This is a genomic window from Cytobacillus horneckiae, from assembly GCF_002835735.1.
GTDB classification, from domain to species: Bacteria; Bacillota; Bacilli; order Bacillales; family Cytobacillaceae; genus Cytobacillus; species Cytobacillus horneckiae.
Window position 1 is genome coordinate 173,015 of record NZ_PISD01000013.1, and the last position, 57,671, is coordinate 230,685.

60 protein-coding genes, 1 riboswitch and 1 other annotated feature (1 of these 62 cut by a window edge) are annotated in these 57,671 nt (G+C 39.0%); of the genes, 45 read left to right on the forward strand and 15 right to left on the reverse strand.

The window, feature by feature from the left end:
- Together CWS20_RS07550 and CWS20_RS07555 are read right to left on the reverse strand one after the other, a co-directional pair.
- On the reverse strand, window positions 1–181 hold the 5' end (the start) of the coding sequence (locus CWS20_RS07550) for a DUF4395 domain-containing protein (RefSeq protein WP_066192856.1). 245 nt of this gene lie to the left of the window's left edge; 181 of the gene's 426 nt are visible here — the first part of the coding sequence; the start codon lies at window positions 179–181; the stop codon falls past the left edge of the window.
- 130 nt (window positions 182–311) lie between these two features.
- Window positions 312–1,892, reverse strand: a complete 1,581-nt coding sequence (locus CWS20_RS07555; protein ID WP_066192858.1) for a mechanosensitive ion channel — start codon at window positions 1,890–1,892, stop codon at window positions 312–314.
- Between the two features lie 275 nt (window positions 1,893–2,167).
- Here CWS20_RS07555 and CWS20_RS28935 point away from each other — a divergent pair, with 275 nt between their 5' ends.
- Together CWS20_RS28935 and CWS20_RS07565 are read left to right on the forward strand one after the other, a co-directional pair.
- Window positions 2,168–2,893 (forward strand): D-Ala-D-Ala carboxypeptidase family metallohydrolase, encoded by a 726-nt coding sequence (locus CWS20_RS28935; protein WP_066192860.1) that lies wholly within the window; start codon window positions 2,168–2,170, stop codon window positions 2,891–2,893.
- Between the two features lie 140 nt (window positions 2,894–3,033).
- Entirely contained in the window at window positions 3,034–3,492 is a 459-nt protein-coding gene (locus CWS20_RS07565) for a GNAT family N-acetyltransferase (RefSeq protein ID WP_066192862.1), read from the forward strand.
- A gap of 29 nt (window positions 3,493–3,521) precedes the next feature.
- Here CWS20_RS07565 and CWS20_RS07570 read toward each other — a convergent pair whose 3' ends face one another.
- The 3 genes from CWS20_RS07570 to CWS20_RS07580 form a co-directional block, all read right to left on the reverse strand.
- Window positions 3,522–4,097, reverse strand: a complete 576-nt coding sequence (locus CWS20_RS07570; protein ID WP_066192864.1) for an MSMEG_1061 family FMN-dependent PPOX-type flavoprotein — start codon at window positions 4,095–4,097, stop codon at window positions 3,522–3,524.
- A gap of 57 nt (window positions 4,098–4,154) precedes the next feature.
- Window positions 4,155–5,054, reverse strand: a complete 900-nt coding sequence (locus CWS20_RS07575; RefSeq protein ID WP_066192867.1) for an EamA family transporter — start codon at window positions 5,052–5,054, stop codon at window positions 4,155–4,157.
- 508 nt (window positions 5,055–5,562) lie between these two features.
- On the reverse strand, window positions 5,563–6,138 hold the full coding sequence (locus CWS20_RS07580; RefSeq protein WP_066192868.1) for a TetR/AcrR family transcriptional regulator: 576 nt from the start codon (window positions 6,136–6,138) through the stop codon (window positions 5,563–5,565).
- Window positions 6,139–6,291: 153 nt separating this feature from the next.
- Between CWS20_RS07580 and CWS20_RS07585 the strand changes: the two genes are divergently transcribed.
- The 3 genes from CWS20_RS07585 to brnQ all read left to right on the forward strand — a co-directional run bounded on the left by CWS20_RS07585 (window position 6,292) and on the right by brnQ (window position 12,181).
- Window positions 6,292–8,355, forward strand: coding sequence for an efflux RND transporter permease subunit (locus tag CWS20_RS07585; protein WP_066192870.1), 2,064 nt, complete (start codon window positions 6,292–6,294; stop codon window positions 8,353–8,355).
- Window positions 8,342–10,165: a YhgE/Pip domain-containing protein gene (locus CWS20_RS07590; protein ID WP_066192873.1), complete on the forward strand. Its 1,824-nt coding sequence runs from the start codon at window positions 8,342–8,344 to the stop codon at window positions 10,163–10,165. The genes CWS20_RS07585 and CWS20_RS07590 overlap by 14 nt, the downstream gene beginning before the upstream one ends.
- A 669-nt stretch (window positions 10,166–10,834) precedes the next feature.
- Window positions 10,835–12,181 (forward strand): branched-chain amino acid transport system II carrier protein, encoded by a 1,347-nt coding sequence (gene brnQ, locus CWS20_RS07595; protein WP_083957232.1) that lies wholly within the window; start codon window positions 10,835–10,837, stop codon window positions 12,179–12,181.
- Between the two features lie 224 nt (window positions 12,182–12,405).
- Here the strand turns inward: brnQ and CWS20_RS07600 are convergent, their stop codons facing one another.
- Together CWS20_RS07600 and CWS20_RS07605 are read right to left on the reverse strand one after the other, a co-directional pair.
- A complete protein-coding gene (locus tag CWS20_RS07600) occupies window positions 12,406–12,855 on the reverse strand; it encodes a Dps family protein (protein WP_066192875.1) in 450 nt (149 codons plus the stop codon).
- A gap of 99 nt (window positions 12,856–12,954) precedes the next feature.
- Complete coding sequence (locus CWS20_RS07605) at window positions 12,955–13,530, reverse strand: YqaA family protein (protein ID WP_066192877.1); 576 nt, start codon at window positions 13,528–13,530, stop codon at window positions 12,955–12,957.
- Between the two features lie 176 nt (window positions 13,531–13,706).
- Between CWS20_RS07605 and CWS20_RS07610 the strand changes: the two genes are divergently transcribed.
- Window positions 13,707–14,576, forward strand: coding sequence for a sulfite exporter TauE/SafE family protein (locus tag CWS20_RS07610; RefSeq protein ID WP_066192878.1), 870 nt, complete (start codon window positions 13,707–13,709; stop codon window positions 14,574–14,576).
- 648 nt (window positions 14,577–15,224) lie between these two features.
- On the opposite strand, the gene argS is transcribed toward CWS20_RS07610, so the two are convergent.
- The 4 genes from argS to CWS20_RS28940 all read right to left on the reverse strand — a co-directional run bounded on the left by argS (window position 15,225) and on the right by CWS20_RS28940 (window position 20,100).
- Window positions 15,225–16,910, reverse strand: coding sequence for an arginine--tRNA ligase (argS, locus tag CWS20_RS07615; protein WP_066194227.1), 1,686 nt, complete (start codon window positions 16,908–16,910; stop codon window positions 15,225–15,227).
- 47 nt (window positions 16,911–16,957) lie between these two features.
- Window positions 16,958–17,183: a binding site (T-box leader), on the reverse strand.
- Between the two features lie 43 nt (window positions 17,184–17,226).
- Window positions 17,227–18,417, reverse strand: coding sequence for an FtsW/RodA/SpoVE family cell cycle protein (locus tag CWS20_RS07620; protein WP_066192880.1), 1,191 nt, complete (start codon window positions 18,415–18,417; stop codon window positions 17,227–17,229).
- A 212-nt stretch (window positions 18,418–18,629) separates the two neighbouring features.
- Window positions 18,630–19,988: a magnesium transporter gene (gene mgtE, locus CWS20_RS07625; RefSeq protein ID WP_101226264.1), complete on the reverse strand. Its 1,359-nt coding sequence runs from the start codon at window positions 19,986–19,988 to the stop codon at window positions 18,630–18,632.
- Window positions 19,978–20,100, reverse strand: a complete 123-nt coding sequence (locus tag CWS20_RS28940; protein WP_276328295.1) for a hypothetical protein — start codon at window positions 20,098–20,100, stop codon at window positions 19,978–19,980. Before CWS20_RS28940 ends, mgtE begins: the two co-directional genes overlap by 11 nt.
- 540 nt (window positions 20,101–20,640) lie before the next feature.
- Between CWS20_RS28940 and CWS20_RS07630 the strand changes: the two genes are divergently transcribed.
- The 15 genes from CWS20_RS07630 to CWS20_RS07700 all read left to right on the forward strand — a co-directional run bounded on the left by CWS20_RS07630 (window position 20,641) and on the right by CWS20_RS07700 (window position 33,540).
- Window positions 20,641–21,420, forward strand: a complete 780-nt coding sequence (locus CWS20_RS07630; RefSeq protein WP_066192883.1) for a hypothetical protein — start codon at window positions 20,641–20,643, stop codon at window positions 21,418–21,420.
- A gap of 64 nt (window positions 21,421–21,484) precedes the next feature.
- A riboswitch (cobalamin riboswitch) is annotated at window positions 21,485–21,666 on the forward strand.
- A gap of 175 nt (window positions 21,667–21,841) precedes the next feature.
- Window positions 21,842–22,801: a helical backbone metal receptor gene (locus tag CWS20_RS07635; RefSeq protein ID WP_101226258.1), complete on the forward strand. Its 960-nt coding sequence runs from the start codon at window positions 21,842–21,844 to the stop codon at window positions 22,799–22,801.
- The gene (locus CWS20_RS07640; protein WP_101226259.1) at window positions 22,767–23,825 is read left to right on the forward strand and encodes a FecCD family ABC transporter permease; all 1,059 of its coding nucleotides are present in this window, start codon (window positions 22,767–22,769) and stop codon (window positions 23,823–23,825) included. Before CWS20_RS07635 ends, CWS20_RS07640 begins: the two co-directional genes overlap by 35 nt.
- A gap of 2 nt (window positions 23,826–23,827) precedes the next feature.
- Window positions 23,828–25,300, forward strand: a complete 1,473-nt coding sequence (locus CWS20_RS07645; RefSeq protein ID WP_066192889.1) for an adenosylcobinamide amidohydrolase — start codon at window positions 23,828–23,830, stop codon at window positions 25,298–25,300.
- Window positions 25,300–26,265, forward strand: coding sequence for an adenosylcobinamide-phosphate synthase CbiB (gene cbiB / locus CWS20_RS07650; protein WP_066192890.1), 966 nt, complete (start codon window positions 25,300–25,302; stop codon window positions 26,263–26,265). Before CWS20_RS07645 ends, cbiB begins: the two co-directional genes overlap by 1 nt.
- The gene (gene cobD, locus CWS20_RS07655; RefSeq protein WP_066192893.1) at window positions 26,240–27,313 is read left to right on the forward strand and encodes a threonine-phosphate decarboxylase CobD; all 1,074 of its coding nucleotides are present in this window, start codon (window positions 26,240–26,242) and stop codon (window positions 27,311–27,313) included. The genes cbiB and cobD overlap by 26 nt, the downstream gene beginning before the upstream one ends.
- Complete coding sequence (locus CWS20_RS07660) at window positions 27,298–27,873, forward strand: bifunctional adenosylcobinamide kinase/adenosylcobinamide-phosphate guanylyltransferase (RefSeq protein ID WP_066192894.1); 576 nt, start codon at window positions 27,298–27,300, stop codon at window positions 27,871–27,873. The genes cobD and CWS20_RS07660 overlap by 16 nt, the downstream gene beginning before the upstream one ends.
- Entirely contained in the window at window positions 27,870–29,366 is a 1,497-nt protein-coding gene (locus CWS20_RS07665; RefSeq protein WP_066192897.1) for a cobyric acid synthase, read from the forward strand. Before CWS20_RS07660 ends, CWS20_RS07665 begins: the two co-directional genes overlap by 4 nt.
- Window positions 29,363–30,154 (forward strand): adenosylcobinamide-GDP ribazoletransferase, encoded by a 792-nt coding sequence (cobS, locus tag CWS20_RS07670; protein WP_066192899.1) that lies wholly within the window; start codon window positions 29,363–29,365, stop codon window positions 30,152–30,154. Before CWS20_RS07665 ends, cobS begins: the two co-directional genes overlap by 4 nt.
- Complete coding sequence (locus CWS20_RS07675; protein WP_066192901.1) at window positions 30,112–30,741, forward strand: histidine phosphatase family protein; 630 nt, start codon at window positions 30,112–30,114, stop codon at window positions 30,739–30,741. The genes cobS and CWS20_RS07675 overlap by 43 nt, the downstream gene beginning before the upstream one ends.
- Entirely contained in the window at window positions 30,675–31,115 is a 441-nt protein-coding gene (locus CWS20_RS07680; RefSeq protein ID WP_066194230.1) for a bifunctional adenosylcobinamide kinase/adenosylcobinamide-phosphate guanylyltransferase, read from the forward strand. The genes CWS20_RS07675 and CWS20_RS07680 overlap by 67 nt, the downstream gene beginning before the upstream one ends.
- Window positions 31,116–31,129: 14 nt before the next feature.
- On the forward strand, window positions 31,130–31,720 hold the full coding sequence (locus CWS20_RS07685; protein WP_066192903.1) for a cob(I)yrinic acid a,c-diamide adenosyltransferase: 591 nt from the start codon (window positions 31,130–31,132) through the stop codon (window positions 31,718–31,720).
- The gene (locus tag CWS20_RS07690; protein ID WP_066192906.1) at window positions 31,717–32,211 is read left to right on the forward strand and encodes an ECF transporter S component; all 495 of its coding nucleotides are present in this window, start codon (window positions 31,717–31,719) and stop codon (window positions 32,209–32,211) included. The genes CWS20_RS07685 and CWS20_RS07690 overlap by 4 nt, the downstream gene beginning before the upstream one ends.
- Window positions 32,208–32,924, forward strand: coding sequence for an ATP-binding protein (locus CWS20_RS07695; RefSeq protein ID WP_066192907.1), 717 nt, complete (start codon window positions 32,208–32,210; stop codon window positions 32,922–32,924). The genes CWS20_RS07690 and CWS20_RS07695 overlap by 4 nt, the downstream gene beginning before the upstream one ends.
- Window positions 32,925–32,934: 10 nt before the next feature.
- On the forward strand, window positions 32,935–33,540 hold the full coding sequence (locus CWS20_RS07700; protein ID WP_066192910.1) for a histidine phosphatase family protein: 606 nt from the start codon (window positions 32,935–32,937) through the stop codon (window positions 33,538–33,540).
- 221 nt (window positions 33,541–33,761) lie between these two features.
- Here the strand turns inward: CWS20_RS07700 and CWS20_RS07705 are convergent, their stop codons facing one another.
- Entirely contained in the window at window positions 33,762–34,943 is a 1,182-nt protein-coding gene (locus tag CWS20_RS07705; RefSeq protein ID WP_066192912.1) for a dicarboxylate/amino acid:cation symporter, read from the reverse strand.
- A gap of 511 nt (window positions 34,944–35,454) precedes the next feature.
- Here CWS20_RS07705 and CWS20_RS07710 point away from each other — a divergent pair.
- Window positions 35,455–36,534 (forward strand): D-alanine--D-alanine ligase, encoded by a 1,080-nt coding sequence (locus CWS20_RS07710; protein WP_066192914.1) that lies wholly within the window; start codon window positions 35,455–35,457, stop codon window positions 36,532–36,534.
- Between the two features lie 93 nt (window positions 36,535–36,627).
- Window positions 36,628–38,001, forward strand: coding sequence for a UDP-N-acetylmuramoyl-tripeptide--D-alanyl-D-alanine ligase (locus CWS20_RS07715; RefSeq protein WP_066192915.1), 1,374 nt, complete (start codon window positions 36,628–36,630; stop codon window positions 37,999–38,001).
- Between the two features lie 287 nt (window positions 38,002–38,288).
- Here CWS20_RS07715 and CWS20_RS07720 read toward each other — a convergent pair whose 3' ends face one another.
- Both CWS20_RS07720 and CWS20_RS28945 read right to left on the reverse strand, forming a co-directional pair.
- Complete coding sequence (locus CWS20_RS07720) at window positions 38,289–38,492, reverse strand: hypothetical protein (protein ID WP_066192917.1); 204 nt, start codon at window positions 38,490–38,492, stop codon at window positions 38,289–38,291.
- A gap of 28 nt (window positions 38,493–38,520) precedes the next feature.
- Window positions 38,521–38,643 carry a hypothetical protein gene (locus tag CWS20_RS28945; RefSeq protein WP_276328296.1) on the reverse strand — a complete coding sequence of 41 codons (123 nt, stop codon included), beginning with the start codon at window positions 38,641–38,643 and terminating at the stop codon, window positions 38,521–38,523.
- A 152-nt stretch (window positions 38,644–38,795) separates the two neighbouring features.
- Between CWS20_RS28945 and CWS20_RS07725 the strand changes: the two genes are divergently transcribed.
- The 9 genes from CWS20_RS07725 to CWS20_RS07765 all read left to right on the forward strand — a co-directional run bounded on the left by CWS20_RS07725 (window position 38,796) and on the right by CWS20_RS07765 (window position 47,844).
- Window positions 38,796–39,524, forward strand: coding sequence for a hypothetical protein (locus CWS20_RS07725; RefSeq protein ID WP_066192919.1), 729 nt, complete (start codon window positions 38,796–38,798; stop codon window positions 39,522–39,524).
- 29 nt (window positions 39,525–39,553) lie between these two features.
- Window positions 39,554–39,970, forward strand: a complete 417-nt coding sequence (locus CWS20_RS07730; protein WP_066192922.1) for a GntR family transcriptional regulator — start codon at window positions 39,554–39,556, stop codon at window positions 39,968–39,970.
- On the forward strand, window positions 39,954–40,829 hold the full coding sequence (locus tag CWS20_RS07735; RefSeq protein WP_066192924.1) for an ATP-binding cassette domain-containing protein: 876 nt from the start codon (window positions 39,954–39,956) through the stop codon (window positions 40,827–40,829). The genes CWS20_RS07730 and CWS20_RS07735 overlap by 17 nt, the downstream gene beginning before the upstream one ends.
- Window positions 40,826–41,755 (forward strand): ABC transporter ATP-binding protein, encoded by a 930-nt coding sequence (locus tag CWS20_RS07740; RefSeq protein WP_066192926.1) that lies wholly within the window; start codon window positions 40,826–40,828, stop codon window positions 41,753–41,755. The genes CWS20_RS07735 and CWS20_RS07740 overlap by 4 nt, the downstream gene beginning before the upstream one ends.
- On the forward strand, window positions 41,748–42,944 hold the full coding sequence (locus tag CWS20_RS07745; protein ID WP_066192928.1) for an ABC transporter permease: 1,197 nt from the start codon (window positions 41,748–41,750) through the stop codon (window positions 42,942–42,944). The genes CWS20_RS07740 and CWS20_RS07745 overlap by 8 nt, the downstream gene beginning before the upstream one ends.
- Before the next feature lie 161 nt (window positions 42,945–43,105).
- On the forward strand, window positions 43,106–43,789 hold the full coding sequence (locus CWS20_RS07750) for an alpha/beta hydrolase (RefSeq protein ID WP_066192930.1): 684 nt from the start codon (window positions 43,106–43,108) through the stop codon (window positions 43,787–43,789).
- A gap of 452 nt (window positions 43,790–44,241) precedes the next feature.
- Window positions 44,242–45,720, forward strand: a complete 1,479-nt coding sequence (cshA, locus tag CWS20_RS07755) for a degradosome RNA helicase CshA (protein ID WP_066192932.1) — start codon at window positions 44,242–44,244, stop codon at window positions 45,718–45,720.
- A gap of 209 nt (window positions 45,721–45,929) precedes the next feature.
- A complete protein-coding gene (locus CWS20_RS07760; protein WP_066192934.1) occupies window positions 45,930–46,409 on the forward strand; it encodes a PH domain-containing protein in 480 nt (159 codons plus the stop codon).
- The gene (locus CWS20_RS07765; RefSeq protein WP_326135499.1) at window positions 46,399–47,844 is read left to right on the forward strand and encodes a PH domain-containing protein; all 1,446 of its coding nucleotides are present in this window, start codon (window positions 46,399–46,401) and stop codon (window positions 47,842–47,844) included. The genes CWS20_RS07760 and CWS20_RS07765 overlap by 11 nt, the downstream gene beginning before the upstream one ends.
- Before the next feature lie 115 nt (window positions 47,845–47,959).
- On the opposite strand, the gene CWS20_RS07770 is transcribed toward CWS20_RS07765, so the two are convergent.
- Complete coding sequence (locus CWS20_RS07770) at window positions 47,960–48,679, reverse strand: rhomboid family intramembrane serine protease (protein ID WP_066192939.1); 720 nt, start codon at window positions 48,677–48,679, stop codon at window positions 47,960–47,962.
- Between the two features lie 103 nt (window positions 48,680–48,782).
- Here CWS20_RS07770 and acpS point away from each other — a divergent pair, with 103 nt between their 5' ends.
- The 13 genes from acpS to CWS20_RS07835 all read left to right on the forward strand — a co-directional run bounded on the left by acpS (window position 48,783) and on the right by CWS20_RS07835 (window position 57,623).
- Window positions 48,783–49,139 (forward strand): holo-ACP synthase, encoded by a 357-nt coding sequence (gene acpS / locus CWS20_RS07775; protein ID WP_066192941.1) that lies wholly within the window; start codon window positions 48,783–48,785, stop codon window positions 49,137–49,139.
- 149 nt (window positions 49,140–49,288) lie between these two features.
- The gene (locus CWS20_RS07780) at window positions 49,289–50,302 is read left to right on the forward strand and encodes a LolA family protein (RefSeq protein WP_066192943.1); all 1,014 of its coding nucleotides are present in this window, start codon (window positions 49,289–49,291) and stop codon (window positions 50,300–50,302) included.
- 189 nt (window positions 50,303–50,491) lie between these two features.
- On the forward strand, window positions 50,492–51,643 hold the full coding sequence (alr, locus tag CWS20_RS07785) for an alanine racemase (RefSeq protein ID WP_066192945.1): 1,152 nt from the start codon (window positions 50,492–50,494) through the stop codon (window positions 51,641–51,643).
- Window positions 51,644–51,855: 212 nt separating this feature from the next.
- The gene (locus tag CWS20_RS07790; RefSeq protein WP_066192948.1) at window positions 51,856–52,137 is read left to right on the forward strand and encodes a CopG family ribbon-helix-helix protein; all 282 of its coding nucleotides are present in this window, start codon (window positions 51,856–51,858) and stop codon (window positions 52,135–52,137) included.
- A 4-nt stretch (window positions 52,138–52,141) separates the two neighbouring features.
- Window positions 52,142–52,492 (forward strand): type II toxin-antitoxin system PemK/MazF family toxin, encoded by a 351-nt coding sequence (locus CWS20_RS07795; protein WP_066192950.1) that lies wholly within the window; start codon window positions 52,142–52,144, stop codon window positions 52,490–52,492.
- A 303-nt stretch (window positions 52,493–52,795) separates the two neighbouring features.
- The gene (locus CWS20_RS07800; protein WP_066192952.1) at window positions 52,796–53,620 is read left to right on the forward strand and encodes an STAS domain-containing protein; all 825 of its coding nucleotides are present in this window, start codon (window positions 52,796–52,798) and stop codon (window positions 53,618–53,620) included.
- Window positions 53,617–53,973: an STAS domain-containing protein gene (locus CWS20_RS07805; RefSeq protein ID WP_066192954.1), complete on the forward strand. Its 357-nt coding sequence runs from the start codon at window positions 53,617–53,619 to the stop codon at window positions 53,971–53,973. Before CWS20_RS07800 ends, CWS20_RS07805 begins: the two co-directional genes overlap by 4 nt.
- 4 nt (window positions 53,974–53,977) lie before the next feature.
- On the forward strand, window positions 53,978–54,379 hold the full coding sequence (locus CWS20_RS07810; protein WP_066192956.1) for an anti-sigma regulatory factor: 402 nt from the start codon (window positions 53,978–53,980) through the stop codon (window positions 54,377–54,379).
- A 10-nt stretch (window positions 54,380–54,389) separates the two neighbouring features.
- Entirely contained in the window at window positions 54,390–55,403 is a 1,014-nt protein-coding gene (locus tag CWS20_RS07815; RefSeq protein WP_066192958.1) for a PP2C family protein-serine/threonine phosphatase, read from the forward strand.
- Window positions 55,404–55,461: 58 nt separating this feature from the next.
- The gene (locus CWS20_RS07820) at window positions 55,462–55,794 is read left to right on the forward strand and encodes an STAS domain-containing protein (protein ID WP_066192960.1); all 333 of its coding nucleotides are present in this window, start codon (window positions 55,462–55,464) and stop codon (window positions 55,792–55,794) included.
- Window positions 55,791–56,264, forward strand: coding sequence for an anti-sigma B factor RsbW (gene rsbW / locus CWS20_RS07825; protein WP_066192962.1), 474 nt, complete (start codon window positions 55,791–55,793; stop codon window positions 56,262–56,264). The genes CWS20_RS07820 and rsbW overlap by 4 nt, the downstream gene beginning before the upstream one ends.
- Window positions 56,242–57,036, forward strand: coding sequence for an RNA polymerase sigma factor SigB (gene sigB / locus CWS20_RS07830; RefSeq protein WP_066192964.1), 795 nt, complete (start codon window positions 56,242–56,244; stop codon window positions 57,034–57,036). The genes rsbW and sigB overlap by 23 nt, the downstream gene beginning before the upstream one ends.
- Window positions 57,033–57,623: a PP2C family serine/threonine-protein phosphatase gene (locus CWS20_RS07835; RefSeq protein ID WP_066192966.1), complete on the forward strand. Its 591-nt coding sequence runs from the start codon at window positions 57,033–57,035 to the stop codon at window positions 57,621–57,623. Before sigB ends, CWS20_RS07835 begins: the two co-directional genes overlap by 4 nt.
- The last annotated feature ends 48 nt before the right edge of the window (window positions 57,624–57,671 follow it).

Here is a 57,671-nt window from a genome sequence, read left to right on the forward strand (position 1 = left end):
AAAGCTTTGCAAAGCTCATGATTGGATTAGAGCCAAAAACTAGCCCGATAATGCCGGCAGCTAGAGGAATAGCAAGAATCCATACAAATCCAGATATTAAAGTGAATACTGCACTGCAAACGATAACCCATTGATTTGCTTTTACGAGCGGGCGAGGAATTGAACGTATAGTTTGTTCCATTATAAAACCAACCTTTCTCATGGGTTTTATTAGTTATGTATATCATACTTTTTTAACAGGTAATTGGGAAGAGGGGAAAAATAATAAAAAGCAGTGAAGGCAAATTTGCCTTCACTGCTTTTTATTAAGATTATTTCAGCGGGTTGTCAAGATCCTTTCTATCCGACCCTTGATTCGTTTTTCCTATTGCCTCATCGACAACATCTTTCGTATTTGCTTGTTTATTAATGTTTGTTTCTTCGAATTTACGATCGAGTTTTTGCAAATATTTAGATGCAAAGTCTTTTCCGCCAAGGCCGAATGCTAAACCGAAAGCCAATGCTAACCCGCCTAATAGTAAAATGAAGGCTGCGTTGACAATAGAAGAAGCAATTCCTAATTGATCAAGTGCCATAAATATAGATGTAGATATAATCGCCACTTGAGCGATGATGGCTAAGAAAGATGCATGCGGTCCTTGTAATAGTGATAGCAATAGCTTTTTAACAAGCGCTGCTAACCATAGTCCCACACCGATAATAACGAGTGCTGCTAGTACATGCGGTAAGTATGCAACAACACCTGTGGCTAGTGCAACAAGGAAATTAAGGTTTAAAATGTTTAAGGCCTGGACTGTAAATAAAACGACAATCAGAATGTTTGCAACTGTACCAAAGATTTGCGAGATACTTACGGCAGATTTGTTGACATATATTCTGTTAAAGTAGCTGTCCAAGCCCATTCTCATCAATACACTAGCGATTAAATCTTTCACCCATTTACCAAGCCAGATTCCTATTAGGACAAAGAATATGGCAGCGGCAATGTTTGGCAGTATCGTCATGACATGTGTAAGCATAGCTATGGCTGGAGCAGAAATGCCAGTGATATCAAGCTGCTCTAAAGCAGAAATAACTGTCGGTATTAAGATTAACACATAAACAATCGTGCCAATGACAGCTGATAAGCTTGTCCCTTCGAAAAGACGGGAGAGTCCAAGTTTAGCTGTTAATTTTTCTATGCCAATTGCTGCCAGAAAATTAGTTACGATATTGCGGACAATTTTTGCAATAAACCAACCAACTAGCAATATTAGTGCGGCTGCAATTAATTTAGGCAGGAAGGCAAGAAGGCTATCTAACATACTGCTAAATGGTCCCGCAATGCCTTGCAAGTTTAATGCATCTAATACAGCTGGCAGGAAGATCAGTAAGACGAGATAAAAAACGATATTAGCAACTTGTTCAACAGCAGCATTTGGATCTTTTACTGTCTCGGTCAGCTTCCATTTACTTAATGTTTCATGCACTCTAAGCTTTTTACCGCCTTTTTTAATTAAGAAGCTGAGTGTGGAAGCAATAATCCACGCGAATAAGAGAACTAGCGCCGCTTTTAAGATACTTGGAATAGCATCCATAACGGAGGTAAGCATGCCGACTAGCGGTGAAGTAATCGTACTTAAATTGAGAATATTAAAGAACAGGATAAAAACAAAAACAAGTAGGAGATAATAGATGACCTTGCTAATTATTTTTGCCGATGAATATTTTCTTTCCGTTCCTTCAGGATAAACCAGGTCGTCTAGCTTTGTCTTATTCAATCCTTTAAGTACCGCCTTCTCAATAGATTTAGCAATCAGCCAACCTATTAATAAAACGATAAATGCAAATAACAGATCTGGTATCTTTCCGATGTAGTAGTTTAGGCTGTCCCAGATGTTCGGATAAACCATTTATATCACTCCTCTAGTAAAATAGTATTTTCTTACAAATCAATACCCGCAGCAGATGCCGATAAACTTTTATATAAAAAATGAGTAAAAATGCACTAATTTAGTCTCATCTAGTAGAGGAATGTCGAATGTTTAAGGCAAAAGTAGCAATTGAAAGAAAGTATAAACCGCTCATTCGCGATTCGCTATTTTCCTTTAATCTAAATGATAGAAAGCTACTGCATCCTTTGTTATAAACCTCCTAAATAGAATCTTATTAAAGGAGATTGATAGTGATGGTTAAGACGATGAAGAGGACGTTAGGAACATTAAGCTTGGCATTTTTATTATCATTGGCGTTTTTATCTGTTTCTGAAACAGATGCACAGGCGTATTCATGGAACCGTACTTTGAGTGAAGGAATGAGCGGAGCAGATGTACGCGAGCTGCAAATAAGAGTTGCCGGCTGGGCAGCCGATTCTGCTAGTCAAACATATATTGCAGTCGACGGTCAATTTGGACCGGCAACAACAGCCGCAGTCAAAAGGTTTCAGCGTGCTTATGGATTGGGGGCAGATGGCATTGTTGGTTCAGCAACCCAGGCAAAGCTGAATGATTTAGAAAGTTCAAATGGCACAAAGCATTTTAGCTACAGTGAATTTCATTCAAAAGACGGCAGCGGCTTTAAAAATGGGAAGGTTTCAGAAGCAACGGTGAGGGAGAATGTCCGCCGCCTTATGTATAAACTGGAAGCAGTCCGAGTAAAAGCTGGAAATAAACCAATTACGATTAATTCAGGTTTCCGCAGCGTTTCCCATAACAGCAATGTAGGCGGAGCCTCAAATAGCCAGCATATGTACGGCATAGCAGCAGATATTAATATTTCAGGCTTATCTACGAATACAGTGAAAAACTATGCGAAAACAGCTGGTTTCAGCGGAATGTATAATGAAAGCGGCTTTGTTCATGTAGATAGCAGAGTTGAGTATTCATATGGATCTCAGCAATGGTGGTGGAATTAGGGTATCCAGCTCCGCATCTTCAATGATGCGGGGCTTTTTATGTGGAGCGATATATAAGTAAAACTTATGCTTTATATTTCGAATATTGAAATTAATTTATGCCGCAACAAAGGATAACATTTATATAGGGAGGGATAGCCATGGACAAAATACATTTCCGCCCAGCGGAAGAAAGAGATTTGGAAAGAATCATTGAAATGCTTGCGGATGATATGCTTGGGAGCAGCAGGGAACAACATGCGTCTCCGCTTCCAACCAGCTATCGCAAGGCATTTTACTCCATTCAAGAGGATGTGAATAATGAACTAATAGTCGCTGAGTATGCCGGGGAAATCGTCGGCGTTCAGCAAATCACATTTACACCGTATTTGACACACCAAGGATCATGGAGAGCGACTGTAGAGGGCGTGCGGATTGCCTCTCATGCCCGCGGCCAGCAGCTCGGCCACCAGCTTATAAATTATGCCATCATGAAAGCAAAGGAAAAGGGCTGTTCGATGATTCAGCTGACGACCAATAAGCAAAGAAGAGACGCGCTTAGATTTTATGAAAATTTAGGATTTGAAGCGACTCATGAGGGGCTAAAGCTTAATCTTTAATTGAAAAAGGCCATTCAAAATGAATGGCTTTAAAGTTTTTCTGTGTTCATCTCAATATGGGCACTTATAATCTTCGCAGGCGCAGGGAGGTTTTCTTTTACCTCCCATTCCTCTGGCTTCCATAAACTAGAACGGTTAAATGAATTAGGACAGTGAATAAAGCATTCCTCCGCTTTTACCGCAATGCCAAGTAAAGGCGCTTTTCCGTTAATCGCCATCTTATCTAAAATATCTTTATCTTGAATAATGGTCGCTTTTCCATTAATTCTTAAAGTTTCACCTAGGCCTGGGATGATAAATAGCAGTCCGACTTGCGGGTTGGAAAGAATATTGCTCAGGCTATCTAAGCGCCGATTCCCAGGACGTTCAGGTATCACAAGATAATGTTCATCAATGATATGTACAAATCCGGTATGGTCGCCTCGTGGAGAATTATCGCATTTTCCTTCTGAATTTGAAGTAGCCAGAAACAGCATAGGAGATTGGGCGATAAAACTTTGGCAATGCTCATCAATTGTCGTGATTACTTTATTAGCAGCCCCTCGGCTTGGCGGTGTATGCAATGCGCGCAAATCTTCTTCATTTTGAATGATGTGCTTAAACATGTTAGGTGTCGCCTCCTTTACCTATTTATATTCAATAAAAAGGAGGGAAACCCTCCTTTAATTATTAGGTGCTATCCCTTTTCTGTGTGACTTGAACATTTGGAATTGGGGGATGCAAATTCCAAGCAAAATAATCATAATGCCAATCACTTGGGCTTGTGTAATTTGTTCTCCTAATATTATCATCGCTGCTATAACAGCAGCTGGCAGCTCTGCTGACCCAACAATCGTAGCTAATCCTGAATCAATATGAGGTGTTCCAAGCGAAAAGAGGACAATCGGTAAAATAACCCCGAAGAATGCCAACAATAAGCTATATGGCCAAATTCCTCCGAAATCAATCCCCGTTGCAGCCACCCTTGTCCCAAAAATCGAAACTAGAATCATTAGTCCGCCTAACGTGATATATACACTTCTTTGAATGCTAGGAACATGAGTCGCCACTTTACCGCTAAAGAAAATAAATAGTGCGAAAGTAATAGCAGATAGGAAACCATAAATGAGTCCGTCGAGCGCGATGGACTCAAAACCGCCTAATACAATATTGCTGGCAAATACTGTTCCGATAATTAGTAATAAAGCGGAGATGATTTTTAAGCGACTTGGCATTTTTTTGAGATAAATAGATTCAAGCACAATGCCAATCCATGTGAATTGGAATAACAGGACGACAGCAATGGATGCCGGATTCCGTTCAAGGCTTAGCCCGTAAAGAATACCTGTCATACTTAATGCAGTGCCGGTCAGCATAAGTGCGCCAATCTGCTTTAAAGTAATTTTCGTCCGTTTAATAAAGGGCAATGCGATGATTAGTAAGATTAAACCGAATAAATACTGGCTGCTTGTCAGCTCATGGACAGCAAAGCCAGCACCTAAACCGAGCTTAACAATAGAAGCTAAAATACCGTAGCTGCATGCACCAATTAAGATATAAAGCGAATATTTAATATTGTTCATAGAAAAGACTCCTTTACTAAAAATACGCAGGCAATTCCTTGCACAGCTGTTAAATAATTCTTGAGGAGCTTTGTAAAAAAGTCCTGAAAAAAGAAAAATCCAGTCACCGGACTATCATATCATTTTTGTCAGAGGTTGTAGATGGAAAAGGAGATCTTTCTGTAAAAGAGGAGGATTAGCGGAAAGATTCAAGGAAAAAGAAGGAACTTTTGGTTAAAGTCATAAGAATACTAGAATAAAGATAGGCAATTTTGAGCCATTTTTAAGGAGCAAGCTTCATAATTAAAAGTAAGTATAATTTACACCTATTTTAGAAAGATTTGCATCGATTCGCCAGAAAAAAACATATGAAAGAAAGAGCCCGTGCTGAGGCTCTTCTTTCTACGAGGTATTTAATGGAAAGGTTGAATCCTAAAATAGCATCCATCAATGGACAAATACCATTTTTGAAAGGTCATAAAATCATCTTTCCACTGAAATTGCTACCTACCCTCCGATATTCACGATCTCAATCGAGTGAGCAATGTAACATACCATTATTACTTATTTCAGTGATGATCTTTGTCATTTCCTCTGTAGACTCCATCATTCCATTGCTTAACCATTTTTCGATGACGTGAATGCTGCCGCTAATGACAAATAATGTGATGTATTTTGAACTGGGGGTAGCGGTTAAAACGTGATTCTCTTCTAGATTAGTCATAATATGCGTTTGAGCGGCTTCCATGACACGATGCTGAAACCCCTTATTGCCATTATCACTAAAAAGGATTCTGAAATGTTCACTTCTGCTAAATACGTAATCCAGCAAATATTTAGTCATCGCAAACATTTCCTTCTTCTTTTTATAATCATATTGGAGCAATGTTTGATTTAATTCCTGAATGATTTCATCTTCTATTTTATACAGTAAATCATATTGATCAGAATAGTGGCTATAGAATGTAGACCGATTGATGTCGGCTAACTCACATATTTCCTTTATGGTTATAGATGCAATCGGTTTATTATGAAGAAGCTTCATCAAGCTTTCCTTCAATACCATTCTTGTATATTTTTTTCGGCGATCTATTTTTTTCTCCATCGTAAGAACCCTTTCATTTACGTTATCCAACAATAATTAGAAAACTGTTGTCCAAATAACAGATTTTAACCAACTGTTTGTTGTTTAACTAACATGATGTTTATATAATGATAATGTAAAAAAACTAAATCATCAAGATATGGGGAAGTCACAATGATAAATACGATTATACGTTTCAAAAAGTCAGTGGCCATTGTCTTTCTAATCTTATCGGTCATCTCTTCCATTGCCTTTCTCTTTGTCGATGTCAATTATAATATGCAGGATTATTTGCCTGAAGAAGCAGAATCAACAATTGCTTTGAATGTAATGGAAGAGGAATTCTCAAGTGGCGTTCCAAATACAAGAGTAATGATTGAGGATGTCACGATACAAGAAGCTATTAATTATAAAGATGAATTAATATCGATTGATGGAGTTACTGAGGTGCTTTGGTTAGATGATGTTGTAGACCTTAGGACCCCTATAGAGGTTGCAGATACTTCAACAGTAGAAAGCTATTATAAGGACGGAAAAGCACTTTTTTCCGTAACGATAGAAAGTGGGAAAGAAGTAGAGGCAACAGATCGTATATATGCTTTAATCGGAGACAAGAATGCCATCTCTGGTGAAGCGGTAAATACAGCTGCACAACAAAAGATGACTGGCAAAGAGACACTTTATGCAGCGGCATTGCTCGTCCCAATAATCATTATCATATTAGTATTATCTACGAACTCCTGGGTAGAGCCGGTGTTTTTCTTAACAGCAATCGGGGTATCGGTACTGATTAATCTTGGAACGAACGTCTTCATCGGCGAAGTTTCCTTTGTTACACAGTCAGTTGCTCCAATATTGCAATTAGCTGTCTCGCTGGATTATGCGATATTCCTGCTTCATAGTTTCCAAGATTATCGGAATAAAGGATATAAACCAAATGAAGCGATGAAGCGGGCAATGAAAGAATCATTTCCTGTCATTAGCTCCAGTGCATTAACAACTTTCTTTGGATTTACAGCCTTAATGTTTATGGATTTTGAAATTGGTTCTGATTTAGGTCTAAATCTTGTAAAAGGGATTGTGTTGAGCTTTATCAGTGTAATGGTGTTTTTACCTGCGTTGACTTTACTATTTTATCGTTGGATTGAAAAAACAGAGCATAGGCCGCTTATTCCTCCCTTTAAAGGTGTGGGAGAAAAGCTGTTGAAGTTAAAGTTCCCTGCAATTGCACTTGTTGTTGTCATGATCGTGCCCAGTTTTTTAGCGCAAAATAGTACAGCTTTTACCTATGGAATGGGGGAGCAACCAGAGAATACACGCTTAGGTACGGATATAAAAAAAATAGAAGAAATATTTGGAGAATCTACATCGATCGTATTATTGGTTCCAAATGATGATGTCGGTAAAGAACAAGAGATGATCGAAGTGATTGAGGAAATGAATCATGTCTCTGCCGTCGTTGGCTATGCCAATATGATTGGAAGCACCATTCCACATGATTACTTAGAGGATACCATGACAGACCAATTTCTATCTGAGAATTTTAGTCGAATGATTATCAACACTGATGCCGGGACAGAAGGAGAGCTGCCTTTTAGCATCGTAGAGAATGTCCGTGAAGTGTCTTCTGCCTATTATGGTGAGGCAGCCTTGACTCTTGGAGAGAGTGTCGCTTTGTTTGATATGAAGGAAACAGTGACGAAGGATAACCAATTAGTAAATATTCTTACCGTAGCAACGATTGGTATGGTTTTACTGCTTAGTTTTCGTTCCATCTCTATACCAGTCATCTTATTGCTTACAATTCAATCCGCGGTTTGGATTAACTTAGCGGTTCCATACTTTACGGACACGCCTTTAGTCTTTATCGGTTATTTAATCGTTAGTACCGTTCAGCTAGCTGCGACTGTCGACTATGCCATTTTGTTAACCGAAACATACAAACATTATCGACAGGACATGGCTGCTTTACCTGCAATTCAAAAGACAATCGACGATAAGTTGTTTTCAATTGCAGTATCAGCATCCATCTTATCGAGTGTTGGCTTTATTCTATGGATGACATCTTCCAATCCAATTGTTGGCTCAATCGGGTTGCTTTTAGGAAGAGGAGCCTTGTTAGCGTTTATATTAGTGATTACCTTCCTGCCGGCATTGCTCCTCATTGGCGATAAAACCATTCAGAAAACTTCGCTTCGCATGAACTTTTATAAGGGGGATAAGCATGAAGACAATTAAATGGATAGGGCTTACATTAGCCATCTTTTTCTTCCCAGTAATCATTACATATGCAGACTCTGGTTCTTTGAAGAAAACTGGCAGAGAAAATGCGGAAGCAGGGAAAATCGCTAATAAAAATGAAATCGTCTACGCAAATTTACAAGCAAGTGGCAGTCTGGAAGAAATATACGTAGTCAATGCATTTGAACTAGACAGACCAGGAATAATTGAGGACTATGGCCATTATAGTGAGGTTAAAAATCTAACAGACACGTCTGCCATTGCCCAGGATAATAACAAAATACGGATAAATGCAGAGACAGATATGTTTTATTATCAGGGAAATCTTTCTGACAATATTCAGCTGCCATGGTCGTTTACATTGGAGTATTATTTGGATGACAGTAAGGTAAAAGCAGAAGAGTTAATTGGAAAATCTGGAGAGGTAGAAATAAAAATAGCTGTAAAGAAGACGGAATCTGTCCCACCAACCTTCTTTGAAAATTACATGCTGCAAATTTCTCTTCCTTTAAATACGGATAAATTTAAGAATATTAAAGCACGAGATGCAACTGTAGCTAATTCTGGAAAGAATAAGCAATTAGCATTTACAGTGATGCCAGAGGAAGAAAAGGAGTTTTCCATAAAAGCAAAAACAGATCATTTTGAAATAGATGGGTTACAAATATCTGCTTTGCCGTCCTCCATATCTGTGGATGGACCTGATACCGATGAATTAACAAGCGAATTTCGTTCTTTAACAGATGCAGTTGGAGAAATTGACGGTGGCGTAGGCCAATTACGTAATGGTATGAGTGAATTAGCATCAGGGCTAAATGATTTAGAGAAGGGTTCTTCTCAATATAAAAGCGGGATGGATGAACTGAATCAATCAGGCAGCCAATTGACAAAAGCATCTTCACAAATTAATCATGCGCTTACAGCCATTCAAAATGAGGTAAAAAATGCTAGTGGAGCAAGTGGGTTAGAACAGCTGGATGAATTGAATAAAAATATCCCAGCAATGGCTGCTAGCTTAGAACAAATTGCAGATGGCATGGATCAATTCGCTTCCCAGTATAGAGGAGCAAAGCAAGGATTACAGGCTGCGATGAATCAAATACCAGAGTCTACCATCAAGGAATCTGATATAGAGGCGCTCTCTCAGAGTGATGCGGACCAATCAGTAATTAATGAACTGGTCAAAACCTATCAAGCTGCTCAAAATGTAAAAGCAGCATACCAAGCAGCAGCAGAGGCATTTGGAGCAGTAGAACCTAGCCTATCCACCTTTAGTGAATCTACACGACAGGTAGCGAATCATTTACGTACACTAGCTGCAGGTCTCGAAAAATCAATGAATCAGGTAAATGTGGATGAAGGTTTAAGTGAATTAGTATCTGGTTTAGGACAGATGGCATCAAACTATTCTCAATTTCACGAAGGATTGTCTGCATATACAAAAGGTGTAAATGAATTATCTCATTCATACAATGGACTGCATACTGGAATTGGAGAAGCTGCAGCAGGCGCTAGCCAAATAACTGACGGTGCAGGTGAATTACATGATGGGACAGGGCAATTGCACGATGCAACATCTGCCATCCCGGATGAAGTGCAAAAAGAAATTGATTCAATGATTTCTCAGTATGATAAGTCTGATTTTGAACCGGTTTCTTTTGTATCTGAAAAAAATAACGAACAAACAGACTCTGTACAGTTTGTAATAAGTACGGACAGCTTAAAACAAAAAGAAACAGATACAACAAATAAACAATCAGAGGAAAAAGAAGGCTTTTTTGAAAAACTGAAGAACCTATTTCGCTAATTAGAGATTAAAATATCCAAGACAGAGTCAGTAAAAAACTATTAAATCATCAGTTGACCATTTTGAACCGGCAACTGATGATTTTTTTTAACAAAGAGTGGGTAGTTTTCTTCAACACAATGTGTTCAAGGTAATGGGCAGGTGTTCTGCTGTCTTGGTGCCAGGGTTCTTGTATTTTTATCCGAAACTACCTCTTTTACACTCCTAGCCTAGCTAGTGATTGAAGAGCGAGCAAGGCCTGGTTCATTTTTTAGTCATTTGTGATCAATTGACTTTTCTATACTTTAGAGCAGGCATACTAAATAGAACTGCCAGGTTTTTTATCTAAAAAAAGCAGAATCAAATCAACCCTTTCATACCACAGTTTTACACTCTTAATTGGTGGTTCAGTAGATAATAATTTTTTTGTCTCAACTTCTAAAGCCATTTTCCGATGGAAAGAAAATAGACCTAATATAAAACAAGTTGATTGTTAAATATTTTCTAGGTATAATTTATTGTTTTCATTATCCTGATGTGTTATTTTAAAAAGGTTGTATATTACTATGGTTTTAAGTAGTAGAAAAATCTTTGAAAATTATATCAAAATATAAATTTTCAGAAGAATTAATCTCGTCAGAGTGATGCTAATAACGCTCAATAAACATTGAGGTAGAAAGGGGTAGTAATTTGAATCAAAAGGTTTCAAATTCCTATATTATTATTTTAGGCTTGATGCTATTTTCATTATTTTTTGGAGCAGGCAACTTAATATTTCCAATAATGATGGGGCAGGAAGCAGGTATAAATGTCTGGGAAGCTACAGCAGGATTTGTTATTACTGGTGTAGGTTTACCACTATTAGCAGTTATTGCTTTAGGTTATTCTGGGAAAAGTGACCTTCAATCATTGGCAAGTAGAGTTCACCCAATGTTCGGGTTAATATTCTCAATTGTTTTATACTTAGCTATAGGTCCATTATTTGCGATACCGAGAGCAGGATCTGTATCGTTTGAAATTGGTATTCGTCCATTATTACCAGAATCTTGGAGTACGATGGGGTTATTTGTTTTCTCTATCTTTTTCTTTGGAGTGGCAGCGTCCTTTTCGCTTAATTCTTCAAAAATTGTTGATATCGTAGGAAAATATTTAACACCTATTAAAATAACCTTTATTCTTCTCCTAATTGTTGTGGCTATTTTTAACCCACTCGGTTCATTCCAAGAGCCTATCGAAAGATATACAGAAAATTCATTCTTTAATGGTTTTTCAGAAGGATATTTAACAATGGATGTTTTAGCAGCTTTCGTGTTTGGCATCATTGTTATAAATGCCCTTCGCTCTAAAGGTGTAGAATCAGGTAAGGTGATTATGGTATCCACAATGAAGGCTGGTTTAATTGCTGCTGTTCTTTTAGCTTTCTTTTATAGTGCTATGGCATATATGGGGGCAAGTAGTGTTGCGGAATTAGGTATTTTAAATAACGGCGGTTCAGTATTATCAGGGATAGCAAATGTCTACTTTGGTTCATTTGGTGGTATCATACTTAGCGGTGTTATGATTGTTGCGTGTCTAACTACAAGTGTTGGTCTAATTAGCTCATGTGCTACCTATTTCAATGAAACCTTTCCTAAAATTTCCTATAGAAGTTATGTTATCATTTTCGCAGTATTTAGTGCTGCGGTTGCTAACTTCGGTTTAAGTCAATTGATTGCTATTTCAGTACCAGTGTTAACAGCGATTTACCCATTAGCAATCGTATTATTGATACTAACTTTCTTCCATAATGCAATTAACGGTAAGAAGGAAGTTTATCAAATGAGTATGTTATTCACATTTATCGTAAGTGTGTTTGATGGATTAAATGCCGCAGGGTTTGGTGTAAAACCAGTTGATCAATTATTTACATCTATTCTACCGTTATATGAAGTTGGATTAGGATGGATAATACCTGCGTTTATAGGTGTAATTCTAGGTATTATTATTGGCTTGTTTAAACGAGGAAGTAAGAAAAAAGAGGAAGAACAATTTATTTAATATCGATTAAAATTAGCCACCAATTATTAAAGTATTTTCTTTAATAATTGGTGTTTTTTTATTTTAGGAAGGATAAAGAAGTTTATCGGCTAACATTTACTTTTGTATAGATTTGTTAGTTTAGTATTTTAGAAAGATTGATTATTTAAATCAAGGACCATTAAAAAAGGCAGTATCAAAGATTACAAAGTGTGATCTTTGATACTGCCTTTATCTAACTTCTATTATTCTCCCAAATAAGCAGTGAACATCCATATATGCTTATCAAGCGATTCAATTAAACCGATTGCGTAATCATTTGTAGCATGTGCTTGTTCCGCTTCAGCTAAATCAGCTAATTCTTTCAGTTCTGCTTTTAGCTGTTTATAGTCAGCTATGAGGCTTGCTACCATTTCGTTTGCAGTTTTTTCGTTGTTAATTTCTGTTAAAGTTGCAGTTTCAAGATATTGCTTCATGGTTGCAACTGGTTCACCGCCAATTGTAAGGAGGCGTTCAGCCAGTTCGTCCACTACAGAAGCCGCTTCATTATATAATTCTTCAAATTTTTCATGTAATGTAAAGAATTGAGGGCCTTTTACATACCAATGGAAGCGGTGCAATTTAGTGTACAGAAGGCTCCAGTTTGCGACTTGTGTATTTAATGCTGTGTGTAATTTTGTATCTAATGTAATCATTTAATCAATTCCCTTCTTTATTTTCTTCTTGTCTTAATTATAACAGCTTTTAAATTAAAATCAATACTTATTTATAATAATTATAATTTAGTATTTGTTTTAATTTGGTCTTTTCTTAAAAATGAGAAAAACTATATAAAAGAGAATAAAGAGTATCCCAAAACTGATAGTTAAGAGAGAAAAATGCTCTTTAAAAAAAGGAACGGCATGGGCTCCGAGCTTGATGATGAGTGCCGCCTCCAGGCCAAATCTTGCCCCTCTGCCAATAACCGACCAAAATACGATCACTTTTAACGGAAGCTTGGAGATGCCGGAAAATATCGTAAAGATTTTGTAAGGAAGGGGCGTAAAGGCGGAAATCAATATGGCAATCGGGCCAAGCTTGTTATAATAATATTCAACTTTATCTATTTTTTCATCAGAGAATAACCGCTTTAAAACCGGCCTGCCTAGTTTAAAGCCGATGTACCAGCCAAATATCGCTCCCATGACAGAGGCGAATGTGGTTAAAAAGGCATACCAGAGTACATTATCCGGATCGGCAATACCCATAGGAATAAGCAGGACATCGGGAGGAATTGGGAAGAAGGATGAATCTGCAAATGAGACGATAAAAAGTCCAAAAACGCCATATTCCATTAACCATTCTTTTATAATATGGATAATTTGCGACATGAAATTTTGCTCCTTTTACTTAGTTGGAGGTTGTCCACTATGATTATATGTATGCTTTTATTTTTAATTACTAATAATCAGAATCATTGTTATAATGTACATATTGATCAAGTGAAACTTCCATCAGTGGTGGTTTTACTGCCCGCTAATGCGGGATAAAAGTGAGGTTATAAAAAATGGAATATCTATTATTTTTTATACTAGGGGCATTAATTAGTGTTTTATCAGGATTTTTTGGCATTGGCGGAGGATTTATTTTAACACCGTTTCTCATGCTTATTGGCTATGCGCCTATAGAGGCAATCACAACAAGCCTGTTATTCACAATCGGGAGCTCAGTGTCTGGCATTATCGGTCATATTAAATATAAAAATATTCAATGGAAACAAGGTCTCATCCTTGGTGTAAGTGGTATAGCGGCGACACAGGTTGCCCATCCATTTGTCGTCTTTTTGGAGCGTAATCATATGGATGAATGGGCGATACCATTTATGTATGTGATTCTTCTTTCGTATTTTTCGATACAAATGCTGCGACAAGGAAGTGTACATTCTAAAAGTGAGGCAGTTCCGTCAGCATTGACATCGCTAATTAAAATGATCGCCATCGGATTCTTTGCTGGGTTTGTATCAACATCCATGGGGGTCGGCGGCGGCTTTATTATGGTGCCTCTCACAGTAGCATTTCTACGGTTTATGCCGAAAAAAGCAGTTGGGACAAGCCTATTTGCTGTCTTGATGATTGTAACAGCAGGTTTCTTTACTTACTCATCATCTGTTAGCATCAATTATGCAGTTGGCTTAGTCCTTCTTGCCGGCGGTCTGCTAGGATCACAATTTGGCGCCAAACTGACAAATATCTTTTTGAATAGAGAGATTACACTGCTATTAGGGTGCTTATATGTTTCTACATTAGTAAGTGTCATTTTAAAAGCCTTTCATTTAAATGTAATGGGATTAATCGTTGTTTCGCTGTTTTTATTCTTCTTCTTCATTACTTCATTGATGAGACTGCGCAAACATAGACTGGAACTGCGGGAAAACTAAAATAACAGCTGTCCTGAAAGATAGGACAGCTTTTGTCATTTTAAAGAGGAAATAAAGTGCCGAAAAGAATCGACATATTATTACCATACAATTTTATACACCTAAAGCAGCATCACTCGCCTTTCTTCATGTGTAACCACCATTTCTTCCTCTAAAGCAGCTAAATTCGTAGAGCTTGAGGTGAATAACAGAGATTTCTTCCTCTAAAGCAGCAAAAATCGCGGGGCTTGAGGTGAATAACAGAGATTTCTTCCTCTAAAGCAGCAAAATTCGCGGAGCTTAAGGTGAATAACAGAGATTTCTTCCTCTAAAGCAGCTAAATTCGTAGAGCTTGAGGTGAATAACAGAGATTTCTTCCTCTAAAGCAGCAAAAATCGCGGAGCTTGAGGTGAATAACAGAGATTTCTTCCTCTAAAGCAGCAAAATTCGTAGAGCTTGAGGTGAATAACAGAGATTTCTTCCTCTAAAGCAGCAAAAATCGCGGAGCTTGAGGTGAATAACAGAGATTTCTTCCTCTAAAGCTACTAAATTAGTGGAGCTGATAGAGACGTATAGAAGCGATGCTCACCAATAAAAAGGAGGGACATCTTCGAAAAAGAAGTCCCTCAATAAAATAAAATTCTTTTTTCAGTAGCTATAGCCTCTTTTTCACATTTCTGTTGGGGCGTCCATCCCTAATACCTTCATTCCGTCTGCTAAAACGATGGTGGTGGCTTTCACTAATGCGAGTCTTGAAGGGAGTTCGGCATCATGGTTTAAGATACGAATTTGCCCATAATATTTGTTGAATGCTTGAGCAAGGTCAATTAAATATTTTGCAATGACAGAAGGAGAAAGCTGTGTAAATGCTGCTGTCACTTTATGTGGATATTGATGCAGCAATTTGACAATTTCCCATGAATAAACATCATTTAATCCTGTTTCCATTGAAGGCTTGGCTGCTGTTTTTCTTAGAAGGGAGCAGGCTCTGGCATGTGTATATTGTAAATAAGGTCCTGTTTCGCCTTCGAATGTCAGCATTTCATTCAGTGAAAACTCAATATGATTCATCCGGTCATTTTTTAAATCATGGAAGAGGATAGCACCGATTCCAACAGATTTTGCAATGGCTTCTTTATTTTGCAATTGTGGATTTTTCTTTTCAATATTTTCCTTTGCAAGGCTTGTTGCTTCATTTAATACATCCTCAAGTAAAATGACTCTGCCTTTCCGGGTGGACATTTTCTTTCCATCCTTCATATATAATCCGAACGGTATATGAGTCATATTATCAGCCCAGTCAGCTTTGAGCTTCTTAAGTACGGCTTTGAGCTGCTTAAAATGGACGCTTTGCTCCTGGCCGACAATATAGAGCGCTTTTTCAAATTGATAGGAATTGTGTCGATAGAAAGCAGCAGCTAAATCGCGTGTGGCGTATAAGGTTGCACCGTCTGATTTTTTTATTAGACAGGGTGGGAGCTGTTCATCAGACAAATGGACGACTTCTGCGCCATCTGAAGTTTCGAGAAGTCCATTGTCCTCGAGCTTTTTAACGACAGCATCCATTTTGTCATTATAAAAAGCTTCACCATGGTAAAAGTCAAAATGAATATTTAGTAATTGATAAATTCTTTCAAATTCCTCTATTGAGACCTCTCTAAACCATTTCCAAAGCAAATTGGCTTGTTTATCGCCCTGTTCCAGCTTTTTAAACCATAGCCGGGCTTCATCGTCTAATGCTGGTTCTTCTTTTACTTCTTCATGAAACTGCACATAGAGCTTAAGCAATTCTTCAATAGGGCTATTTCTAACTTTTTCTTCGTCTCCCCATTTAGTATAAGCGGTAATCAGTTTGCCGAATTGTGTCCCCCAATCGCCTAAATGGTTAATCCGAACAGGCTGATAACCGATTTTCTCTGCTATGTTTGCAAGCGCGTGCCCAATAACTGTTGAACGAAGATGCCCCATTGAGAATGGCTTGGCGATATTAGGGGAAGAGAAGTCGATCACAACTTTTTTATTTTCGCCAAGGTTTGAATTTCCATAGTTTTCGCCATCTGCTACAAGGCTTGTTATAATTTGTTTACTTGCATTCGGTTTTGAGAAGAAAATATTAAGATAAGGCCCTGCTGCTTCCGCTTTCTCAATCATTGGATGAGAGAGTCTATCGGCTAGTTCTGCAGCAATCTTTGCTGGAGATTTTTTTAATTGTTTAGCTAATATAAAGCAAGGGAATGCGACATCTCCGTGACTGCTATGTTTGGGTGTTTCTATTAAACGGCGGACGTCTTTCACCTCCAAGGCATCTCCGATTAAATCATGCAAGCTTTTACTAACCATTTCTTTAAAATTAATCACCTTTATCACCTCCATAAAAAATAAAAAAAGCCCGTCTCTATAAAAATAGAGACGAGCTTTATCACCCGCGGTACCACTCTGATTGTCCAAAAGGACCCCTTAATGCAAGGAATGCACATAACGGGGCATTCATCCGGCAAGACCTACTAAACTTTTCGGCCGTGCTTCTCAAGAAGTGCGCTTCAACAAAAGACTTTCAACAGGCTTTCACCGACCCTGTCTCGCTTTTTAGAAAGTGTATTTGTCTACTCTCTTCGTCATTGAATTTAGTTATTGTATACGTATTATACGCATTTTTAAAAAATATGCAACATCAAGATGCACGAAAATATTTCGAGCTATCAGAGAACATATAGCTTCTTTGATGATAGCGCATGCTGAAAATAAGTCCCATGGCAAGCATATTGCCCATGAGAGAGCTTCCGCCATAGCTAATAAAAGGAAGGGGGATCCCTGTAATCGGGAGAACTTGAATCGTCATACCTATATTTTGAAATACGTGGAAGGTGATCATGCTGATTACGCCAACGCAAACATAAGTATTAAACGGGTCACTGACTGCCAATGCAGTTCTTGTTAAATGATAAATCAATACGAAAAATAAGCAGATAACCAGGCTTGCTCCTAAAAATCCATATTCTTCACCAATTACGCTGAAGATAAAATCAGTATGCACATCGGGGATATATACTTGACGGTCTGTGAATCCTTTTCCGGAAAGCAGGCCTGAGCCAATCGCATGTAAAGAGTTGTAGAGCTGAAGCCCATCTCCTTGCCGATGGGTGTAAGGGTCAAGCCAGGCATAGATTCTCCCCAATTTATAAGCGTCAATTTCGAAGTACTTCTCCAGAAATTCCGGCGCCCAAATTACAAGGTAGAGGATCCCTCCCCCAAAGGCTGCCCCGAAGCCGTATATCGGAAAAATGATTTTCCATGATATGCCTGAGACAAGAATAATCCCAGTAAAGATTGCAATGATAACCAGAGCAGTCCCTAAATCCTCTACAATGATTAAACCTAGTGGTACACATGTAACCAGCCCAAGTTTAATTAGAAGGATAAAGTCTGTCTTTAACGTTTTGTTTGCTGTCTTTGCCGTATGATCAACAATGACTTTGCTCAATGCCAGTATTAAGAATACTTTAAAAAATTCAGATGGCTGAATAGATGGAAGCCCATCTATTCCGTTATACCAAAGCTTTGCCCCTTTGACTTCGTAAGCAATGCTTTCCGGTGCAATAAAAAGTCCAGCTTGGAGCGCGGTTCCGATTCCAAAAAGAATCCATGTTATTCGTCTGATTTGCTCGGTATCAAAATACATGACGCCAGCGATAATACCGGCGCCGATGATATAATAAATAACTTGCTGCAGTACAAAATTCCCTGGATACTGTGCTGTTGCTTGTCCACTATAAATGGCTGCACAGCTAACAAGGCAAAACAAAAATAATATAAGACATAATGTCCAGTCGAACCGATCAGCCACTTTTTTCTTTGGGTTCATTTTACAAACACCTAGCTTCTTTATATTTGAATGAGTAAAAATGATTATTTAATTGACAAGTTTATCCTATCAGAGAAAACATGCCTCTACAATGTTATTTTCTGTAGGGGCATACTTTATTTTTTATCACTATATAGACGTGTCCCGAATCATAATAGTTTCTATTTTTTATAAATAAATGGATAAAAAAAACACACGAAATACTCCGTGTGTCATGTGAGCCGGCTAAGAAACATTGTTGCGATCCCAAAGTAAGTAACAAGGGAGAAGATGTCATTTAATGTTGTGATGAGCGGTCCTGATGCGATTGCCGGATCAATATTCAATCGATAAAGGATAAGAGGAATAATAGCTCCTGATAACGTTCCGATAATTAATGTCAAGAATAACGAAAAGCCGACGACAAGGCCAAGAGTTGCATTACCTTGCCAGAAATATGCGATAAGTGATATTAAAATTCCACATGTAATACCGATAATTAAGCCAACGCCAAACTCTCGCAAAATGAGATTGGTCACTATTTTTTTATCAATATCATTAGAAACTAGTCCGCGAACAACGACAGCAAGAGATTGTGTTCCGGTGTTGCCAGTCATGCCGGAAATCATTGGCATAAAGAACGCGAGAGCCACTACTTGAGCCAAGGTCTCTTCATACCCGCTTATAATACTGCCTGAGATAATGCCGATAAATAGAAGCAGGATGAGCCATGGTAAACGTCTATAGGCAGCTACGAAAGCTTTCGTATCGAAATCAATGGATTTACCTGAAGCGGATAGCTTCTCGATATCTTCATTTGCCTCTTGAACAACGACATCCATTAAATCATCGACCGTTGCTATTCCCATAAGTACATTCTCTTCATTTACTACAGGAATGGCGAGGAAGTCATATTTTTGTACCATATTGGCAACTTCTTCCTGGTCTGTAGTGACGGTGGCTGCTATGACACGTTCATACATAATTTCATTAATAATATCTAATGGTTCTGCAATGAGTAAGTCGCGATAGGACACAACTCCAACGAGCTTTCGTTCCTGATCAATAACATAAAGATAATTGATTGTTTCTGCATACTCAGCAAAGCTTTTTAATTTATCTACAGCTTCCCGGACTGTATAATAGTCACGAATCCAAACGAAGCGGTTTGTCATAAGCCTGCCGGCAGTTTCCGGCGGATAATTCATCATGTCCTGGATGATTTTCGACTCGCTTTTCTTCATACCTGACAAGAGAGATGTGATTCTTTCAGGAGACATATCATCAAGCAGCAGCGCCAAGTCGTCATTGTCCATTAAATCAAGGACTTTTCCTGTTCGTTCAATTTCGAGTTTATTTAATACCTCTAGCTGTTTTTCTTTATTTAGCTCCTCAAGAAGATCAGCAAGGCGGTCGGTATTCATAAATAATAGGAAACGCTTTTTATGCTTTTCCGGAAGTGCATCATAGACTTGTGCAATATCATACGGCTGTAGCTCGTCTAATATTCGTTCAAACTCTTTCTTTTTGTTTTCTTTTAAAGATTTGATAACTAATAGTGTAATTTGATTTTCAGTCATATTATGAATCAACATTCTCACGTCCTTTCTGCTGAAAGTATTGTTGCTTGCCAGGATGAAGAAAGGCGTTGGCATTTTTAAATGCCATTTTATATCTTGCGTCATCCGCAATTGTTCCACTCATTCATTCTTTTCCAAAGTCTTTTTTCTAAGAGATGATAACTTTTAAACGCTAAAACTGTTTAAATGTTGATTGAGTCTCGCTGGTGCATCGCGAAAAAAGCGAGCATCTGGAGTAGAAATCAACCAACAGCCTTTCCAAAATTGTTCCACGATTATCTTACCATTGATCATAATAAAAAATAATCACTTTATAGAAGAACAAAATCACTTTGTAAAGAAAATGTATGTCAATGGAAAAGTGGTAGGGAAAATGTAATGTTTTTTTAATAACCGATTTTCCTGATATTTGTTAAAATAAAATGAAGATATGATTCGGTTAAAATAGTTATTCATATTGCTGTATAATTGCTTCTAAATATAAATATGCTTATTCAAATAATATGTTAGAAAAATATTAGCGATTAGCTGGCTTTTTTTACGTTTGGCTTATTCTTTTAAAGCTGTTTTTTTATCATGTACTCTGTTTATTCAAGCTTATTTTTAATGCACTAATAAAGGGAAAGTGAAGTTGCTTTTAATTTTGCATTCGGAGGTTTCAAAATTGAAAAAGAGAAATCATGGGATTCGAGACCACATCTATCTTCTTTTAAATGAAAAGGATCAATATGTCATCTCATATGGTATTGAGTTTTCCGAATTTACTTATTCGTTGTCGCAGACGATGAATAACCTTCTTCTTTTAAAGCATCAGTTTGAAGAAGGTGAAATGAACATGCATACAATGTTCGAATTTGTTTCTCGGGATTATCTTACACAATTGGCTGAGGATGATGTCTATGGATACGGTGATTTCTGCTGGATTGATTTTGAAGAAGAGGAAGCATTAAATGAACTTCCAGGCCAGGTCATTGCAGAACTTTTATATATCGGTCATACAAAGGAGCATTTACGGAAGCCGTTTTATAATCACTTAAGCAATCGCTATGTGTATCTTGCTCATGATGATGGCTGGTTGAATAAGGTGTATTACCGTGATTTCAATGATTTTTATCGAATGCTTGGCGATGTCATTCCGATTAAAATGGAGCAAATGAAAGTAGAGAAGTCTATTCTTGGATTAAAGAAAAAGAAGTCGTACCCTTCCGTGCCGCAAGAGAGTATACTAGCGCTCAAAAACCTCATGAAGGAAGGTTTAGTGATTTCACTTAGTGATTGTGAACAAACAAGAGCGAAGATTAGTATTCCGCTTTGGTCTATAGGCGATTTTACAAATATGGATGAAATGTATGACGAATTTGTAGCGACCTCCGCGCAAAGTCCTTGTGAAGCAATGCTTGTATTTGATAAAAAAACAAGGGAATGGCAAGTGACAGGATGCTGAAAACGGAAAACGTTGGTGCGTGACCTATAGAACTGATGTATAATAGAACAGACAGAAAATTATATATTTTTTTATAAGATCAGGTGTTATTTTGTAATGACTTAATAGGGAAGTTGGTGAAAATCCAACGCGGTCCCGCCACTGTAAATGGTTTACTTTCTGCAATTATGCCACTGTATGTATATGGGAAGGCGCAGCCAGTTAATATCCATAAGCCAGGAGACCTGCCTGAATCTAGTAAAGCACCATTTTTTCCTACGAGGATAGGAGGTGTTTGGGCCAGGTTTTGACTTTTCATTTTTACTATGCCATCCAAACATCTCCGTTTCGTTATGGGGATGTTTTTTATTTTAGTCTAAATGGCTAATAAAGATGCATGGTGCTAGTAATGTAAGATAAACTTGAAAAGGGGATGAAAGAGATGAAGAAACTCTATTCATTATTGCTTGCTATGATAGTAGCAGGGGGGATTTTAGCTGGATGTGGAAGCGATTCCACAGAACAAAATGGCCAGCAGACTAAAGAAAGCGAACAACAAGCTGAGTTTCCAGTAACGATTGTTGACGCTTCAGATCAAGAGGTAGTTATTGAAGAAGAACCAGAGAAAATCGTCTCACTTATTCCAAGCAATACTGAGATTGCTTTTGAATTGGGTTTAGGGGAGAAGGTAGTAGGAGTATCTGATTTTGATAATTATCCAGAAGAAGTAAATGATAAAGAAAAGATTGGCGGGCAAGAATTTAACGTCGAAAAAATCATCTCATTAGATCCAGATGTGGTGTTAGCGCATAATTCAGGCGCACGCAATAGTGAAGCGGGGCTGGAACAATTAGAAAGCGCAGGCATTAAGGTGATTATTGTCAACGATGCTGCAAATTTTGAAGAAGTGTATGAATCGATAAAAATGATTGGACAAGCTACAGGTGCGAGCGAGGAAGCTGATGAGCTTGTAAATGATTTGGAAGAGAAGCTTGCTTCGATTGAAAAACAGGCAAAAGATATTACAGAGGATGAAAGAAAGTCTGTGTTTGTTGAAATATCAGGGGCACCAGAAATTTATTCGGCAGGCCAAAATACATTTATAAATAATATGCTTGAATTGATTCATGCGGATAATGTTGTTACAGAAGAAGGCTGGCCAAAGCTGGATGAAGAATCTGTCATCGAAAGAAATCCGGATGTCATTATTACTACATATGGTTATTACACAGACGATGCAGTCGGGCTGGTACTAAAACGTAATGGCTGGCAGGATGTAACAGCTATTAAGAATGAGCAAGTAGTAGATGTTCACTCAGATAAAGTTACACGGACAGGTCCAAGGCTCGTTGAAGGAGTAGAGGAGCTTGCAAAAGCAATTTACCCGGAAGTTTTTAAATAATAAAGGAATAGCCTATCTCATCGCCGTTATTTTTCTTATCGTCGCGATGTTAATGGGGATATCGATAGGTACAGTATCTGTTCCTGCATTGGATATTATTAAGATTATCGGATCAGAGGTTTTCCGCCTATCTTTAAGTGGTGATGTCGATCCGATGCACATAAACATTGTTATGAATATTCGGCTGCCAAGGGTGATCTTGGCTGGCCTTGTGGGGGCATCACTTGCAATTGCAGGTGCTGCCTTTCAAGGTTTGCTGAGGAATCCACTTGCAGACCCTTATACTCTAGGTGTCTCTTCCGGCGCTTCGGTAGGCGCTGTGTTAACGCTTTTCTTCGGTATTTCCATCCCGTTTGCAGGTGCATTTACATTACCATTATTAAGTATCCTCTTTGCTTTTATTACAATCTTCATTGTGTTAATTTTCGCCAGACAGATTGACCGGTCAATGAAGGTAGAAACGATTATTTTAACAGGTATTATTTTCAGTTCTTTCTTGGGTGCATTTATTTCACTTATGATCGCATTAACAGGAGATGAATTGCGGCAAATCATTGGCTGGCTGCTCGGAAGCGTGTCAATGAGAGGCTGGGAGTATATTAAAATTATTTTCCCTTTCTTTATCATTGGTTCAATGATTCTGCTTGCAAACAGCCGTGAATTGAATGCAATGTCTTTCGGAGAAGAAAGGGCGCAGCATATAGGTGTAAATGTTCAAAAAAGGAAGATGACGGTTCTGTTTGCCGGCTCTATATTAACAGGTGCGGCAGTGGCGGTTTCGGGAACAATCGGTTTTGCCGGCCTGGTCATTCCTCATTTGACAAGATTGCTATGGGGGCCGGATCATCGTCATTTACTGCCTCTATCGATTCTGACTGGCAGCGGCTTTCTCATTCTTGCCGATCTTGTTGCAAGGACGATTATCTCACCGACAGAGCTGCCTATTGGGGTAATTACCGCATTAATTGGCGCGCCAGTATTTGCGATGATACTAATGAAAAGAAGAGTGGAAAGAAGAGGGTAATGATGTATAGCATTCAACAATTAGCCGGCGGATATGCTGGGAAGCCTGTCATTCACAATATAAGTTTTGATATCGATAAGGGTCAGCTATTTGGCATTTTAGGTCCGAATGGGAGCGGGAAGACCACCTTGTTAAAAATGCTAAGCGGGATTGTCCCTGCCTCTTCTGGACAAATTCTCCTTAAGGGTAAGCCGATTAAGAGCTATGGAGCAAAGGAATTAGCAAAAATCATCGCAGTTTTATCTCAGCACTCAGAACAAAGCTTTTCTTATACAGTGAAGGAAACGGTTTCTCTTGGACGATACGCCCATCAAAAGGGATGGTTTCAGAATTGGACAGATGAGGATGAAGAAATTGTTCAGCGAGTGATGGAGCAAACAGGTGTGGCTCATTTTGAGCATCATCACATCACTGAACTTTCAGGCGGGGAAAGACAGCGTGTCTTTCTTGCGCAAGCACTGGCTCAAGAACCCGAAATCTTGCTGCTGGATGAGCCTACAAATCATTTGGATTTATCCTACCAAAAGGAATTATTGGACTTGCTATTAGATTGGACTGAAAATCGGGGGCTGACTGTTATTTCAATCTTCCATGATTTGAATTTGGCGGGGTTGTATTGCGATCAGCTTCTTTTGCTAAATAACGGTAAGATTGAAAAGAACGATATTCCTAATGAAGTATTGCAGGAAGAAAGAGTTCAAACGGTTTATCAAACGGATGTTAAGAAGCAGCCGCACCCAAAAGTTCCAGCTCCGCAGTTGGTTCTTTTGCCAGAGAAGGGAAAGGAAAGGCGTAAAGGCATTCCAGTAGTTGGTCCGTCTAATTTGCACTTTAATATGGAGTATATTGCTTTAAAATCGGATGTGCCGCTGCGATCAATGTCATCTGGAGTGGTTGGTTCTGGAACAGGATGGTATCAATCCTTTGTAAACCGTCATGTAAATAAAAATTATAATTGCGATAATCACCGCGAGGAAATGGTCGCCTACTTAAAAAAACATGGATTCGAGCCTTCGGAGACAGTCGGAATGATGACTGCTGTCTATTTGGAAGACGTATCCTTCCGATTTTATGAAGCAGATGGTTTTTCCGGGCTGATTGTAGTGACTGCAGGTGTAGGCAATGCTGTGGATGCCTCGCTGTCACCATTGCATGCCGGCAGTATCGTCCCAGGTACAATCAATACTTGGATATTCATTAATGGAGATTTGACAGAGGAAGCCTATATACAATCCATTATGACAGCCACCGAAGCAAAGGCAAAGGCGATGATGGATTTAGAAATAAAAGATCAAGTAACGGAGACAATTGCAACCGGCACGTCGACTGACAGCATTCTTATTGCAGCAACACAAAAGGGGATGCGATTAGACTTTGCCGGTACGATTACACCTTTAGGGAAAATGATTGGCAAAGGTGTGTACGAATGTACAGTAGAAGCCATTCATAAGAGCAGGAAGAGGAAGAAAAATTGATGATTACTTATCATTTAGCAGCAATTACGATGGCATTTATCATTGATGCAATGGTTGGCGATCCTCCGAAATGGCCGCATCCTGTGAAATGGATTGGTTCATTAATAGGAGTATTGCGCACAAAGCTAAACAATGGAGAAAACAAAATATTTAAAGGCATGCTGATGCTGCTCATCGTCCTGTTTGTAGCTGGGAGCGCTACTTTCTTAATTGTTTGGCTAGGTTATATGATTCATCCAATTGCAGGGGTTTTTGCCGAAGCTGTAATTATTTCAACCACCATCGCGCAAAAAAGCTTAAAGGAAGCAGCACTGGAAGTATATCACCCGTTAAAGAACGGTGATTTGAGCGGAGCGCGCTTAAAGTTGTCTTATATAGTAGGCAGAGATACTGATAGATTAGAAGAACCGGAAATTGTTAGAGGAACAGTGGAAACAGTCGCAGAAAATACAAGTGATGGAATTACAGCACCATTATTTTGGGCCCTTATTGGCGGGGCGCCACTTGCCATGGTTTATCGGGCTGTAAATACATGTGATTCAATGGTTGGGTATAAAAATGAACGCTATTTTGAGTTTGGCAGAGCATCAGCTAAACTGGATGATATCTTAAACTGGATTCCGAGCCGGGTTACTTCCCTTTGCATGATGGCGGTCAATAAACCAAAATATATGACTAAAAGAAAAGCCTGGGAAATCGTGCTGAGAGATGCGAAAAAACATCCGAGTCCAAACAGCGGCTGGGGAGAAGCGGCAGTCGGTTCACTATTAGGCATTCAGCTCGGGGGCATTAATTATTATCAAGGGGTGGTTTCCAATCGTGCGACAATGGGCGAACCGATCACATCTCTTGAAAACAGTCATATCATACTGGCTAATAAAATAGTGACAAGAACAGTGCCGTTTTTTATTCTTTTATTATGGATAGGAGGAATCATCATTGAAATGGCCAGTACATGGAGCTAATCCGCAGTACTTATATGATGCGCTTCAAGTGGATATGCCTCAGCAAACAATTGATTATAGCGCAAATATTAATCCGTTAGGTCCTCCATCAATTATAAAAGAAAGGTGGGAAGAGCTGCTTTCCGTAATTGCTGATTATCCAGATCCGCATGCGGCCGCTCTTTCATTGAAGCTTTCAGAACAGGAAGCATTAGACCCAACACAAATACTTGTCGGCAATGGCGGTGCAGAGATTATTTCCATGATTGGAAGAATGCTGGCGGGGAAAAGAGTGATGATTGTTCAGCCTGCCTTTGCTGAGTACGAGGAAGCCTGCAAAGTAAATGGTTGTTCAGTAGAATATTTTCAATTAATTCCTGACGGGTGGCAAATAAATGTAGATGAGTTACAAGGGAAATTAAATGATATTGATGCACTGTTTATTACAAATCCGAATAATCCAACCGGCGTATATTTTTCAAAGGAGACAATCAAACGATTGATTGAAATGGGTGAAAGTGCAGATTGTCTAGTCATTGTGGATGAAGCCTTTTATGATTTTGTGCCAAATTATGAAAATATCGTTCCCTTTGTAAAAGACTACTCCAACTTGCTTATTATTAGGTCTATGACAAAAATGTTTGCGATTCCAGGAATTAGGCTTGGCTATATAATGGCAAATCAGAAGGTTATACGAAATATAAAGAAATACCAGCCTCATTGGAGCATAAATGCCATTGCCTTAAAAGCAGGCGAATGGTGCTTAGAGGATGAAGCATTTGCTGTGAAGACACGCATGCTCGTTCAGAATGAAAGAGAAAAGCTGCTTCGTTTTTATCATAAAAATCATTTCAATATATCTCCGACACATACAAACTTTTACTTATTACAAGATTCACTCATGACAGACCAACGGCCGCTATTCTTATTTTTATTAGAAAGAGGTTTTATTCCTAGACATACGATGAATTTCCGCGGTTTAGATGGAGATTGGCTTCGATTCGCTATAAAATCTCCTCATGAGAATTTTCTATTGATGGAGGCATTCACAAAATGGCGAGAAAACTGATTTTTGTCACAGGCGGTGTACGAAGTGGGAAAAGCAGCTTTGCTGAAGAATTGGCCATGCACACTGCCAGCATTACAGGAGGACCGCTTCATTATATCGCAGCTGGGCAGGCAAGCGACGACGAAATGCTGTTTAGAATTAAACGGCATCAAAAGGATCGTGATGAGAGCGGATTCAATTGGACGACCTGGGAGAAGCCAACAGCGCTGCATGAGCTCTCAGAAAGCTTTAAACAGAATGATATTATTTTGCTGGATTGCTTAACAACGCTTCTAAATAACGAGTTTTTTCATAGTGAAAGCTTCAATAACAGAGAATTTCAGCATGAGCTTATCTATTCAATAAAAGAAGGAATCATTCAAATATTAAATGCTTGCGATACACTCATTATTGTCAGCAATGAGGTATTAAATGATTTCCTTGGCGAAAAAAGCGAGCTTGTGCTCACATACGGAAAATTACTGGGGCATCTACATCAGTTTATTACTCAGCTTGCTGAAGAGGCTTATCTTGTTGAAGCAGGCGTTCCAGTCAAAATGAAGGGAGAGCAAACCGCATGAACGGTGTAATGGTATTGGGCACTGCCTCAGATGTAGGAAAGAGCTTGATTGCAACCGCTATTTGCAGAGCGCTTGCAAATGAAGGCTATATGGTAGCCCCTTTTAAATCTCAAAATATGTCCAATAACTCCTATGTAACAGATGATGGAAAGGAAATTGGCAGAGCTCAAGGCATCCAGGCGGAGGCAGCAAGAACATCAGCAAGTGTATGGATGAATCCGATTCTTTTAAAACCAATGTCAGATGCATCCTCAGAGGTGGTTTTATTCGGGACAGCCATTGAAAGGCTATCAGGCAAAGATTATCGCGATTCCTTTTATAAGAAGGGTTTAGAAGCGATTGAATCTTCTTTGGACTATTTACAATCTCATTTCGACCTAGTCGTCATGGAGGGCGCAGGCTCACCTGTCGAGATTAACTTAAAAGACAGAGAACTTGTTAATATGAAGGTAGCTGAATTGGCCGATATACCGGCGATATTAGTTGCCGATATTGATCGAGGTGGTGTATTCGCCAGTATTGTCGGTACACTTGAACTGATGAATGAGCAGGAAAGAAGTCATGTAAAAGGCATCATTATTAATAAATTCAGAGGAGATATCACTCTTTTTGAGGATGGCATCACCTGGCTTGAGGAAAGATGCGGGATTCCTGTGCTTGGCGTTCTTCCCTATATTGATTCCCATATGATCGACGGCGAAGATTCGCTTTCAATACCGCAGTCTATGAACAATGGAGAAGTGGATATTGCGGTATTAAAGCCGCCTTATATTTCGAATTATACTGACCTTGAACCATTTTACTTTGAAGAAGATGTGTCGATAAGGTGGGTCAGCCGTCTAGCTGATATTGGAAACCCGGATGCTGTGATCCTGCCAGGGACGAAGAGCACGATTCGTGACTTGCAGTACTTTAGAGACGAAGGGTTTGATGAGTGGCTTGAGCGATATCAGACTCGCGGCTTTATCGCAGGAATATGCGGCGGCTATCAAATGCTTGGGGAAAATCTCATTGATCCGGACGGAGCAGATACTGGAATCGCAGGTACTGTAGAAAAAGGTTTTGGCATCATTCCTGCCGATACAACGTTTTTATCTAAGAAAAGAACGGTAAAGAATGAAGGAAGGCTTCAACATGCGACCGGGATTACACTTAATCAGCCGATTAGCGGCTATGAAATTCATTTAGGTGAAACGAAGCTTCATTCAACAACCCATAGCTTTCTGCAGTTAAACAATGGCGAGGATGAAGGATATTTCACAGTCGATGGCAAAGTATTTGGAACATATATTCACCATATATTTCATCATGATGAGTGGCGGAATTGGTGGCTCAATCAAATTCGCCATCAAAAAGGGCTGCCAGCGAGAGTTGCAGTATATTTAAGTGAAATAAAGGATGCAAAATATGATGAGCTGGCTGACCATTTGAAGAAAAATATAAAATGGGAAGTATTGAAAGGCATCATGATGAATAATCAGGTGCCAAGATGAAATGGTTCAAGGGCTTGCTCATAAATATTCAGTTCTTTACGTCTATTCCAATACCGATTCAGCTGCCAATGGATAAGGAGCATTTGGAAAAATCGATTAAAACCTTCCCACTTTTGGGATTATTTCAGGGATTCATTTATGCTGCTTTATTTTATTTATTTATGGAATGGCTTCCGTTTTCCGCTTTAACTGCGAGCTTTGTTGTATGGCTGGCTATGATTTTGATTACTGGCGGTATTCATCTAGATGGCTGGATGGATGCTAGCGACGCATTTTTTTCTTATCGTGACCAGTCTAAGCGCCTTGAAATTATGAAGGACCCGCGCGTGGGGGCGTTCGGCGTCATGTCTATCATTGTTCTCCTGAGTGCAAAGTTTTTCTTTATTTACGAAATAACGCTGATGACTCAGGTTGAAACGTTTTTTTTGATTGCCTGCATTCCTTTTTTTAGCCGGATGGTGATGGGCGTGGTGCTTTTAAAAGTGAAAGCAGCGAAAAAAGATGGATTAGGTACGATGTTTAAGGAAGCTGCTAAAGGGAGAACATTGTGGATTTATCCGCTGTATATTCTCTTGCTTCTGCTTGCTGTTGTTTTATGGCTGCCGAATGCGCTATTGGCAATGATTGTTTACAGTCTTACTGCTATTATTGTATTTATTTTTATAAAAAGAAAAACGGTCCGCTGGTTTGGCGGAATGACAGGTGATGTACTAGGTGCGAGTGTGGAAGGAGTTGAGCTCTCATTATGTATGATACTGTGGTTGTTGCATTATATCGCCATGGCTTAACAGAAGCAAATAAAAATCGTGCTTATCTAGGGTGGTCTGATTCTCCGCTATGTGCGGAGGAATCAATAAAGCCGGTATGTGCTCCGATTGATTTGCTATTCTCAAGTGATCTTGGTAGATGTATGACGACAAATGAGAGGCTATTTCCAAAGGTAAAGCCAATCTTATTAAAAGAATTACGAGAAATGAACTTTGGTGCATGGGAAGGCAAGACATATCATCAACTAAAAGAAGATAATCACTATCAAAATTGGCTGAACGAATGGCAAACAGCTAAGCCTCCCGAAGGTGAATCATTCCCGGAATTTGTAGATAGAGTGGATCGTGCATGGAATCAGATTCAGGAGCATACACTTGCAAACAGCCATAGGAGAGTTGCAATCGTTACTCATGGCGGAGTGATTCGCCATTTGCTTGATACATTTGTAAGAAGTGAAAAATCATTTTGGGATTGGGAAGTTCAATATGCTGAAGGGATTGAGCTCGTCTTTTCACTTGAAGGCTTTAGGAGGAAGGATTCATGCATTTTATTACAGGTGGCTCATTTAACGGAAAAGCGAAGTGGGTCTGTGAACAATATGGAGTAAATAAATTTTCGAATTTATGGATTTCTGCTTTTAAGGGAAGTCCTATGCCGAATCCGTCCGAACATCAATTTTCTGATGGTGTAATTGTTTTCGAAGGCATAGAATATTGGGTAGAGGATTTATTAATTTATAGTGAACAAGAACAAATTTTAACAAGATGGCGAGAGTTTCTGCAAGGCTGGCAAGAATGGGAGAAGGAGCATATTGAACGAAAAGTTGTGCTCATCGGTACAGATATTACGAAGGGGATTGTACCTATAGGTTCCGATGAACGCACGAGAAGAGATGTGACAGGCAGAGTGTTTCAAATGACTGCGAAGGCTTCATCACAGATGGACCTCATTTGGTATGGAATAAGTCAAAAAATCAAGTAAAGGGGAGTTTCATGATGAGGATTTATACAAGAACTGGTGATAAAGGGAAAACAAGTATTATTGGTGGAAGAGTAGAGAAGGATGACATTCGTGTTGAGGCATATGGAACAGTTGACGAAGTGAATTGTTTTGTAGGTCAAGCAGTTACCCAGCTTGATGCAGCAGTATTTGAAGATGTATTGGACGATTTAGAGAAGATTCAGCATGAGCTATTTGACTGCGGCGGAGATTTAGCTAACGTAACGAAAAAGCGGGAATTAAAACTTCAGCAGGACTCGGTAGATTATTTAGAATCTCGAATAGATCAATTCATCGATGAAGCTCCCGAATTGGAGCGCTTTATTTTGCCAGGCGGCGCGCCTGCTTCTGCATCGATTCATATTGCTCGTACGGTGACAAGAAGAGCTGAAAGACTTGTCGTTACATTGAAAAAAGCAGATCCGGAAGTGCCGGAAGTGGCGCTGCAATACTTGAACCGCTTATCAGATTATTTCTTTGCTCTTGCTCGTGTAATTAACTTCCGATTAAACCATCCTGACGTAGAATATGAGCGCAGTGCAAAAGTATTCCGCGGCGGTAAGCGCAGAAGGGATAAGGAATCATGAAAGGGATGAAAATTACTTGGGCTGCGGTATTAGTAGCGCTAACCGTAATCGGTGCAGCCATTAAGGTGCCTGCAGTAATTGGGAGTGTAGCATTAGATGCTTTCCCGGCCCTGCTTGGCGCAGCATTATTCGGCGGACCGATTGGAGCGGTAGTAGGTGGGATGGGACATCTACTCTCTGCATTAATGGGCGGGCTGCCAATGGGGCCCTTTCATCTAATCGTTGCTGCTGAAATGGCTTTACTGGCTTATGTCTTTGCCTATTTGTATCGAAAGGGCAGAAAGTGGACGGCTGCGGCTTTGTTTGTTTTAGGAAATGCTTTCGCTGCACCGCTGCCGTTTCTTTATTTTATGGGCGAAGCATTTTATTTGGCCATTGTCCCATCTCTATTCATTGGCTCACTGTTAAATACAGTGATTGCCATCATTGTTATTCCGCGGTTAGCTAAAGTAATTGAGCCGATGCTTTCCAATATAGGAGCTGCAAAATGAGGGATGTATTAGTCATCCCTTTTTCACCTGAAGAATCAATTGTCATTGCCAGTGACAATAGCGGCGGAATCGGTTTAAAGAAGGACGATGTTGTTGCAGTTCCTTATGAGATTGTATCTTATTATGCATTCAGGGTTGCGATGATGGAATGTATTGCTGCTAGTGCTATCCCTTTTTCCATTACTTTGCAAAATTTTTGTGGAGATGAAGCATGGGCAGCGCTAACAGCTGGTATTGAGAAGGGATTGATTGAATTAGGCATGGCTCATATCCCTCTCACAGGAAGCACAGAGAGTAACTTCACCTTAAAACAGTCTGCCGTCGGAATATCAGTGATGGGCAGGGTGAAAAATAATCAATATGATGATGAATTGCTGTGTACAGATCAGACTGAGATTGCAATTATAGGGCAGCCGCTTGTTGGTAATGAAGTGATTGAACAAGAAGAAGCAGTTGCGCCACTATCATTGTGCAAGCGAATCTGTGAAATGCCTGAGGTCAATGTACTGCCTGTTGGATCGAAAGGAATATTGGCAGAATTAAATATGCTTTTTTCTAATCGGACGTTTACTGAGGCTTCGATTAGCTGTGAGCTTGATTTATTACGTTCATCTGGGCCTGCTACCTGTTTTATTGCTGTCTTTCCTTCTTATCGAAGAGGCGAAATAGAAAAGGCAGCAGGCGGGTATTTTCATAAGTTGTTTGTAAAATAGGAGAGTATACATGCTAAAGATTTATATTACAAGGCACGGAGAGACAGAGTGGAATAAGGAAAATCGAATGCAGGGGCGGCTAGACTCGAAATTAACAGGCAAAGGAAAAAGACAGGCGGCGCTCCTTGGAGAGAGATTGAAAGCAACGAATTTTTCGCGCGTCATTTCTTCACCAAGTCATCGTGCATTGTCAACTGCTCACCTTATTGTTGGAGAATCACAGCAATCTATTGAAACGGATGCTCGTCTTATGGAGATAGCTCTTGGAGACTGGCAAGGGAAAACAGGGGATGAGATTGAGGAACTTTATCCTGAACAGCATCATGCCTATTGGAACGATCCAGAAGGATATAAAAACCAGCATGGAGAAGGTTTTCAGGATGTAGTTGAGCGAGTGCAATCTTTTTTAAAAGATTTGGAAGGTTCTGCCAGAGGTAATGTGTTACTTGTGACACATGGCGTCGTTGTTAAAGCGCTCTATTTGATTTTCCGTAATGCTTCAATTAGTGATATTTGGAACCCGCCGTTTATTCATGGAACGAGTTTGACGGTAGTCGAAAACGATCATGGCATCTGGAAAATAGTGAAAGAAGCCTGCCTTGCGCATTGTGAATAGATGTGTAATCTGTTGCATTAAAAGCCTTTTCTTGACGAGGGCTTCAGAGTGTAGACAAAGTGAAAATAATTATTTTCAGTTGGATTTAGAGAGGCTTACCGTTCGCCTCACGGAAAGCCTCGGCAAATCCCATGTTCTTCTTGTTTAAAAAGTTTAAATGAGTTTGTCTTCACCGAAAGTGCTGCTATTGAGAGAGCCGCACTTTCTTTATTTTTGAAGACTTATGCAGCGGTATGGTTAGCCTGTTGCTCTTTTTTACTCAGTTTATCTGTCATCACTGCTATTGCGCCATCACCAGCTACATTACAAGCAGTGCCAAAGCTATCCTGCGCCATATAAAGAGCAATCATCAAAGCGACCATAGTTGCGTCAAATCCGAGCATTGATTCGAGCAGACCTAATGCGGCCATAACAGCACCGCCAGGAACACCTGGAGCAGCAATCATTGTGACACCAAGCATTAAAATAAATGGCAGCACTTCTGCTAAGGTTGCACTTTGTCCTTGCAGCATAAGGACGGCAACGGAACAGCTTACAAGCGTAATTGTGCTTCCAGAGAGGTGGATATTTGCGAGCAGAGGAATGGAGAAGTCAGTAACTTTCTCGCTCGCTCCTAATTTCTTCGCATGTTTTATTGTGACTGGAATAGTGGAAGCGGATGACTGGGTGCCTAGTGCCGTGAAATAAGCCGGCAGCATCTCTTTTAGCATTTTTACTGGGTTTTTCTTAGCTAAGGCACCAGCGAATGAATATTGAATCAATAAAAATATCATGTGGAGACCAATAATCATAACAAATACTTTTGCAAAAACAGAGATAATTGCTCCAACTTGCCCACCTTGAGTCATATTGGAAAAAATCCCAAATATATGAATTGGCAATAAAGGAATGATGACCTTCGCGATGACCTTCTCAATTATTGAGCGGAAGTCCTCCATTGCATGCTGAAGAAATTCGCCTTTTATCGCCGCAAGCCCGAGCCCAATAATAAAGGCAATCATCAAGGCAGCCATCACATCCATAATAGGTGTCATTTCTATCGAGAAATAGGGCTTAAGCAAGGCTTCCTCAGGGTTTCCGAAACGATTAAGAGTTTGATTTTTCAAAAGAACAGGATAGAAAGAATTGGCGACAAACAATGCCAATAATCCAGCAAGAATAGTAGATGCATATGCAAGACCAGTTGATATGCCGAGCAGCTTTCCAGCACCTCTTCCCATCGTTCCAATCCCTGGCGCTATGAAACCGATGATAATTAACGGAATGATAAAGCCTAGAAAATTGCCGAATAATCCGTTGAAGGTAGAAAATATTTTAATAACACTCTCAGGAGCAAAGGAGCCTATGAGTATACCTAATGCAATCGCTAATATTATTTTAGGAAGTAATCCGAGATTTTTCATTTTTTGTCCTCCTGCAGCACACAGCTGTATTGGTTAGGAGGATTATAACGTCTATCCGTTAAATTGTTAATACGATATAAAAAAGCTGTAATAATGAAATAATTGTTTGTATTCTGAACGGAAGATATATAGGGACGATAGTCATGAAAAATAAGATTGTAATACAATACTAGAGCTTTTGTAACATAATATTAATTGTCACTGTGGAGAAAAAAAGTATAATAATGGTATGATGCATTTAGAGAAATGAAAAACTGTAATAAATGGAAGAAAATGCGGGCTTTTTTAGGCTAATAAGAAAGGGTTTTAGTTATAATATCGCATAGGAAATACTAAGGTATTCGCTGATAATGCCAAGTTTTTCTAATGAAAAAAGCTACCTTTCTCATACTTCTTCATACATATAATATATAGGCAAGAATCTTGAATAAAGAATAGTGAATCATTTACTTTCTTTTTTTATAAAGTGGTAAAATGAGTACATGTGAGTATAAATGGAGGTCTTTTGAACATGACGATTAAAATAGGATTATTGTATGGTGGAAAATCCGCTGAACATCATGTGTCAATGCAAACTGCATTAGCTGTGATTAAAGCGTTGAACTCTGATAAATTTGATATTTACCCTATCTATATAACTGAGGAAGGACAATGGATTAAAGGGGCGCAATTAAATGGACCGGTAGACAGCGTGAAGGAGCTTGCTTTTTCTGAGGGGAATGCACTATCACCAATGGCACTTGCGCCTACATTATTTCAATCTTCTGCCGAGCAAGGGCCTTTCGATGTAATATTCCCGTTATTGCACGGTCCAAATGGCGAAGATGGCACGGTTCAAGGAATGCTAGAACTGCTTAACCTTCCTTATGTTGGAAACGGAGTACTGGCTTCTTCTGCTGGAATGGATAAAGTAATCATGAAAAACATATTTGCCCAAGCTGGTCTATCGCAAGTTAACTATGTTTGGTTTATTCGCAGCGAATGGGAGACAGCAAGGGAAGAAGCGTATCATAACGTTGAAAATGAAATTGGCTATCCTTGCTTTGTAAAGCCTGCTAATCTTGGTTCAAGCGTTGGCATAAGCAAATGCTCAAACCGTAATGAATTAGAGGCAGCGTTTAAAGAAGCCTTCATGTTTGATCGTAAAATCATCATTGAAGAGGGCGTTACAGCAAGGGAGATTGAAGCTGGCGTATTAGGGAATGATTATCCAGAGTGTTCTGTTGCTGGTGAAATCGTGCCAAAAGATAAAGCATTCTACGATTATAAAGCGAAATATGAAGACGGCGAAACATCGCTAATCATTCCAGCAGAAATGACAGCTGATGAATATGAAAGACTTAAAGACATGGCGATTACAGCTTATAAAGCGTTGGATTGCTCAGGTCTAGTGAGAGCGGATTTCTTCTTAACACATGACGGGAAGCTTTTTATAAATGAGGTTAATACAATGCCAGGATTTACTCCTTTCAGCATGTTCCCGCTTCTTTGGAAACATACTGGAGTTGAATATCCTGAGCTGATTGAACGTCTTGTTAACTTGGCGATTGAACGTCATCAAGAAAAACAACAAATTAAACATACTATGTAAGAGTGAACACGGCTTTATGCCGTGTTCATCACGATTTACATAACTGCATTCAATGATAAAGAATGCTCTTTTGTTAAAAAGGAGGCAGGAACATTGATTAGAAAAACTTTAAGTGAAGTTGCTTCAATGATAAAAGTTGAAAATGATGTGACCGCCTTTGCAGATCGAAAGATTGCTGGGGCCAGTATCAATTCTAGAAATATAGAAAAAGGACAGCTATTTATTCCTTTTAAAGGAGAGCGGACAGACGGACACCGTTTTGTTGAAGATGCCATTAATAAAGGTGCAGGTGCTGCACTATGGCAAAAGGATGTGCCAAATCCACCGCTGCACTTGCCGATTCTCATAGTAGAGGATACTTTGATAGCGCTGCAAGAGCTTGCGCGTAGTTACAGAAATGAATTGGATATCAAAATCGTCGGGATTACTGGAAGCAATGGGAAAACAACGACGAAAGATATGACTACAAATCTCCTTTCCGAAAAATATAAAGTGCAGAAAACGGAAGGGAACTATAATAACCATATGGGGATGCCGTTAACGATTCTGAGTCTGGAGGAAACGACTGAGATTGCTGTACTGGAAATGGGGATGAGTGGAAGAGGAGAAATTGACTTCCTCACTCGCCTTGCAAGACCTGATGTAGTGATTATTACAAACATTGGTGAATCCCATCTGCAGGATTTAGGCTCTAAAGAAGGCATTGCTGAAGCAAAACTGGAAATCATTAATGGTTTACAAGAGGATGGATTGATTATTTATATTGGAGATGAGCCTCTTCTTCATAACCGTTTGAAATCATATGAAGGTCCGGCGACGGTTAAAACTTTCGGCAGAACGAGATTGAATGACTTATATCCAGTGGAGATTGAGCAATTAGATAATGGCAGCAAATTTAAAATAAACTTATCTGATACAGAGTTCATATTGCCGGTATTAGGTACTCATAATGTATTGAATTCATTAGCAGCGATTGCAGCTGCTCTCCACTTTAATGTAAGTTTTGAAAACATTAAAGCAGGATTAGCGAAAGTGAGACTAACAAATATGAGGATGGAAATTTTACAAGGCCTGCATGGAGAAAAAATCATAAATGACGCATACAACGCGAGTCCAACCTCTACGCAAGCATCGATTGAGTTATTGGCTAATTTACCAGGCTATAAAAAGAAAATACTTGTGTTAGGTGATATGCTCGAGCTGGGTCCAGAGGAAGAGAAGTTCCATTTTGAAATAGGGAAGTCCATCTGTGCTGAGAATATTGATGCAGTATTTACTTATGGAAGACTCGGTTCATTTATTGCTGAAGGTGCAAAAAATATTTTCTCTGAAGAGAAAGTTTTCTCATATGGCGAAAAACAGCCATTAATTGAAGAGCTAAAAAAACACGTTGACGATGAAACAATTGTCCTTGTGAAAGCTTCAAGAGGCATGCAGCTTGAAGAAGTTGTTGCAGGATTACAATAAACTATTTAATTATAATAAAATAAAACCTTTGTTTCATGTGAAACAAAGGTTTTTCCTATTTATATACTTCTATTTTATTTTTCTTGAAAAATAAAATAGTTAACCAATAAGCAAGCGAAAATAAGGTGGCAAAAAAGATAAAGACCGCTCGAATGTCACCGTTTTTCCAGGAGGTAAACAACTGGCTAGAAGCGGGTTCTGCTGTCGAATGACTCATAATTATCCATGCGATGACTGGCATGATTACTGATAGGACTGCATTCAAAATAGAAAGGTTTCAAAACCTTTTATTTAAAGCAGAGCTGACAGCGACTGCAAAGGTCAATTTGATCTGTATCTAAATGCCATTGCAGGAACGGATCAATGTCATTTTGCTTTCCGTTGTTCATCTTTTTTCTCCCCACATTTTTTCCGCTGCTAATTAAGAAGTTAAGCATCTGTACACAAACAATCGTATAAATCGCCAGTAATAAAGTAAGCGTATCGAACATATTCCACCTATGCAGAATGGTCGACTTTTTAAAAATTGATTTTTCGATTTTCACGTACAATATATTTCTTTTCCATTGGGATGGCGATAGCCAATATGAATACCGTCATTACTCCACCTACAATTAAAGATACGATAAACCCGATGCCCATCTTTCGTTTCCTTCTCTCCTACATCTATTACTTATACAACTAAAAGAATCCTGCGGTTCAAAAAAATTTTGGATTTTTATTGGCAAATCGAAGAGGAGTGTTATATACTGTGTATATAGATATAAACAGTATAACAGTTAGGAGGAAAAAAAATGAATGAAATAAAAGAGGCTTGGCGGCTGGCTTCGTTTGAGATAAAGGCATCGTGGAAGCATCTGATTTTTATGGTTTTTTATGCCATTTTAATTGGTTTAGGCTTTTCAGTTTTTATAACTGAAACAGGATTAAGATTAATCACAGACTTATTTTTTATTCTCGTGTTTTGGTGTGGATCCGCTTGGATTAAACCTAAATTATTCCAATTGCAAAAGTTAGATGATGGAGTATACGCATCGACCTACTTTCTTCTGCTTAATCAACTGGCGATTCCAAGGAATATCATCATAAATAGTCGTTTCTTTGTCTATTACTTTTTTTCGATTCCGTTTAATTTATTGATGTTAATTGCGCTTTACATTGGTCTTTCCGTAGGAGTTAAGGAGATGATGACTCTAGGCTCTTTTCTAGCGTTTTCGATCATTTGGCTAAGCTTTGGTATTGGCGCGGGGTCAATGTTCCCAGTAGCTGATATCGGTGAGAAATTTAGAGACAATAAGCTTCTGCTTTATTTAGAGGTCATTTTCTTTTACGGCGGTGCAATCGCAATCATGATTTTAGTCAATCAGCTATCCTCTAACGGGCTTGTCGGCTGGTCTATTTATGCCGCACAGCGATGGCCGGTAGTATCCATTATCATAGCTATCACGATTGGGCTTGCTGCCTTTCTATATAGCAAAAACCAAATGCAAAGAAAGATTCCGAAAATCGATTATTTTAAATAAGAAGGTCAGACAAGGAAGGAGGCGATGAGGTGGATCTTCCGATTCGATTAGCTAAAGATTCGAAAACGCCGATTTACCATCAAATTGAAGAGCAAGTAAAGGCGTTAATCGCCGGCGGACATTTACAAGCGGGGACTGCTCTTCCATCCATTCGGGCACTATCAAAGGAATTGGAAATTAGTGTAATTACAACTAGGCGTGCCTATTTAAATCTCGAACAGCAAGGGTTTATTAAAACCACTCAGGGAAAAGGAACATTTGTGGCTGAAGTAGAGGCTGACAAAAAGAAGGAGGTTACCGTGGCTGCTATCTATCAAGCATTGGAAAAAGGAATTGAAACCGGTCTGCGCCATGATTATTCCATAGAACAAATAGAAGAAGTTTTTACGGAAATCATCGCTAAATTGAAAGAGAAGGGAGAGAAGGCAAATGGAGAGCTGGATTAAGGTAAATCAAATGGAAAAAAACATGAATGATTTTAAAATGGGTCCGATCGAGCTTGAATTTGAATCAGGAATGATTCATGTCATTGTCGGCGGCAATGGCTCGGGGAAATCAACGCTGTTCAAGCAAATCATGAATCTTGTTACATTTGATGCAGGAAGCATCGAAGTGTTTGGATCCAATGTAGCTGGAGAAGATGAAGGCTGGAAAAAGCGGATAGCCTATCAGCCACAAACATTGGTTGGCTGTGATGAGTTTACTGGCAGACAGCTCATGCAGCTCATCTCACCATTGTATCCGAATTGGAATCAGAGTTTATTTGATGATATTGCACGTTCATTAAGCGTTCCTCTAAATAAAAAGTTTGGCAAGCTATCTCAAGGTGTTCAGCAGAAATTGGCGATTGCCTTAACCCTAGCGCGTGACACGGATATTTTGCTGTTGGATGAACCGACTTCACATATGGATATCCCTGCAAAGAGCCGAGTAATGGATCTTTTTGTCGAATGGATGGAAAGGGGAGAAAAGCTTATCATACTATCGAGCCACCAAACTGAAGATATACGTAAGCTTGCGGACTATTTATTGTTCATGAGCAATGGAAAGCTGCACGGTAAATTTGTTAAAGATGAACTGGTTTCGAGTTTTAAAAAATATTGGTTAGAGAAGGAGCTGTCATCGCAAATCAAATTGCCTGGTGAGATTGACAGGAAGAATAATCGTCTGATAGTTACGAATGATGCAGAGAAGGCTGAAGCGTATTTACTTTCACATAAAATCGGCTGGATTGAAGCTGAAAGCCTTGAAATGGATGAAGTGATTTCTTATATGGTAGTGAATAAGAATGGAGGGGTTTTATGAAGGTACCTATTTTAACAGTTCAAAACATTGGCAAATCATTCAAAGATAAGACGGTTGTTAATGACTTGTCATTTCAAGTTTTTGAAGGCGAAATTATGGGGATCGTAGGACCGAATGGCGCCGGAAAATCAACAACCATTCGCAGTATTATGGGCATCCTATATCCAGATGAAGGCAAAATCCACTTCAACCGTCATGGTTCAGCAGAAATTCCTAAAAGGGTGGTTGGCTATTTGCCTGAAGAACGTGGATTGTATAAAAAGGTGAGCATCATGGATATTTTGCTTTACTTCGCAGAGTTAAAGGACTATCCATTGAAAAAAGCGAGAGAGAGAGCATTGTTTTATTTGAAGAAATTCGGACTAGAAGGGAAGGAAAAAAGCACAATAGAGGAATTTTCGAAAGGAATGGCGCAAAAGGTTCAATTTATCGCTGCGATTATTCACGAGCCCGAATTGCTTATATTAGATGAACCGTTTTCTGGTTTAGATCCTGTTAGTCAGGATGTGATTAAGAACGAAATCAGGGAACTGGCTGGCAGCGGCACTGCTATTCTCCTTTCCGCCCACCAAATGAATGTAGTCGAAGAGCTGTGTGATCGCATTCTGATGATGCATCGGGGCCAGCAAGTCATCTCTGGGACGCTGGAAGAAATAAAGAAGAAATATGCCAATTTTAAATGCGTGATGCATGGCGTGAATGATAGGACTAAATTAAGTGAGCTTCCACAAGTACAAAGAGCCACACATCAAGGAAAGGTGACGACGCTCTTTTTAGAGGATCATGTTCATCCTTCCGAATGGATTAAAAATCTGCCTGCTGATGTAGATTTCAATGAACTCTCGATAAGCAGAGTTTCTCTTCATGAAATTTTTATAGAGATTGCAACAGATCATTCGCCGGAAGGGAGTGGGAAAAGTGCGTAATTCAAAGAAGGTAGCCAAATGGGAATATAAGAAAAATATGAAAAGCAAATCTTTTATTATCTCTTTATTACTGACTCCCGCACTTTTTCTTCTCTTTGCGTTTCTGCCTGGTTTATTTGATTCCTTAAGTCAGAAGGACGAAGTGAACGTCTATGTGCAGGATGAAATCAATGCGCTAAAGGGGATAGAACCATCTCTTAAGGCACAAGGTATTACTTGGAATATAGAAAAGACAGATAAGAATATGTCATCCTATATAAAAGAACATGAAAACACGGCTTATTTATTGCTAGATGAAACAGCAGTGGATAACGGAAGACTAGAAGTATTCACAAACGAATCGATGCCGCAGACATTTGATCAGGAATTATCTGCACTTGCTGGAAGCATACAGCTATTGCAATTAGAGTCGCTGTCTCTGACTCCAGAGCAAACCAACTTGATTACTCAAGGAATTTCTATTGAGAGTGTCGCTGTATCGGAAGAAACAAAGGAGGAGAATCCACTTAAGCGGCTCGTTCCTGGGATATTAGCTGGCGCTATTTTGCTATCAGTTATCACAACCGGCATGATGATTTTTCAGAGTGCTTCTGGCGAGAAAAAAGAGAAGGTGTCTGAGATTGTCCTTTCCTCAATTACACCCGGGGAATTGATGCAAGGAAAGATAATCGGATATTTTGCTCTTGGGATGACGCAGGCCTTTGTATGGTTAATATGTCTCCTTCCATTCTTTATTTGGAAGCTTGACTTCCCTGTCGTTGAGTATTTGCTCGTTCCAGAAACAATTGTACTAGTTTTTATAGCCATTCTTGGTTATTTACTATTTGCTGCCTTGTTTGCAGGACTGGGCGCTTCATTTGAAGATGTGGACTCAACAAGTAATTTTCAAGGAATTGTTTTCATCCTGCCATGGCTGCCATTATTTTTGATTGCCCCGGTTTTAAACGATCCGTCAGGTATCATTGCGCAAGCAGCCTCTTACTTTCCTTTGACTGCTCCTGGAATTTTAATCATACGTTTATCGGTTCTTGAACAATGGCCTTGGCTTGAGATTATTGTCGCGCTTTCTCTGTTGATTGTAAGTATTTGGGTCTTGATGAAGATAGCTGGAAAAATATTTAGCATAGGTATATTAAAATATGGCAAGAATGCAACGCCGCAGGAAATGCTGAAATGGCTTAAATATTAAAGAACAATGTGCCCTCAATTTAATATTTGAGGGCATTTCTCTGTTGCTGACATAGGAAGAAAGGTGCAATTTAAGAAAATACTGTTTAAACCTTCCTAATAGCATGGAATATACAAATATGTATAAAATAAAAGTAAATTTTAAATCGGCGGTGTTTAATCATGATTGGCTGCATGTGTATACATGGATTTACCGGATCGCCATATGAGGTCGAACCTTTAGCTGCCTATTTGAAGCAGCATACAGATTGGGATATAGTCGTACCAACCTTACCAGGCCATGGAGAAAGCTTAATGCTAAAGGGTATTGTTTATGAAAAATGGATTGAGCATGCTGAGAATGAATTGCGCCAACTATTAGCGAGGTGCGAGAAGGTCTACTTAGTCGGCTTTTCTATGGGTGGAATGATTGCCAGCCACTTATCGCTGCTCTATCCTGTCGAAAAGCTTGTTTTATTAAGTGCGGCTGCCTATTACGTGAACCCGAAGCAGCTCTTTACTGACATCCGTGAAATGATGAAGGATGGATTAAAAGGAAAAATACGTGAAAATGAATTATTCAATCGCTATAAGCAAAAAATTAGATCAACTCCTGTAACAGCTACGATTCAATTTCGCAGGCTGGTTGCGTCTGTTCGTCCGCGCATCAACCAAGTAAAGATACCAACATTGATTGCACAAGGTGAATGTGATGGCATTGTCCCTGTAAAAAGCGCTGAGTATTTATATAGAACAATCGGTACAAAGAGCAAGAAACTAATTTTCTTAAAGGAATCCCAGCATCAAATTTGTCATTGCAATGAAAAGGAAAAGCTATTTAAAGAAGTGTATAATTTCCTCCAATAATCATACAAAAAAGCTGCTTTCCAGTGTTGGTTGAAAAAATATTTTTCTTAAGAAAATCGCAATGTCAACAAGGTTCTATGTTACTTTAGAGCGTTGCAATTAACGGTGTTAGATGGTAATATTAACACCAAAGTGTCAACAGGAACTTCTTAGAAACCCGGACATACTCCAAAGGAGAATGTCTTTTTTCATTAAACTAGCGCCATATGATGTTCAATTTTGGTGTTTTACATGGTGAATTAGGATGCGGAAGCCATCATTATCATACCTGTAGATTTGTAATTAAGCCTATCTTTGGTTGAAAAAACCCTTTCCCTCATCCTCCCTCTAAAGCGGGTTTCATGCGAATCGTCCGAAAAAGGTATCGACTTGGACAATGAGCTTTTCAGGAGAGTAATTCCTGCCTGCATGATAGAAAATATTTTTCAAGAATAAGAAGGAGATTGGATACATTGACAAAGTTTCAAGATTTGGGCATTAGCCCTGCTACAATGAAGTCTCTAAAGAGAATGGGCTTTGAAGAGTCAACACCTATTCAAGCAGAGACGATTCCATTAAGTTTACAAAATAAAGATTTAATCGGACAAGCACAAACTGGTACAGGTAAGACAGCGGCTTTTGGGATTCCGATGATTGATAAAATTGATTATGAAAAAAACGTGATTCAAGGAATTGTAATAGCGCCAACAAGAGAGCTTGCGATTCAAGTTTCTGAGGAATTATATAAAATCGGTTTTGGTAAAAGAACAAGAGTATTGTCTATTTATGGTGGTCAGGATATTAACCGTCAAATTCGTGCTTTAAAAAACCGTCCGCATATTATCGTAGGTACACCAGGGCGTATTCTCGATCATATTAATAGAAAGACATTGCGTCTTGACCATGTCCATACTGCTATTCTGGATGAAGCGGATGAAATGCTAAATATGGGCTTTATTGATGACATAGAATCCATTTTATCGAGTATACCAGAAGAACGCCAAACATTGCTTTTCTCTGCAACGATGCCTCCAGCGATTCAAAAAATGGCTGAACGCTTTATGAAAGACCCGCAAATCGTTCGCGTTAAAGCAAAAGAAATGACTGTACCGTTAATAGAACAATATTACATTGAAGTACAGGAAAAAAATAAGTTTGATGTCCTGACAAGATTGCTTGATATCCAATCACCAGAGCTGGCAATTGTATTTGGTCGAACGAAGCGCAGAGTTGATGAGCTCTCAGAAGCGTTGAACTTAAGAGGATATATGGCTGAAGGCATTCATGGAGATTTAAGCCAGGCGAAACGTATTTCCGTATTGCGCAAGTTTAAAGAAGGTTCCATCGATGTTCTTGTCGCTACAGATGTAGCTGCTCGCGGACTGGATATTTCAGGTGTCACACATGTGTATAACTTTGATATCCCACAGGATCCAGAAAGCTATGTCCACCGCATCGGGCGTACAGGCCGTGCAGGTAAAGAAGGCGTAGCGATGACCTTTATCAATCCGCGTGAAAAGTCTTATCTTCGTGTGGTTGAAAAAACAACGAAGAAACAGATGGAGCGTATGGAAGCACCTACTTTGGATGAAGCTTTAGAAGGACAGCAGAAGGCAGTCATAGAAAAAGTCGAACAAGCTTTAGAAGAGAATCATTTGCAATATTATCAGCAATCTGCTGAGGATTTACTAGAAAAGCATGATCCAAAGGCAGTTGTTCAAGCTTTGATGAAGCTGATGACAAAAGAGCCTGACACAACACCGGTAAAACTTACAGAAGAAAAACCGCTTCCATCTAAAAGAGATAGACGTCCGTATGATCGCAACAACAATCAGTCCAGAGGTGGTTACGGGCAAAGAGGCAGGCAAAAAGGATCTTATAAGCCGCGTCAAAGCCATTCTGGAAAAAGAAATCAGCAAACAAGCAAAACAAATTCTAATAGCTATAGATAAAAAATGGCGGCTCGATGATGAGCCGCCATTTTTTGAGCAGCTTTATTTTGTTCATATCCGGAATCTTGTTGAAATAATACCTGCTCAGTACTGAATTATATTGAGCTAAAATTATATGTGGAGTTGCCAATTTTTTGCTGAGAATTCACCTGCATATCATGTATACTAATAGAAGTGAGAGATGAACGAGCTACAGGAGGTTTACATAAATGATTACTAAGCCGCAAAAGCGAATTTCCAAACGAGGCTTAACAGTTTGGAAAATATCAGGTGCGCTTCATTCAATTATCCCGTTATTGCTCGCGGGGGGAGCGATTACATTAACAATTATCTTTGATTGGCCGATATGGATAATCGGTGTGGCACTTATGGTTTTTGCCATCTATGCTTATCTCGCGATTATGGTGATTCCAACCATGCGCTGGAAAAGATGGCGTTATGAGGTAAGAGAAAATGAAATTGAGCTACAGCATGGAGTATTTATTATTAAGAGGACGCTTGTACCAATGATTAGGGTGCAGCATGTAGATACTCAGCAAGGGCCTATACTTCGTAAATATAAACTGGCCACAGTAACAGTATCAACAGCTGCCACTGTACATGAAATACCAGCGCTTGATATGGATGAAGCGGAGGAGCTAAGATTCTTTATCTCAAATTTGGCAAGGGTGGCTGTAGATGATGTCTGAACCGAAAAGACTGCATCCTATTTCAGCTCTTGCAAACTTTTTTAAGCAATTAAAGGAGCTTATTATCCCTATTCTGCTGTTTGTTGTCGTCGGCAACAGTGAAGGGCTTATTCAGATGTATATTACACTCGGCATCATCTTTCTAATATTAATATCCGGAATATTAACATGGCTGCGATTTACATATCGAATAGAAGAAGGCGAGCTCCGCATTGAATCAGGCTTAATTGTAAGAAAGAAAAGATACATCCCTTTTGAAAGAATTCAAAGTTTGGATTTATCAGAAGGAATTTTGCAGCGACCTTTTGGTCTTGTAAAAATGACCGTGGAAACAGCTGGATCTGGAACTGGTGCAGAAGCGGTATTAACAGCAATATCTAAAGAGGATGCGAGCAGAATCCAAGAAGCTCTTTCTCAAGCAAAAAATGGTGTACTCGATGAAGATGAGCCGCAAGAGGAGAAGCGGGCAACCGTTATTTATCAAATAAAACCGAGTGAACTTTTGCTGCTTTCATCCACATCTGGTGGTGTAGGAGTGGTAATTTCAGCGGTTGTTGCTTTTATGTTCCAATTTGCAGAAGTCATTCCATTTGAAAAGGTTTATAAGGAGCTTGAAGCTGTCATTACAAGTAGTCTTATTTTTATCAGCATGCTTGTTTTCCTTTGCTTTGTTTTGGCATGGGTGATTGCGCTAATTGGTTCAGTGCTGAAATATGCAAATTTTACTGTGAAAAAAACGGAAGAAGATTTAATCATTACACGCGGCTTACTTGAAAAAAAGCAATTGACCATTCCGCTTCACCGCATCCAGGCGCTGCGGATTACAGAAAATATTATTAGACAGCCGATTGGTTATGCATCGGTATTTATTGATAGTGCGGGAGGATCATTAAAAGATACTGAGAATGCCCGTGTGATGCTTTTGCCTATTATTAAAAAGAAACAAATAGATGCGATATTAAGCAATTGTCTGTCAGAATATCAGCTGGACGGAAAGTTTACTCCAGCACCAACAAGGGCATTGAAAAGATATTTATTAAGAGGTTTTTTAATTTCCATCCCAATTTCAGCGGCGCTGATTTATTTCTTCCAGCCATGGGGCTATTTAGGGCTGGCTTTCGTACTTGTTGCGCTTTTATTTTCGTATTTACAATACAAGGCAGCGGGCTGGAATCTAAAAGAGCATCAAGTAATTCTTCGATTTAGAGGGATATCAAAAAATACCGTCTATTTAAGAAAGAACCGCATCCAGTCGTTAACAATGAGTGAAAGCCATTTTCAAAAGAAACGCCACTTAGCGACAATCCAAGCAATGGCCATGTCAGGGTCAGGAGCGACAGGCGGAAAGGTGGTTGATTTAACCACTGAAGATGTGCTGAGACTTTATAAATGGTATTCCTATTCAGATGTTTCAAACGAAGAACAAATGCCTTAGAATGGATATGATAAGGGACGCTTCAAAAAGGCAATGTAGCTTTTTGAAGCGTCCCTTTGTTAATCATTATCGCAGATCAACGAGCAGTAAGTCCTTCACTGATGAAAGTTTCACTTTATCGAAAGATCAGGCCGAGAATGGCCAGAAGGACAATGCCTCCCCAAACGAGCAATGTCGCGAGGGGGATTCCTTTAAAGCTTTGACGGGCGGGTTTCCATCCTCCTGTCTTAATAGAAGAAAAGCCTGAAGTTTTATTTTTAATTGTTGCTGCTCCGATAAGAAAGCCTGCGAGCAGACCGAATAAATGAGCTGTAACGTTAATATTCGGCTGCATAAATGTCATGATGACACCGATAATGGTAATAGTAATGACGAGCTGTGCATTTTGTGCAGATAAGAGCTCTCTTCTAAAAACAATAATCGAAGTAAAATAGCCGAAGAGTCCAAAAATCGCTCCGCTTGCACCTACATGCATATAAGTGAGGGGCTCAAGAAGCAATGTGGCAAGATTGGCGCCTATTCCCGCGATAAAATAGACCATTAAAAAGCGGGCTTTCCCAATCATCCTTTCTAAAGCAGGTCCAAATAAAATCAACGAAAAACTATTGAATAATAAATGGGCAAAACCATTATGCATAAAGATTGGCGTAATAAGTCTCCAGTATTCGCCTTGAACAATATAGAAATTAATGCCTGCTAAAGCCCCCATCAGCGAGCCGGACGGCAGTATTGGCAAAATTGTAAGCAAATACAATACGATATTAATGGCAATAATCGCTGTCACTATTGGATAGAAACGAATGAAATCTTTAAAGCTCTCTGTTCTAATAAACACCCGGGAACCTCCTTTTCAAATATAAACGTAAATAGATTGGTACATCCAATATACTATAGTTTGTTTTATGCAGCATTCAATTTAATTAGAAGGAAGTTGAAAAATGATTATTGGCATTGGTATAGACATAACTGAATTAAGCAGGATTAAGACAATGGCTGCCAGGCAGGCAAGGTTTGTCGACAGAATACTAACTGCAAACGAAAAAGCAGTATATGAAGCTCTCTCAGAAAAAAGAAAGGTGGAGTATTTAGCAGGCAGGTTTTCCGCTAAGGAGGCATTTTCAAAAGCGTATGGTACTGGCATTGGCAAGGACCTTTCATTTAAGGATATAGAAACGGCTACTCATGATAGCGGAAAACCAATCATAGTGAAGCCATTGAAGGATGGTGTTCATCTTTCAATTTCTCATAGCAAGGAATATGCCGTTGCTCAAGTAGTGATTGAGCAAGTCAATTAATGGCTATCGGCAATTTTTTGTAAGCTTGTATGAACGTCTGGAATAATCCCTAAGGTTGTCTCATATATTCAGTAGTGCAATGGAGAAGACAAGGCCATGGATGTGCATTTGCTTGCATTAGTTGAACTTGAGACAAAGGGGTTGAAGGGATGAAGAGGAAGTTTATCATGCTGCTCATCGGGCTGTCAGTCATGTTATTATTAGCAGCTTGTGGAACAAAGTCGCAGGAAGATGTAACAAAGGAGCTTACAAAAAAGGTTGAAACATTGAAAGGTTATAAGGCAGAAGCGAAGATGACCTTGCAAATGGGAACGGATCCGCAAACTTATGATATTGAAGTATGGCATAAGGATCCGGACTTCTACCGTGTCGCATTAAAAAATGCGCAAAAAGATCAAAGCCAAATGATTCTCCGCAATAAAGAAGGTGTATATGTTTTAACACCGGCACTGAACAAAAGCTTCCGTTTCCAAAGTGATTGGCCGAAAAACAGCAGCCAAGCTTATTTATATGAATCATTAATAAAAGATATTGCCAATGACAAGGAAGCGAAGTTTAATGCGACGAAAGATCATTACGTTTATGAAACGAAAACGCGTTATCAAAATAATCAAATGCTTCCATATCAAGAAATTACATTAAATAAATCAGATTTGTCTCCAGTTAGTGTAAAAGTGATGGACTCTGATAAAAACACATTAGTTACTGTGGAATTTACAAAAGTAAAATTTGATGAAGAATTTGATAAAAAGGATTTTGATATGCAGAAGAATATGACAGGTGCGCAATTAGAGATACCTGTTATGGCAGAGGTAGATAAAGAAGAAGGCTTTACAGTAATGTACCCAGAGGCTGAAATTCCAGGCGTTTCGATTGAATCAGAAAAAGAAGTAGAGACAGAAGATGGCAAACGTGTGATATTAACGTATACAGGCGAGAAATCATTTACTTTAATTCAAGAGAAAGCGACAGCAGTTCAAGCAAGTGCAGCAACATCAGTCAATGGCGATCCGGTCGATTTAGGCTTTACGATTGGGGCAATTTCTCATAATATGATTTCTTGGACACATAATGGCGTCGATTATATGATTGCTTCCTCCGAATTATCAGAGGAGGAAATGATAACCATTGCACAATCAGTTCAAGGGGATTCAATCAAATAATAAAATATAAGCAGCCTAGGGAGATGCCATTCCTATGCTGTTTTTTTTTTGCAAAAATAGAGATGGAGACAATAAAATAATCCTCGAAAAAAATCAAAATTTATCGAAAATAGTCTTTTCTGTATAATTTTCATATGACATAATCAAATATATCGAATAAAGCGGTATACAGAAGAGGAAGTGAACCTAGTGAATCAGCAGACCCAATTTTATAGAGATACATGGGCAGAGATAAATTTGGATCATATCACATATAATGTAAAGTCAATGAAAAAACATGTGGGAGAGGATACAGAGGTTTTCGCTGTGGTGAAAGCTAATGCATATGGCCATGGAGATATTGAGGTTGCGAAGACCGCACTGAATGCAGGTGCCACCCGATTAGCAGTTGCTACATTAGATGAAGCTCTGGCGTTAAGAAAGAAGGGGGCGGATGCCCCGATATTAGTTCTTGGTTACAGCCGCCCCGAAAATGCAGGTTTTGCTGCGGCCAATAACATCAGCTTGACCGTTTTTCAAGCTGACTGGCTGGAAAAAGCAAAAACATTTGTGAAAGAAGAATTAAATATTCATGTGAAATTTGATAGTGGAATGGGCAGGATTGGCATTCGCAAGCATGAAGAGTGGACGAAATTAAACGAACAGCTGGAGCAGAATCAAGTATTTAAGCTGGAAGGCGCATTTACTCATTTTGCAACAGCGGATGAAATGGAAACAGGCTATTATGAAGAACAGCTGCAAAAATTTAATGAAATGATTGGGTGGATGAAGGAAAAGCCTAAATATATTCATGCAAGCAATAGTGCGGCAGGATTACGATTTTTTCAATCGCATTTTAATGCTGTGCGTTATGGAATTTCGATGTATGGCTTGACGCCATCGCCAGATATTGCGGCTGTTCTTCCTTTCCAATTGAAAGAGGCATTTGCTCTTCATACGAAACTTGTTCATGTCAAGAAGTTGAATAAAGGTGAAAAAGTAAGCTATGGAGCGACATATGAAGCTAAGGAAGAAGAGTGGATTGGCACCTTGCCGATTGGTTATGCGGATGGATGGATTAGAAAGCTGAGTACGCAAGAGGTCCTTGTTAATGGAGAGCGCGTGCCGATAGTTGGCCGAATTTGTATGGATCAATGCATGATTAAGCTGCCTTCGGAACTGCCGGTAGGCACCCAGGTCACATTAATTGGCAAGCAGGAACAAACTGAGATATCAGTGAATGAGATTGCAAAAACGCTTGAAACCATTAATTATGAAGTAACTTGTCAAGTATCTAATCGCGTTCCTCGTGTTTATACAAAAGGTGGAAATGAAACTTCTGTAAGAAATGGTTTACTTTAATGCATACCTTTTATTGTTATTGCAGATAATAGATGATAACTTATGGGAATAAATAACTTCGTTACCTTGGAAACAGTTGAAAAAATGCACAGTACTTTATACGGATAATTCAAGAAGAATAAAAAAATCCCCTTTGCATCGTATAAGAATAATGGTAATATGAAAATTGGTAGATATAAAACGGTATGTAGTGATGGTGGAGGTGTTTGTTTGTGTCTGAATCCAGCGCAACGACAGAGATAATGGTTAAATTGCCGCAACAGCTATTAGCGGAGCTAGATGGTTTTGCGAAGCAAGAGAATGTGAACCGAAGTGAGTTTATTTATCAAGCAACCAAAATGTATTTGCGTGAACGGAAAAAGAGACAAATTCGCGAGTCCATGAGACGAGGCTACATGGAAATGGCGAAATTAAATTTGACGATAGCATCTGAGGCATTTCAAGCGGAATATGAGGCAGAAAGCACAGTTGAACGTCTAGTAAGCGGAGGATGATCCTTTGATTGTCAAACGTGGTGACGTTTATTTTGCAGACCTATCCCCAGTTGTTGGTTCAGAACAAGGCGGCGTCCGTCCAGTACTGGTCATTCAAAACGACATAGGGAATCGGTTTAGTCCCACAGTAATTATTGCAGCAATTACCGCACAGATTCAAAAAGCAAAGCTGCCTACTCACGTTGAAATTGATGCGAAGCGTTATGCTTTTGAAAGAGATTCAGTAATCTTATTAGAACAGATTCGTACAATTGATAAACAGAGGTTAACCGATAAAATTACCCATCTGGATGACGAAATGATGGAAAAAGTGAATGAAGCCTTGCAAATTAGCTTAGGTCTTATAGAATTTTAAAGAAAACGCTCAGAAGATTGGGGCGTTTTTTTATTTTATATTACGTTTTTATAAAATTTTTTTATATTTTGTTTAAAAACTAAATCAACCGGGTAATTGTTCTATTTGTGGAATAAACGAGACGCGTTTTTCTGACAAAGGAAAATATTCATAAAGGAAACACACACTTTGTTTATGATAAAATTAAATAGAGTGTAGATTTATGTGGATTCTTTTACAATTTTGTAGATTCTTTTACAATACCCTTATAAAGGAAAAATTAACCAATATATATGATAAAATAAGGAGGGTAATTAAGGTTAAATGACTTTAAATTATATTCAAACTAATAAAGATGCGATTTTTAATGAATGGGTGCAGCGATTAAAGGAACAATCGGATGAAACTGTAAGCAATGTTATTCTAGATCAGAACTTTACAATTTACAGCAATGAGCTGATTGAATTAGCCATATTAAAAATTTCCGGTTCAGTAGATGTGTATGAAACAAGACTAGAGGACTTCTCTGATAGAGTTGTAAGACTTGGCTGGCCACTGCGCTTTGTTGTGAATGCGTTAGATGTTTTAAGTGATGTCATTTATGAATGCATGGTTAGTGATGACTATATCAGCCGAGAGAATCAGGCGGAAGTTATGCATGATCTCAATCATTGGATAAAAGCGATGATTAGCGAAATTATTAACGATTATACGACATCTTGGGAGCGCACTGTTAGCAATCAGAAAATAGCATTACAGGAATTATCAGCTCCGCTTATTCCGATATTTGAAGGGATTACTGTGATGCCGCTTGTTGGAACAATTGATACTGATCGTGCCAGACAGATTATGGAGAATCTTCTTCAAGGAGCCGTTAAGCATCGATCTGAAGTTGTTTTAATAGATATTACAGGTGTACCGGTTGTAGATACTATGGTGGCTCATCATATTATTCAAGCGGCAGATGCAGTGCACTTAATCGGTGCTAAATGCATGCTTGTTGGCATTAGAGCAGAAATTGCACAAACGATCGTAAGCCTTGGTATTGATTTGAATCGAGTCATTACGAAGAACACATTGAAGGCAGGAGTAGAAGCAGCGCTGGAAATGACAAAACGTAAAATTGTGCCATTGGAGGGTCAAAATTGAGAATACCAATTTTAAAATTACATGATTGCTTGCTAGTCTCTATACAGTGGGAGCTAGATGATCAAACAGCACTCCAATTTCAAGAGGACTTATTAAAAAAGATTCATGATACAAGTGCGAATGGCGTAGTAATAGATCTTACTTCTATCGATTTTATTGACTCTTTCATTGCCAAAGTTTTAGGCGATGTGATAGAGATGTCCCATTTAATGGGCGCCAAAGTAGTCATTACAGGCATTCAGCCGGCAGTAGCAATAACATTAACTGAATTAGGCATAGGTTTAAATAATGTGTTAACCGCATTGGACCTAGAAAAAGGCTTGGAGAAATTACAACAGGAATTGGGGGAATAACCGAATGGACAACCAATCCTGCGTTAAGATAATAAATGAATGGGACATTGTCTCGGCAAGGCAGCTTGGTAGAAATGTCGCAAAGGAACTTGGCTTTGGCACAGTTGATCAGGCAAGAATAACAACTGCAATTAGTGAACTTGCGAGAAATATTTTTCTTTATGCGGGACAAGGCCAGATATGTATAGAAAAAATGTATGAGAGCGGCAAAGTCGGTCTCCGGATTATTTCTATTGACAAGGGTCCTGGTATTAGCGATATAAGGCAAGTAATGGAAGATGGCTATTCAACATCCGGGGGACTGGGAGCTGGTTTGCCTGGCGTAAAACGCCTAATGGATGAGTTTATGATAGACTCAAATCCAGGAGAAGGTACAGATATACAGGCCACTAAATGGCTCCGATAGGGGGATAATGATGGATTTCAGGAGAAGTATGGAGTCCAAATATAGAGAACTGCTTACAAGCTATTTAAAAGGCGGCTCTGAGCAGGCATTATATCAAAGTCAAAAATTTAGTAGAAATGCACTTGAACGTAATATACCGCCTGAAGAAATGGTTAGTCTTCATAAAAATTTAATGATCGAACTTTTTCCTGATGATTTCACAGCTGAAATGCAGGAATCCTTTGATATTTTACTTGAAGTAATGGTAGGCTATGGATTTGCTTACCGTGAGCACCAAAACCTAAAGCATATTCAGCAGGAATTGCGAACAGAAATGGAAATTGCTGCAAATGTGCAGCAAACACTTTTAGGCACAGAGGTACCTTGTGTTGACGGCATGGATATTGGAGCGATCAGTGTCCCGGCTAAACATATGAATGGAGATTACTTCCATTTTGTTAAAGATGAAAATAATAGCGTGAGCATTGCCATTGCGGATGTAATCGGTAAAGGGCTGCCAGCAGCTCTTTGTATGTCAATGATTAAATATGCGATGGATAGCTTGCCTGAAAATAGAAAAAGCCCTACAGTCGTCTTGGAGAATCTTAATAGAGTAGTAGAGCAAAATGTTGACTTAACGATGTTTATTACAATGCTGTACGGCACATATAACACGGCAAGCCATTGCTTTAGCTATGCTTCTGCAGGTCATGAACCAGGACTCTATTATGATGCTACCCAAGATGAATTTTCTGAACTTCCTGCTAAAGGACTTTTACTAGGGATTGATAAGAAGACAAAATATAGGGAATACGAAAAAGAAGTAATGCCTGGAGATATGATTATTTTGATGTCTGATGGCGTAACTGAATCACGCACAGAGGAAGGGTTTATTGAAAGGGAGACACTGCTTTCCCTTATTAAGAAATACCTTCATCTAAGTGCACAGGGTGTCGTGCAAAATGTTTATAAAGAGCTTGAGAAATTACAGGATTTCCAGCTTAGAGATGATTTTACTTTAATTATTTTAAGGCGTAAGGTTTAATCTATATATATAGGGGTAATGTAGATTATCCAGTTATTTGCTAAAAGGTGGGCATAACATGAATATTAATATAAACGTTAACAATAATGAGACATTAACCGAAGTGACAGTTAATGGAGAAATTGATGTATATACTGCACCGAAATTAAAAGAAGAATTAATTCCGTTATCAGAAAAAGAAAATGTCGATATGATTGTCGATTTATCTGGCGTTTCTTATATGGATAGTACAGGTCTAGGTGTTTTTGTTGGCTTGTTTAAAAATGTACGTGCGCATGAAGGAAGTTTTAAAATTATTGGGTTGTCCAGTCGTTTGCAGAGGCTATTTGAAATTACAGGCCTAGCTGATATTATCGATATTAGCGGTAAGATGGAAGGTGAAATTAGATGAGTGAATCGTTCGATTATATTGAAATGAAGATTCCCTCGAAAGCGGAATATGTAGGTATTATCCGCCTGACTCTATCTGGAATCGCCAGCAGAATGGGATTTAGCTATGATGAGATTGAAGATTTGAAGATAGCTATAAGCGAAGCATGCACAAACGCAGTTCAGCATGCCTATAAGAATAATGATAAAGGCGAAGTGCTGATTGGGTTTGGGCTATATAAAGATAAGCTTGAAGTAATGGTAGCTGATAGCGGAAAAAGCTTCGATTTTAATCAAGCTAAGAATGGTGCAGGCCCATATAATCCAAACGATTCTGTCGAGTTCCTTCGTGAAGGAGGATTAGGCTTATACCTAATAGAAACATTGATGGATGAAGTCAAGATTCATCACCAAGAGGGTGTGACAGTCTTTATGACTAAATACCTAGAGGGAGAGCAGGTGGAGAGGGATGCAGAAGCGATCTCAACCTAACCAAAGATCTAAAGAAGAAATTAATCAATTAATTAATGAATATCAAACGAACCAAAGTGAGGAAGCACAAGATATTCTTGTCCAGCAATATTATAAGCTGGTAGAGTCTATCGCCCGGAAATATTCAAAAGGGCGTCCATATCATGAAGACATTGTACAAGTTGGTGTGATTGGGTTATTAGGTGCAATCCGCAGATATGATGATTCATTTGGCAAGTCCTTTGAAGCGTTCGCAATTCCAACCATTATCGGAGAAATTAAAAGGTTTCTTCGAGATAAAACATGGAGTGTTCATGTTCCACGCCGTATTAAAGAATTGGGTCCAAAAATTAAAGCAACGGCAGAAGAACTAACAACGAAACTGCAGCGTTCTCCAAAAATGGCTGAAATCGCCGAGGCTTTAGAGGTATCAGAAGAAGAAGTGCTGGAAGCAATGGAAATGGGTAAAAGCTATCAAGCTCTTTCTGTTGATCACTCGATTGAAGCTGATTCAGATGGTGGAACGGTTACTCTGCTTGATATCGTTGGAAATGTGGACGAAGGCTACGAAAAGGTTAATCAAATGCTTGTACTAGAAAAAGTTCTTCATGTGCTATCGGACAGGGAGAAACAGGTCATTCAATATACCTTCTTGGAAAACTTAAGTCAAAAAGAGGCCGGAGAAAAACTTGATATATCCCAAATGCATGTTTCGAGATTGCAGCGCCGAGCGATTAAGAAGCTACAAGAAGCTATTCATGCTGAGAGTGGAAGCTCGGAGTATATTATATGATTGAAGACAATCGTGTAAAAGTAGTCAAATATCAAACTGCTAAAGGCGGTCAAGCAGTTTGTGGCGATTCTTACTTTTACCATACAACAGACCAGTATTTTATATGTGTACTGGCAGATGGTTTAGGTAGCGGTGTTCATGCAAACGAGGCTTCTATGGCTGTTTCACAAGTGATTGAAAATAACCATCATCTAGATGTGGAAACATTGATGAAGCTAAGCAATGATTCACTTTCCAGTAAAAGAGGTGCCGCGGTCGGAATTGTAAAAATTGATTTCGATGCGAAAGAACTCACATACAGCTGTGTAGGCAACATTCGTTTTTTCTTTTACGGAGATAGCGAAAAACTTATTTATCCGATGCCAGTCTCAGGTTATTTATCTGGTAAGCGGCAAGTGTTTAAAGCGCAACGATTTAAATATCAGAACGAAATAAAATTTCTAATGTTTTCAGACGGATATAATATATCCGGCATTAAGAAAATTATGAATAAACGGCTACCCATTGAGACGACAGCGGAATTAATTAAATCTGAATTTCCATCAAATGATGATGACGCAACATTTATAATAGGAAGCTTGCACTGATATTAAAACAGGCAGGCTTTTTATTTTTGGTTCAGGTTTTTAGTGAAT

What these genes read in the sequence shown, in the direction of transcription:
- CWS20_RS07725 (WP_066192919.1), top strand. Translation starts at nt 38,796, where the DNA reads ATGAATGAAATAAAAGAGGCTTGGCGGCTGGCTTCGTTTGAGATAAAG.
- CWS20_RS07660 (WP_066192894.1), top strand. Translation starts at nt 27,298, where the DNA reads ATGGCGAGAAAACTGATTTTTGTCACAGGCGGTGTACGAAGTGGGAAA.
- CWS20_RS07675 (WP_066192901.1), top strand. Translation starts at nt 30,112, where the DNA reads ATGTATGATACTGTGGTTGTTGCATTATATCGCCATGGCTTAACAGAA.
- cobS (WP_066192899.1), top strand. Translation starts at nt 29,363, where the DNA reads ATGAAATGGTTCAAGGGCTTGCTCATAAATATTCAGTTCTTTACGTCT.
- CWS20_RS07610 (WP_066192878.1), top strand. Translation starts at nt 13,707, where the DNA reads ATGGAATATCTATTATTTTTTATACTAGGGGCATTAATTAGTGTTTTA.
- CWS20_RS07720 (WP_066192917.1), bottom strand. Translation starts at nt 38,492, where the DNA reads ATGTTCGATACGCTTACTTTATTACTGGCGATTTATACGATTGTTTGT.
- CWS20_RS07800 (WP_066192952.1), top strand. Translation starts at nt 52,796, where the DNA reads ATGACTTTAAATTATATTCAAACTAATAAAGATGCGATTTTTAATGAA.
- CWS20_RS07570 (WP_066192864.1), bottom strand. Translation starts at nt 4,097, where the DNA reads ATGTTTAAGCACATCATTCAAAATGAAGAAGATTTGCGCGCATTGCAT.
- CWS20_RS07620 (WP_066192880.1), bottom strand. Translation starts at nt 18,417, where the DNA reads ATGAACCCAAAGAAAAAAGTGGCTGATCGGTTCGACTGGACATTATGT.
- CWS20_RS07735 (WP_066192924.1), top strand. Translation starts at nt 39,954, where the DNA reads ATGGAGAGCTGGATTAAGGTAAATCAAATGGAAAAAAACATGAATGAT.
- CWS20_RS07690 (WP_066192906.1), top strand. Translation starts at nt 31,717, where the DNA reads ATGAAAGGGATGAAAATTACTTGGGCTGCGGTATTAGTAGCGCTAACC.
- CWS20_RS07765 (WP_326135499.1), top strand. Translation starts at nt 46,399, where the DNA reads ATGATGTCTGAACCGAAAAGACTGCATCCTATTTCAGCTCTTGCAAAC.
- CWS20_RS28940 (WP_276328295.1), bottom strand. Translation starts at nt 20,100, where the DNA reads ATGAGTGGAACAATTGCGGATGACGCAAGATATAAAATGGCATTTAAA.
- CWS20_RS07685 (WP_066192903.1), top strand. Translation starts at nt 31,130, where the DNA reads ATGAGGATTTATACAAGAACTGGTGATAAAGGGAAAACAAGTATTATT.
- CWS20_RS07740 (WP_066192926.1), top strand. Translation starts at nt 40,826, where the DNA reads ATGAAGGTACCTATTTTAACAGTTCAAAACATTGGCAAATCATTCAAA.
- CWS20_RS07605 (WP_066192877.1), bottom strand. Translation starts at nt 13,530, where the DNA reads ATGTCGCAAATTATCCATATTATAAAAGAATGGTTAATGGAATATGGC.
- sigB (WP_066192964.1), top strand. Translation starts at nt 56,242, where the DNA reads ATGCAGAAGCGATCTCAACCTAACCAAAGATCTAAAGAAGAAATTAAT.
- CWS20_RS07565 (WP_066192862.1), top strand. Translation starts at nt 3,034, where the DNA reads ATGGACAAAATACATTTCCGCCCAGCGGAAGAAAGAGATTTGGAAAGA.
- CWS20_RS07815 (WP_066192958.1), top strand. Translation starts at nt 54,390, where the DNA reads ATGGATTTCAGGAGAAGTATGGAGTCCAAATATAGAGAACTGCTTACA.
- CWS20_RS07555 (WP_066192858.1), bottom strand. Translation starts at nt 1,892, where the DNA reads ATGGTTTATCCGAACATCTGGGACAGCCTAAACTACTACATCGGAAAG.
- CWS20_RS28935 (WP_066192860.1), top strand. Translation starts at nt 2,168, where the DNA reads ATGGTTAAGACGATGAAGAGGACGTTAGGAACATTAAGCTTGGCATTT.
- CWS20_RS07695 (WP_066192907.1), top strand. Translation starts at nt 32,208, where the DNA reads ATGAGGGATGTATTAGTCATCCCTTTTTCACCTGAAGAATCAATTGTC.
- CWS20_RS07700 (WP_066192910.1), top strand. Translation starts at nt 32,935, where the DNA reads ATGCTAAAGATTTATATTACAAGGCACGGAGAGACAGAGTGGAATAAG.
- CWS20_RS07590 (WP_066192873.1), top strand. Translation starts at nt 8,342, where the DNA reads ATGAAGACAATTAAATGGATAGGGCTTACATTAGCCATCTTTTTCTTC.
- CWS20_RS07705 (WP_066192912.1), bottom strand. Translation starts at nt 34,943, where the DNA reads ATGAAAAATCTCGGATTACTTCCTAAAATAATATTAGCGATTGCATTA.
- CWS20_RS07645 (WP_066192889.1), top strand. Translation starts at nt 23,828, where the DNA reads ATGTATAGCATTCAACAATTAGCCGGCGGATATGCTGGGAAGCCTGTC.
- cbiB (WP_066192890.1), top strand. Translation starts at nt 25,300, where the DNA reads ATGATTACTTATCATTTAGCAGCAATTACGATGGCATTTATCATTGAT.
- acpS (WP_066192941.1), top strand. Translation starts at nt 48,783, where the DNA reads ATGATTATTGGCATTGGTATAGACATAACTGAATTAAGCAGGATTAAG.
- CWS20_RS07600 (WP_066192875.1), bottom strand. Translation starts at nt 12,855, where the DNA reads ATGATTACATTAGATACAAAATTACACACAGCATTAAATACACAAGTC.
- CWS20_RS07810 (WP_066192956.1), top strand. Translation starts at nt 53,978, where the DNA reads ATGGACAACCAATCCTGCGTTAAGATAATAAATGAATGGGACATTGTC.
- CWS20_RS07635 (WP_101226258.1), top strand. Translation starts at nt 21,842, where the DNA reads ATGAAGAAACTCTATTCATTATTGCTTGCTATGATAGTAGCAGGGGGG.
- CWS20_RS07575 (WP_066192867.1), bottom strand. Translation starts at nt 5,054, where the DNA reads ATGAACAATATTAAATATTCGCTTTATATCTTAATTGGTGCATGCAGC.
- CWS20_RS07585 (WP_066192870.1), top strand. Translation starts at nt 6,292, where the DNA reads ATGATAAATACGATTATACGTTTCAAAAAGTCAGTGGCCATTGTCTTT.
- CWS20_RS07710 (WP_066192914.1), top strand. Translation starts at nt 35,455, where the DNA reads ATGACGATTAAAATAGGATTATTGTATGGTGGAAAATCCGCTGAACAT.
- CWS20_RS28945 (WP_276328296.1), bottom strand. Translation starts at nt 38,643, where the DNA reads ATGGGCATCGGGTTTATCGTATCTTTAATTGTAGGTGGAGTAATGACG.
- CWS20_RS07750 (WP_066192930.1), top strand. Translation starts at nt 43,106, where the DNA reads ATGATTGGCTGCATGTGTATACATGGATTTACCGGATCGCCATATGAG.
- CWS20_RS07580 (WP_066192868.1), bottom strand. Translation starts at nt 6,138, where the DNA reads ATGGAGAAAAAAATAGATCGCCGAAAAAAATATACAAGAATGGTATTG.
- CWS20_RS07780 (WP_066192943.1), top strand. Translation starts at nt 49,289, where the DNA reads ATGAAGAGGAAGTTTATCATGCTGCTCATCGGGCTGTCAGTCATGTTA.
- rsbW (WP_066192962.1), top strand. Translation starts at nt 55,791, where the DNA reads ATGAGTGAATCGTTCGATTATATTGAAATGAAGATTCCCTCGAAAGCG.
- CWS20_RS07680 (WP_066194230.1), top strand. Translation starts at nt 30,675, where the DNA reads ATGCATTTTATTACAGGTGGCTCATTTAACGGAAAAGCGAAGTGGGTC.
- CWS20_RS07835 (WP_066192966.1), top strand. Translation starts at nt 57,033, where the DNA reads ATGATTGAAGACAATCGTGTAAAAGTAGTCAAATATCAAACTGCTAAA.
- CWS20_RS07820 (WP_066192960.1), top strand. Translation starts at nt 55,462, where the DNA reads ATGAATATTAATATAAACGTTAACAATAATGAGACATTAACCGAAGTG.
- CWS20_RS07665 (WP_066192897.1), top strand. Translation starts at nt 27,870, where the DNA reads ATGAACGGTGTAATGGTATTGGGCACTGCCTCAGATGTAGGAAAGAGC.
- CWS20_RS07760 (WP_066192934.1), top strand. Translation starts at nt 45,930, where the DNA reads ATGATTACTAAGCCGCAAAAGCGAATTTCCAAACGAGGCTTAACAGTT.